The 57671-nt window shown below is 42.6% G+C and carries 59 protein-coding genes, 1 tRNA gene and 1 riboswitch (2 of these 61 running past the window's edge); of the genes, 40 read left to right on the forward strand and 20 right to left on the reverse strand.

Annotated elements, in window-relative coordinates:
• Positions 1-614, forward strand: partial view of a GGDEF domain-containing response regulator gene (locus DFP80_RS15110; RefSeq protein ID WP_113917645.1) — the 3' portion only. 313 nt of this gene lie to the left of the window's left edge; the window shows 614 of its 927 coding nt (coding positions 314-927); the start codon falls outside the window, past its left edge; it ends in the stop codon at positions 612-614.
• A 251-nt stretch (positions 615-865) separates the two neighbouring features.
• Here the strand turns inward: DFP80_RS15110 and DFP80_RS15115 are convergent, their stop codons facing one another.
• From DFP80_RS15115 to DFP80_RS15160, 10 genes are all read right to left on the reverse strand, one after another.
• Positions 866-1234 carry a methionine-R-sulfoxide reductase gene (locus tag DFP80_RS15115; RefSeq protein WP_113917646.1) on the reverse strand — a complete coding sequence of 123 codons (369 nt, stop codon included), beginning with the start codon at positions 1232-1234 and terminating at the stop codon, positions 866-868.
• A 181-nt stretch (positions 1235-1415) separates the two neighbouring features.
• Entirely contained in the window at positions 1416-1952 is a 537-nt protein-coding gene (gene yjgA, locus DFP80_RS15120; RefSeq protein ID WP_113917647.1) for a ribosome biogenesis factor YjgA, read from the reverse strand.
• A 6-nt stretch (positions 1953-1958) separates the two neighbouring features.
• Positions 1959-3311: a magnesium transporter gene (gene mgtE, locus DFP80_RS15125; RefSeq protein ID WP_113917648.1), complete on the reverse strand. Its 1353-nt coding sequence runs from the start codon at positions 3309-3311 to the stop codon at positions 1959-1961.
• Between the two features lie 7 nt (positions 3312-3318).
• Positions 3319-3588 (reverse strand): HPr family phosphocarrier protein, encoded by a 270-nt coding sequence (locus DFP80_RS15130; RefSeq protein WP_113917649.1) that lies wholly within the window; start codon positions 3586-3588, stop codon positions 3319-3321.
• 9 nt (positions 3589-3597) lie between these two features.
• A complete protein-coding gene (ptsN, locus tag DFP80_RS15135) occupies positions 3598-4047 on the reverse strand; it encodes a PTS IIA-like nitrogen regulatory protein PtsN (protein WP_113917650.1) in 450 nt (149 codons plus the stop codon).
• A gap of 17 nt (positions 4048-4064) precedes the next feature.
• Positions 4065-5543: an RNA polymerase factor sigma-54 gene (locus tag DFP80_RS15140; RefSeq protein WP_113917651.1), complete on the reverse strand. Its 1479-nt coding sequence runs from the start codon at positions 5541-5543 to the stop codon at positions 4065-4067.
• A 78-nt stretch (positions 5544-5621) separates the two neighbouring features.
• Positions 5622-6347, reverse strand: coding sequence for an LPS export ABC transporter ATP-binding protein (lptB, locus tag DFP80_RS15145; protein ID WP_113917652.1), 726 nt, complete (start codon positions 6345-6347; stop codon positions 5622-5624).
• Complete coding sequence (lptA, locus tag DFP80_RS15150) at positions 6348-6875, reverse strand: lipopolysaccharide transport periplasmic protein LptA (RefSeq protein WP_113917653.1); 528 nt, start codon at positions 6873-6875, stop codon at positions 6348-6350. It abuts the gene before it with no gap.
• Complete coding sequence (gene lptC, locus DFP80_RS15155; RefSeq protein WP_113917654.1) at positions 6859-7437, reverse strand: LPS export ABC transporter periplasmic protein LptC; 579 nt, start codon at positions 7435-7437, stop codon at positions 6859-6861. The genes lptA and lptC overlap by 17 nt, the downstream gene beginning before the upstream one ends.
• Positions 7437-8417, reverse strand: a complete 981-nt coding sequence (locus tag DFP80_RS15160; RefSeq protein ID WP_309472361.1) for a calcium/sodium antiporter — start codon at positions 8415-8417, stop codon at positions 7437-7439. The genes lptC and DFP80_RS15160 overlap by 1 nt, the downstream gene beginning before the upstream one ends.
• 145 nt (positions 8418-8562) lie before the next feature.
• Between DFP80_RS15160 and DFP80_RS15165 the strand changes: the two genes are divergently transcribed.
• The 9 genes from DFP80_RS15165 to DFP80_RS15205 all read left to right on the forward strand — a co-directional run bounded on the left by DFP80_RS15165 (position 8563) and on the right by DFP80_RS15205 (position 15490).
• A complete protein-coding gene (locus DFP80_RS15165) occupies positions 8563-9363 on the forward strand; it encodes an ABC transporter ATP-binding protein (RefSeq protein WP_113917656.1) in 801 nt (266 codons plus the stop codon).
• On the forward strand, positions 9360-10142 hold the full coding sequence (gene mlaE, locus DFP80_RS15170; protein WP_113917657.1) for a lipid asymmetry maintenance ABC transporter permease subunit MlaE: 783 nt from the start codon (positions 9360-9362) through the stop codon (positions 10140-10142). The genes DFP80_RS15165 and mlaE overlap by 4 nt, the downstream gene beginning before the upstream one ends.
• 1 nt (position 10143) lies before the next feature.
• The gene (gene mlaD / locus DFP80_RS15175; protein ID WP_113917658.1) at positions 10144-10608 is read left to right on the forward strand and encodes an outer membrane lipid asymmetry maintenance protein MlaD; all 465 of its coding nucleotides are present in this window, start codon (positions 10144-10146) and stop codon (positions 10606-10608) included.
• Positions 10609-10611: 3 nt separating this feature from the next.
• Positions 10612-11229, forward strand: coding sequence for an MlaC/ttg2D family ABC transporter substrate-binding protein (locus DFP80_RS15180; RefSeq protein WP_113917659.1), 618 nt, complete (start codon positions 10612-10614; stop codon positions 11227-11229).
• Between the two features lie 222 nt (positions 11230-11451).
• Positions 11452-11688, forward strand: a complete 237-nt coding sequence (locus tag DFP80_RS15185) for a BolA family protein (protein ID WP_113917660.1) — start codon at positions 11452-11454, stop codon at positions 11686-11688.
• 25 nt (positions 11689-11713) lie between these two features.
• The gene (gene murA / locus DFP80_RS15190) at positions 11714-12976 is read left to right on the forward strand and encodes a UDP-N-acetylglucosamine 1-carboxyvinyltransferase (RefSeq protein ID WP_113917661.1); all 1263 of its coding nucleotides are present in this window, start codon (positions 11714-11716) and stop codon (positions 12974-12976) included.
• 1 nt (position 12977) lies between these two features.
• On the forward strand, positions 12978-13622 hold the full coding sequence (gene hisG / locus DFP80_RS15195) for an ATP phosphoribosyltransferase (RefSeq protein ID WP_113917662.1): 645 nt from the start codon (positions 12978-12980) through the stop codon (positions 13620-13622).
• Positions 13623-14933, forward strand: a complete 1311-nt coding sequence (gene hisD / locus DFP80_RS15200) for a histidinol dehydrogenase (protein ID WP_113917663.1) — start codon at positions 13623-13625, stop codon at positions 14931-14933. It begins immediately after the preceding gene.
• Positions 14933-15490, forward strand: coding sequence for an SRPBCC family protein (locus tag DFP80_RS15205; RefSeq protein WP_113917664.1), 558 nt, complete (start codon positions 14933-14935; stop codon positions 15488-15490). The genes hisD and DFP80_RS15205 overlap by 1 nt, the downstream gene beginning before the upstream one ends.
• Before the next feature lies 1 nt (position 15491).
• Here DFP80_RS15205 and DFP80_RS15210 read toward each other — a convergent pair whose 3' ends face one another.
• Positions 15492-16544: a S1C family serine protease gene (locus DFP80_RS15210; RefSeq protein WP_113917665.1), complete on the reverse strand. Its 1053-nt coding sequence runs from the start codon at positions 16542-16544 to the stop codon at positions 15492-15494.
• A gap of 18 nt (positions 16545-16562) precedes the next feature.
• Between DFP80_RS15210 and DFP80_RS15215 the strand changes: the two genes are divergently transcribed.
• Positions 16563-17324 (forward strand): Nif3-like dinuclear metal center hexameric protein, encoded by a 762-nt coding sequence (locus DFP80_RS15215; RefSeq protein WP_113917666.1) that lies wholly within the window; start codon positions 16563-16565, stop codon positions 17322-17324.
• Positions 17325-17413: 89 nt separating this feature from the next.
• Here the strand turns inward: DFP80_RS15215 and DFP80_RS15220 are convergent, their stop codons facing one another.
• Positions 17414-17869, reverse strand: coding sequence for a Z-ring associated ZapG family protein (locus DFP80_RS15220; RefSeq protein WP_113917667.1), 456 nt, complete (start codon positions 17867-17869; stop codon positions 17414-17416).
• 127 nt (positions 17870-17996) lie between these two features.
• Here DFP80_RS15220 and zapE point away from each other — a divergent pair, with 127 nt between their 5' ends.
• The 5 genes from zapE to DFP80_RS15245 all read left to right on the forward strand — a co-directional run bounded on the left by zapE (position 17997) and on the right by DFP80_RS15245 (position 21584).
• On the forward strand, positions 17997-19097 hold the full coding sequence (zapE, locus tag DFP80_RS15225) for a cell division protein ZapE (protein ID WP_113917668.1): 1101 nt from the start codon (positions 17997-17999) through the stop codon (positions 19095-19097).
• Positions 19098-19248: 151 nt separating this feature from the next.
• Positions 19249-19677 (forward strand): 50S ribosomal protein L13, encoded by a 429-nt coding sequence (rplM, locus tag DFP80_RS15230; RefSeq protein ID WP_113917669.1) that lies wholly within the window; start codon positions 19249-19251, stop codon positions 19675-19677.
• 14 nt (positions 19678-19691) lie between these two features.
• Positions 19692-20084, forward strand: coding sequence for a 30S ribosomal protein S9 (gene rpsI / locus DFP80_RS15235; protein ID WP_036159384.1), 393 nt, complete (start codon positions 19692-19694; stop codon positions 20082-20084).
• A 400-nt stretch (positions 20085-20484) separates the two neighbouring features.
• Positions 20485-21117 carry a glutathione S-transferase N-terminal domain-containing protein gene (locus tag DFP80_RS15240; protein ID WP_113917670.1) on the forward strand — a complete coding sequence of 211 codons (633 nt, stop codon included), beginning with the start codon at positions 20485-20487 and terminating at the stop codon, positions 21115-21117.
• Between the two features lie 89 nt (positions 21118-21206).
• Positions 21207-21584: a ClpXP protease specificity-enhancing factor gene (locus DFP80_RS15245; protein WP_113917671.1), complete on the forward strand. Its 378-nt coding sequence runs from the start codon at positions 21207-21209 to the stop codon at positions 21582-21584.
• A 102-nt stretch (positions 21585-21686) separates the two neighbouring features.
• Here the strand turns inward: DFP80_RS15245 and DFP80_RS15250 are convergent, their stop codons facing one another.
• Genes DFP80_RS15250 through DFP80_RS15260 form a run of 3 tightly spaced genes read right to left on the reverse strand, consistent with a single transcriptional unit; the run spans position 21687 to position 24392 of the window.
• Entirely contained in the window at positions 21687-22280 is a 594-nt protein-coding gene (locus DFP80_RS15250) for an SIS domain-containing protein (protein WP_113917672.1), read from the reverse strand.
• A gap of 5 nt (positions 22281-22285) precedes the next feature.
• Positions 22286-22669 carry a YraN family protein gene (locus DFP80_RS15255; protein WP_113917673.1) on the reverse strand — a complete coding sequence of 128 codons (384 nt, stop codon included), beginning with the start codon at positions 22667-22669 and terminating at the stop codon, positions 22286-22288.
• On the reverse strand, positions 22620-24392 hold the full coding sequence (locus DFP80_RS15260; protein ID WP_241560293.1) for a penicillin-binding protein activator: 1773 nt from the start codon (positions 24390-24392) through the stop codon (positions 22620-22622). The genes DFP80_RS15255 and DFP80_RS15260 overlap by 50 nt, the downstream gene beginning before the upstream one ends.
• A gap of 113 nt (positions 24393-24505) precedes the next feature.
• On the opposite strand from DFP80_RS15260, the gene rsmI reads away from it, so the two are divergent.
• The 7 genes from rsmI to DFP80_RS15295 all read left to right on the forward strand — a co-directional run bounded on the left by rsmI (position 24506) and on the right by DFP80_RS15295 (position 32109).
• Positions 24506-25366 (forward strand): 16S rRNA (cytidine(1402)-2'-O)-methyltransferase, encoded by an 861-nt coding sequence (gene rsmI / locus DFP80_RS15265; protein ID WP_175020625.1) that lies wholly within the window; start codon positions 24506-24508, stop codon positions 25364-25366.
• Positions 25367-25443: 77 nt separating this feature from the next.
• Positions 25444-25548, forward strand: a riboswitch (TPP riboswitch).
• Positions 25549-25725: 177 nt separating this feature from the next.
• Entirely contained in the window at positions 25726-27756 is a 2031-nt protein-coding gene (thiC, locus tag DFP80_RS15270; protein ID WP_113917676.1) for a phosphomethylpyrimidine synthase ThiC, read from the forward strand.
• A 15-nt stretch (positions 27757-27771) separates the two neighbouring features.
• Positions 27772-29277 (forward strand): thiamine phosphate synthase, encoded by a 1506-nt coding sequence (thiE, locus tag DFP80_RS15275; RefSeq protein WP_113917677.1) that lies wholly within the window; start codon positions 27772-27774, stop codon positions 29275-29277.
• Entirely contained in the window at positions 29274-29471 is a 198-nt protein-coding gene (thiS, locus tag DFP80_RS15280; RefSeq protein WP_113917678.1) for a sulfur carrier protein ThiS, read from the forward strand. The genes thiE and thiS overlap by 4 nt, the downstream gene beginning before the upstream one ends.
• Position 29472: 1 nt before the next feature.
• On the forward strand, positions 29473-30249 hold the full coding sequence (locus DFP80_RS15285; RefSeq protein ID WP_113917679.1) for a thiazole synthase: 777 nt from the start codon (positions 29473-29475) through the stop codon (positions 30247-30249).
• Entirely contained in the window at positions 30246-31418 is a 1173-nt protein-coding gene (gene thiH / locus DFP80_RS15290) for a 2-iminoacetate synthase ThiH (RefSeq protein ID WP_113917680.1), read from the forward strand. The genes DFP80_RS15285 and thiH overlap by 4 nt, the downstream gene beginning before the upstream one ends.
• Positions 31419-31626: 208 nt before the next feature.
• Positions 31627-32109, forward strand: coding sequence for a hypothetical protein (locus tag DFP80_RS15295; protein ID WP_113917681.1), 483 nt, complete (start codon positions 31627-31629; stop codon positions 32107-32109).
• 125 nt (positions 32110-32234) lie between these two features.
• Here the strand turns inward: DFP80_RS15295 and aroA are convergent, their stop codons facing one another.
• Positions 32235-33512, reverse strand: a complete 1278-nt coding sequence (gene aroA / locus DFP80_RS15300; RefSeq protein ID WP_113917682.1) for a 3-phosphoshikimate 1-carboxyvinyltransferase — start codon at positions 33510-33512, stop codon at positions 32235-32237.
• Between the two features lie 292 nt (positions 33513-33804).
• Between aroA and DFP80_RS15305 the strand changes: the two genes are divergently transcribed.
• From DFP80_RS15305 to DFP80_RS15320, 4 genes are all read left to right on the forward strand, one after another.
• Entirely contained in the window at positions 33805-34704 is a 900-nt protein-coding gene (locus DFP80_RS15305) for an aldo/keto reductase (RefSeq protein WP_113917683.1), read from the forward strand.
• 180 nt (positions 34705-34884) lie between these two features.
• Positions 34885-35394, forward strand: coding sequence for a putative pterin-binding protein (locus DFP80_RS15310; RefSeq protein ID WP_113917684.1), 510 nt, complete (start codon positions 34885-34887; stop codon positions 35392-35394).
• Between the two features lie 7 nt (positions 35395-35401).
• Positions 35402-37798, forward strand: a complete 2397-nt coding sequence (locus DFP80_RS15315; RefSeq protein WP_113917685.1) for an ATP-binding protein — start codon at positions 35402-35404, stop codon at positions 37796-37798.
• 10 nt (positions 37799-37808) lie between these two features.
• Complete coding sequence (locus DFP80_RS15320; RefSeq protein ID WP_113917686.1) at positions 37809-38861, forward strand: HD domain-containing phosphohydrolase; 1053 nt, start codon at positions 37809-37811, stop codon at positions 38859-38861.
• A gap of 1 nt (position 38862) precedes the next feature.
• Here the strand turns inward: DFP80_RS15320 and DFP80_RS15325 are convergent, their stop codons facing one another.
• Positions 38863-39372 carry a YchJ family protein gene (locus tag DFP80_RS15325; protein ID WP_113917687.1) on the reverse strand — a complete coding sequence of 170 codons (510 nt, stop codon included), beginning with the start codon at positions 39370-39372 and terminating at the stop codon, positions 38863-38865.
• Between the two features lie 79 nt (positions 39373-39451).
• Here DFP80_RS15325 and sbcB point away from each other — a divergent pair, with 79 nt between their 5' ends.
• The 4 genes from sbcB to pyrC all read left to right on the forward strand — a co-directional run bounded on the left by sbcB (position 39452) and on the right by pyrC (position 45156).
• Positions 39452-40906 carry an exodeoxyribonuclease I gene (gene sbcB, locus DFP80_RS15330; protein WP_113917688.1) on the forward strand — a complete coding sequence of 485 codons (1455 nt, stop codon included), beginning with the start codon at positions 39452-39454 and terminating at the stop codon, positions 40904-40906.
• 9 nt (positions 40907-40915) lie between these two features.
• Positions 40916-41947 (forward strand): AI-2E family transporter, encoded by a 1032-nt coding sequence (locus DFP80_RS15335; protein WP_113917689.1) that lies wholly within the window; start codon positions 40916-40918, stop codon positions 41945-41947.
• Positions 41948-42122: 175 nt separating this feature from the next.
• Positions 42123-43970, forward strand: coding sequence for a DEAD/DEAH box helicase (locus DFP80_RS15340; RefSeq protein WP_113917690.1), 1848 nt, complete (start codon positions 42123-42125; stop codon positions 43968-43970).
• Between the two features lie 154 nt (positions 43971-44124).
• Positions 44125-45156, forward strand: a complete 1032-nt coding sequence (gene pyrC, locus DFP80_RS15345) for a dihydroorotase (RefSeq protein ID WP_113917691.1) — start codon at positions 44125-44127, stop codon at positions 45154-45156.
• Between the two features lie 161 nt (positions 45157-45317).
• Here pyrC and DFP80_RS15350 read toward each other — a convergent pair.
• A tRNA-Leu gene (locus tag DFP80_RS15350) sits at positions 45318-45402 on the reverse strand.
• 184 nt (positions 45403-45586) lie between these two features.
• Here DFP80_RS15350 and DFP80_RS15355 point away from each other — a divergent pair.
• The 5 genes from DFP80_RS15355 to DFP80_RS15375 all read left to right on the forward strand — a co-directional run bounded on the left by DFP80_RS15355 (position 45587) and on the right by DFP80_RS15375 (position 50890).
• Positions 45587-46318 carry a DUF599 domain-containing protein gene (locus DFP80_RS15355; RefSeq protein WP_113917692.1) on the forward strand — a complete coding sequence of 244 codons (732 nt, stop codon included), beginning with the start codon at positions 45587-45589 and terminating at the stop codon, positions 46316-46318.
• A complete protein-coding gene (locus DFP80_RS15360; protein WP_113917693.1) occupies positions 46308-47012 on the forward strand; it encodes an O-methyltransferase in 705 nt (234 codons plus the stop codon). The genes DFP80_RS15355 and DFP80_RS15360 overlap by 11 nt, the downstream gene beginning before the upstream one ends.
• A gap of 216 nt (positions 47013-47228) precedes the next feature.
• A complete protein-coding gene (gene htpG / locus DFP80_RS15365) occupies positions 47229-49157 on the forward strand; it encodes a molecular chaperone HtpG (protein ID WP_113917694.1) in 1929 nt (642 codons plus the stop codon).
• Positions 49158-49333: 176 nt separating this feature from the next.
• Complete coding sequence (locus DFP80_RS15370) at positions 49334-50173, forward strand: DNA ligase (RefSeq protein WP_113917695.1); 840 nt, start codon at positions 49334-49336, stop codon at positions 50171-50173.
• 24 nt (positions 50174-50197) lie between these two features.
• On the forward strand, positions 50198-50890 hold the full coding sequence (locus tag DFP80_RS15375) for an alpha/beta fold hydrolase (protein WP_241560330.1): 693 nt from the start codon (positions 50198-50200) through the stop codon (positions 50888-50890).
• A gap of 12 nt (positions 50891-50902) precedes the next feature.
• Here DFP80_RS15375 and DFP80_RS15380 read toward each other — a convergent pair whose 3' ends face one another.
• Complete coding sequence (locus DFP80_RS15380) at positions 50903-51217, reverse strand: ArsR/SmtB family transcription factor (RefSeq protein WP_241560331.1); 315 nt, start codon at positions 51215-51217, stop codon at positions 50903-50905.
• A gap of 178 nt (positions 51218-51395) precedes the next feature.
• Entirely contained in the window at positions 51396-52211 is an 816-nt protein-coding gene (gene xthA, locus DFP80_RS15385; RefSeq protein ID WP_113917697.1) for an exodeoxyribonuclease III, read from the reverse strand.
• A 183-nt stretch (positions 52212-52394) separates the two neighbouring features.
• Here xthA and gorA point away from each other — a divergent pair, with 183 nt between their 5' ends.
• The 4 genes from gorA to DFP80_RS15405 form a co-directional block, all read left to right on the forward strand.
• Positions 52395-53768, forward strand: a complete 1374-nt coding sequence (gorA, locus tag DFP80_RS15390) for a glutathione-disulfide reductase (protein ID WP_113917698.1) — start codon at positions 52395-52397, stop codon at positions 53766-53768.
• Positions 53769-53958: 190 nt separating this feature from the next.
• The gene (locus DFP80_RS15395) at positions 53959-55431 is read left to right on the forward strand and encodes an aminoacyl-histidine dipeptidase (protein ID WP_113917699.1); all 1473 of its coding nucleotides are present in this window, start codon (positions 53959-53961) and stop codon (positions 55429-55431) included.
• A 1213-nt stretch (positions 55432-56644) separates the two neighbouring features.
• Entirely contained in the window at positions 56645-57124 is a 480-nt protein-coding gene (locus DFP80_RS15400) for a hypothetical protein (protein ID WP_113917700.1), read from the forward strand.
• Between the two features lie 121 nt (positions 57125-57245).
• On the forward strand, positions 57246-57671 hold the beginning of the coding sequence (locus DFP80_RS15405; RefSeq protein WP_113917701.1) for an ApeA N-terminal domain 1-containing protein. The gene runs 963 nt beyond the window's last position; the window shows 426 of its 1389 coding nt (coding positions 1-426); the start codon lies at positions 57246-57248; its stop codon lies beyond the right edge, outside the window.

A 57671-nucleotide genomic window follows, 5' to 3' on the forward strand; every position in this document is an offset into this window, starting at 1 on the left:
ATGATTACCTTATTAAGCCGATAAGTCAGAAGGTTTTGTCGGCCAAAATGTTGGCGATGCAGCGCATTGCAGATATGAGACGGCGACTTGTTGAGTCGAATCGTGTTCTTGAAGAGTTAGCCTCAACAGATTATTTGACTGGAGTCGCTAATCGTCGTGCATTTGAAGTAATGCTCGATCGAGAGATGTCTTTTGTTCGTCGATATGGCTCTTCGATGGCTTGTGCTATGTTTGATCTAGATAAGTTTAAAGTGGTAAATGATACCTATGGCCATGATGCTGGAGATGCCGTTCTTGTTGAGGTGGTAAATCGGATTAAAGGGGTATTAAGAGAGGAAGATATTATTGGTCGTTTGGGCGGTGAAGAGTTTGGTATTATCTTACCTAAAATGCCCGAAAATGAATTAATCGAGACGTTTGAACGCTACCGCTGTGTTGTTGCTGAGCATCCTGTTACATATGGTGATATTGAAATCCCAATAACTGCGAGTATTGGTGTGGCACTTTACAGTGGTAATAAAGAAAATAAAATTGAGCTATTAAAGCGTGCAGATGATTCCTTATATGAGGCGAAAGAGACTGGACGCAACAGAGTGGTATATCACCCACAATAAGGCTTTAAATGAAACGATGCCCTATATTAAAAGACCGAAAATTGATTTGATTTTCGGTTTTTTTGTTTGCCCAGCGAAGAAGGTAGCCCTGCCAAGCAGAAAGAAATCTGTTCTTCGGCTTATTTTTTTAGTGGTATTTTTCGCCATATGAAGAGGGGGTGTTGAGGTGCCTGAGAGAGGTGTAAATGTTAACGTGAGTTAGCTGGACTTCCCAGACTTTTGTTTCCACGTTAACACTTTTAAGTCATCAATCAGCCTTTGCTGATGAACTTCATTGAGATGGAGTTGACGCAATGGCGGATGTTGTTTTCGGTGAGCCTTTCGCCTTCAAATACATGGCCTAGATGTCCTTCACAGTTAGCGCAGACGATTTCTATACGTCGACCGTCTGCATCAGGTACGCGTTTTACGGCATTGGGGATCTCATCGTCAAAGCTTGGCCAGCCACAGTGAGACATGAATTTGTGTTCTGATGTATAAAGTGGCGCGTCACACTGGCGGCAAACATATAAACCGCCTTCCATAGTATCAGTATATTCTCCAGTAAAAGGGCGTTCTGTACCTTTATCACGAATGACACGGGATTCTTCAGGGGTCAGTGTGTTGTATGGTTTGCTCATAAAACTATTTCTCCTGTCGCTATGATAGACGTTGTTCGCATGAATTATGTCATGTCTTATTCTTGTAGAGTAAGACAATAAATTGCACTATGAGTTCGAGTGTTAGCTTTTGAGAAAGGATAAAAAAAACCGCCTTAGCGGCGGGATTTTTATTATTAGTGCACATTAGTTCTGAAGGTGTTTATTCAGTTAATCCTAAGCGCTTTTCTTCGGTTTCACGTAGAAAGCGGAAAAGTTTTTTGCGATTTGTAGTATTGCCTTCTTGTGATACTTCTTTCTGCGATTGGCGAATAAGTTGTCTAAGTAACTGAATGTCTTCAACTTGAGGGTTTTCTTCTAGATATTGGGACAGTTCTTCTTTGCTGTTTTCGCCAATTAATGCATCACGTTTAATTTCAAGTTGGTGAAATAGTTTGTTATAAGCGGCAGACGTTGAATCAAATAAAGCTACACGGTGTGCTATGGCCTCATGGTCTTCAGTGCGCATTACTTTGCCAATGTATTGCAGATGTCTTCTCATGGCTTCGTGTTTCTTAATCCGGCCAGCTTCAACAAATGCTTCACGCAACGTGTCAGACATTTCAACTTTTTTAAGTTGATTTTTGCTTAAGGCGAGTAGTTTTTTTCCAAGATCTTGCAGGGCTTCCATTTCTCGCTTGATCTGGGTTTTACTCTTAGGGATTTCGTCTTCGTTTTCAAATTGATCAAAGTCTGTCATGGGAACCTATATTAGAAAAATTGTAGCGAGACCTAGGAAGGATAAAAAACCCACCACGTCGGTCACGGTAGTCAAAATTACGCTGCCAGCAAGGGCAGGGTCGATGCCAATTTTTTTTAGCAAAATCGGCAGAAGTGTACCAGTGGTTGCTGCAAATAGCAGATTTATTATGATGGCGCCTGCAATGATATAGGCAATCTTGATGTTGTCAAACCAAAGTGCGGTAAGCGCGGCAATAACTGTCGCCCAAAGTAGGCCATTTATTAATCCTACTATGAGTTCTCTATTCAGAAGCCAGCGGGTATTTGTGGAGCCTATTTGATTGAGTGCGATACCACGAATGACGAGTGTGAGAACTTGTGATCCTGCAATGCCGCCCATGCTTGCCACGATAGGCATAAGTATAGCTAAGGCGACAACTTGATCGAGTGTGTCTTGGAATAAACCTATAACATAGGATGCTGTAAAGGCAGTTATTAGATTTATACCAAGCCATACAGCACGACGCTTCGTGGTTTTTATGATTGGGGCGAAGGTGTCTTCATCATCATCAAGGCCTGCCATGCTTAACATGGAGTGTTCAGCTTCATCGCGAATAACGTCTACTACGTCATCTATGGTTATTCGTCCCAGTAGTTTTTGGGTTTTGCTATCGATAACAGGAGCAGAAACTAAGTCCATTTTTTCAAAAAGCTGCGCTACTTCGCTAGCTGGGGTTTCTGCATCAATAACGGTGAATTCTGTTTCCATGATATCGCGCACGGTGGCATTGATATCGGACACTAATAATCTGGTGAGTGGTAGGGTGCCTAATAAACGGTCTGAGCGGCTAACGACCAGCAGGCTGTCTGTCATGTCTGGTAATGTGGAATGCCTGCGTAGATAGCGGAACACTAGGTCTATGGTGATATTTGGACGTATGGTAATAGTGTCCGTGTTCATTAAGCCGCCGGCAGAATCTTCCGAGTAGCTTAATAGTGCTTCCACTCTCGCTCTGTCTTGCGTGGTCATAGACGCAAGAACTTCTTTTACTACTTTTTCAGGTAGATGCTGAAGTAAGTCAGCAAGGTCATCGCTTTCAAAATGTTCGGATACGGCGATAAGTCGCTCTGTATCCATGTTTTTCATGAATTGTACGCCAATATCTTCGCTTAGATATTGAAGTACTTCACCTTCATTTTTGGCTTCAATTAACTCCCAAAGAAGCTTACGTTCTTTGGGAGGAGAGGACTCTAATAGGCGAGCAACATCCTGAGCTGGCAAAGCTCCGTTAAGTAAATAACGGATTTGCATGGTGGCACCGGATTCAAGAGATTCGGTAACCGTCTGGAGGTGGTTAAGCGTATTTTGCTCTGACATAGCTGTCTTACTCGTCTTCACCAAAACGATTGTTAATTAAATCTATTACCGCTTTAATTGCGTCGTTTTCATCTTCACCGTTGGTTTTAATGCGAATTTCTGTGCCTTTACCTGCGGCAAGCATCATCATGGCCATAATGCTTTTTCCATCAACATTACGATCATCTTTTTCAATGGTGATATCACAAGAAAATCGAGAAGTAGTTTCAACTAATTTGCCGGCAGCGCGAGCATGCAAGCCAAGTTTGTTTATGATGGTTATGGACTCTTCCTGCATGCTTTTTTCCTATATAAGTGAGTCAAAAATACTGAATAGTTCTTCGTTACTCTGCGCTGTTCGTAATTTGTCCAGAGCGCCTGGAGACTGAGCTAGTTCTGCGATTTGGGCTAATGTTGCAAGGTGCTGGTCGCACTCTTGTGGCGGAACAATCAGCGCAAATATTAGGTCGACCGCTCTTTTGTCAATAGAGTCAAAGTCAATCGGAGCTTGTAGCGACATAACAACGATAGCCGTATGGTTGGCAGACTCTAGGCGGCAATGTGGTATGGCGATGCCGTTACCTATACCAGTACTGCCCAGCTTTTCGCGGCCAAGTAATGCGTCGTAGATTTCTTCGTTATTACAGTGGAGCCGGTTAGAGGCAACTTCTGCAAGGCTTTCAAGGACACGCTTCTTACTAACAATGTCTTGCTTCGCGAGAACAAGTTCCGCTTTTAATAATGATTTCAAGGACATGATAAAATGGTTTCCGTTTAGATCAGTCGTTTTCGTTCATTGGAAGGAGGGATGTTCATCGCCTCTCGATATTTGGCTACAGTCCGTCGAGCAACCTGTATGCCTTGGTCTGCCAAAATGGCAGCTAGTTTATTATCACTTAGCGGTTTTTTCGCTGGTTCATCAGCGACAAGCTTTTTAATCATAGCCCGTATTGCTGTAGAAGAACATTCTCCGCCAGAGGCTGTATTAACGTGGCTTGAAAAAAAGTACTTTAGCTCAAAAATACCTTTTGGGGTGTGCATGTATTTTTGTGTTGTTACTCGTGAGATGGTTGACTCATGCATGCCCACTTCCTCAGCAACATCATGAAGCACCATAGGCTTCATGGCCTCTTCCCCAAGCTCGAAGAAATCAATTTGTCGACTGACAATGCAGCTGGCTACTTTTAGTAATGTTTCATTGCGGCTCTGTAAGCTCTTCATGAACCATTTCGCTTCTTGAAGAGAGGTTTTTATGTAGGTGGCATCTTCAGGTGTGGCCGCTGTGCTCGCCATCGCAGAGTAAGTCTCGTTGATTTTGATAGGGGGTAGAGCGTCGTTGTTTAGTTCAACTTGCCATACGCCATGGCGTTTTTTAACGGCAACATCAGGGATGACGTAATCTGTGTCATCAGCATCAATTACAGAGCCTGGTCGTGGGTTGAGTTGCTGAATCAAGTTAACGACTTCTTTTAGTGCCTCGTCTTTTAGCTTCGTTTTACGGCTCAACTGAGCAAAGTCTCGGTTACCTAGCAGAGGTAGGTAGTGGTTAATGAGATTGTGGGTGCTCTTGTATAATGGGTGGCTTTGGAACGCTTCTAGTTGCACTAAAAGGCAGTCGCGTAGGTCGATTGAGCATACACCAATAGGGTCAAAGCGTTGCAATCTGTGTTGTACTGCTATGACTTCTTCAATGTCTAGGTCTTCTAATTCAATGCCGAGGGATTCCCAAATGTCGTCGGGTGAAATGCTTAGGTAGCCATCAGGTTGAACGCATTCAATGATAGCGTAAGCAATTTCGATGTCGCGATCTGACATGTGGGTTAAATTTAATTGCCAGATTAGATGATCTTGGATGCTTTCTGCTGGCGCATTACGGTTTTCAAAGTCCGTATCGCTTTCACCTTCGTAGCTGCTGTGATCACTGACAGCGGCAGAGCTTTGGTAAGTATCATCCCAGTTGCTATCGATTGATAACTCTTCAGGGATGCTTTCTGTCCATTCTGATTCTACGCGCGCCTCTTCGCTATTCGTATCGATGACTGTATCAGCGGCACTTTTTGATTCAATGCTGGCTGGTACTTCACTATGGAGTTGTTCATCGTCGTCGAGTTCAAGTAGTGGATTAGACTCAAGGAATTCGTGTATTTCTTGTTTTAAATCCAACGTAGAAAGCTGCAGCAAGCGAATAGCCTGTTGCAGTTGAGGTGTCATGGTCAGCTGTTGGCCGAGCTTTAATTGTAAAGACTGCTTCATAGAGCAACTCTTTCTTCTAATTGAATGAATTGGAATGAGTTGTGCATACTACTCCCTTTCTACAGCAATGATAAGGGGTTACAGACGGAAGTCGTCGCCTAAATAGACCTTTTTTACTTGTTCATTGTTGATGACGGTATTGGCGTCACCTGATGCAATGATATAACCATTGCCTACAATGTAAGCTTTGTCACAGATGTCCAGAGTCTCTCTGACGTTATGGTCGGTAATGAGAACACCTATCCCACTTTCTTGAAGGTGTTTGATAATGTGCTTTATATCTCCGACCGAAATAGGGTCGACACCAGCAAAAGGTTCGTCAAGTAGGATGAATTTGGGGTTCATGGAAACCGCTCTGGCGATCTCAACTCTACGTCTTTCACCGCCGGATAACGCCATGCCTAAATTGGTGCGGATGTGGGTAATGTGAAACTCCTCAAGGAGCTCTTCCAGTTTTTCGTTTTGTTGTGCTTTTGTTAATTCTTTTCGTGTCTCTAAAATGGCTAAGATGTTATCTTCAACAGACATTTTTCGGAAAATTGATGCTTCTTGGGGGAGGTAGCCGATGCCTTTCTGCGCGCGCGTATGCATGGCATCACCAGTGACGTCTTGGTCGTCAATAAAAACGCCGCCAGCATCATTTGTAACCATGCCTACTATCATATAGAAGCACGTCGTTTTACCTGCGCCATTTGGACCTAGTAGTCCCACCGCCTCGCCTGATTCAACCGAAATAGACACATCTTTTACGACTTGGCGCTTTTTGTAGCTCTTTGCAAGGTGTTTTGCTTCTAACAGTGCCATCTATTTATTCGTCTCTGATGCTGGTTTGTCTTGTGGCGCTTGTGGCTGTAAGGTCATTGATACGCGCCCTGAGTCTTTTTTCTCAGCACTGAAGGTGCCATCTTCGATCATGTACAGAATATAATCTGCAGTGATGGAATTTTGCATTCTGCTCAGATAACCATCACCAATGATTTCTAGTTTTGACTCATCGGTTAAGTAATGGATTTCATTGCCTTTACTGATGACAATGTTTCCACTCCAGTCCACTTGTTGGCTAAACTTTGCAGGCTTGCCGCTCGCCTCTAGGCTGCTGAATTTTTGCGTTTTAGGGTCTGTAGATACTTTAAGGTACTGAGCCTGAATCTCAATAGAGCCTTGTTTGACGAATACATTGCCTTTATAAATGGCTTCTCCCGAATTTTGGTCGAATGAGGCTTCGTTAGCTTGTATTTCTAATGGCTTATTTATGTCATCAGGTAGTGCGTATGCGTATTGGCCAATTAGGGCTGAAGTGAGCAACGCACTGATGTTAATGAATTGTTTCATATTTTCCTCGTACAGACCCTGTCATCACGACTTCTTCTGAATTTATATAGGTTGTGATTTTGCCAGCAGAAGTCTCTCCTTGTGTGGAGGTGAGAGTTGCATTTCCATAGCTGGTTAGTGATTTATTCTGATCTAAATAATGTATGTTATCGGCGCTGAGTTTTATATCTTCTGATTGAAGATATTTTTTAGTCGCTCTAGCGTTTTCTGTTAATAGGATATCATTACTTCCGTCATCAATAACCCCTTTATCTGCTTTCGCACTCCAGTGGCCTGATTTTGAATAGCGTTCCATATTGGGGCTTTCTAAGAGCGTCTTAGATTTTGCGGTATAATGCAGTGTTTGGTCTGCATCCAGTTCTTCAATAAGGCGGCCATCGATATCGAATTCTTTTACTTTGACCTTAGTAATGAAATAGTCAGGTGAACTGCTTAGCGAATCTGTTTCCACCAGGTTTGTTGTTGGTGTCACTCCATACCACCCCAAAAAGGCGCTGATGATTAGAGCTGCCCCGATAAGTAATAGGCTTTTAGGTTGTGTTAGTTTGTTAAATGAAAGCATTAAACTGAACCGCTTGTACTGACAATAAGCAAATAAGTGCAATAAGAAGCAATAAGAGGAAGGCCTATCCATCGAGGGATGCTATTTCCTTTTGTTTTTTTGAATATGAAAATCGCTACGGCTAGTGCGATAGTGAGACATAGTACCCAAGGAAAATCCCTATTTATGACATTCGCATCGATAACTCCAGGTGCAATAAGTGCCGGCAGTGGTAATACAGTAGCTAAGTTGAAAATATTTGATCCTAATATGTTACCGATTGCGATGTCGTGATGGCCTTTTCTTACACTACTCACTGACGCAGCAAGTTCTGGTAAGCTGGTGCCTACAGCGACAATAGTAAGTCCGATGACTAGCTCGCTCACACCAAGGGCGGTGGCTATTCCTATCGCTCCCCATACAAGCAGTTTAGAGCTGCCTATCAATACTATAAGCCCAATTATCGCAATGATTAGTGATTTGCTTACAGAGGCGCCATCATCTTCTGGTAAGCCTTCTTTTAAGTCTTTTTCTAAATCTGTACTGCCTCTTAGTAAAATTGTCAGAATAATGATAAAGGCGGCGATTAGTATGATGCCATCCCATATTCCAAGGGTTTGATCATATAATAAAAAACCGGCCAATAGAGTGATGGCTAATACAAGAGGGACTTCTTTTGAAGAGAGTCCAGGTGCTATAGGAATAGCTGAAAATAGCAGAGTAATACCAAAGACAAGAGCAATGTTGGCAATATTAGAGCCGAGTACATTGCCTACCGCGATTTCAGGGGCATTATCCAGTGCGGCGATAGCTGAAACAACCATTTCTGGTGCGGATGTGCCAAAGGCGACCAGCGTAATGCCGATTATCATGGGATTTACATTTAATTTTTCTGCCACAAGAGCAGAGTGCTCGATGAATTTGTCGGAGCTCATGACCAGTAAAATTAGCCCTACGATCAGGGCGATGGAAAACAACAGCATGGTATTGATATTACTCATAGATACAGGGGGTACCATTTAATGAGGTTTGACGTTTAAATTCAAGGCTTGATCTTACAAACAAAGTGTATTTGCCTGCGCTGTGATTTTATTTATCTAGGGGCGATGGTAGTATCGGTCGATATTCGATAGGGATTAAAAAGGTGTGTCAGTGGTAGATGCTTATATAAAAGTCCAAGACGTGAGTTTTTTTAGGGGAGATCGTGTAATTTATGAAGATGTATCTCTCTCTATTCCACGGGGAAAAATAACGGCGGTAATGGGGCCGAGTGGAACGGGTAAAACGACCTTGTTGCGTTTAATTGCCGCTCAGCTCGCACCTGATTCCGGTACTGTTTTAGTGGATGGGCAGAATGTTCACTCTTTGTCGCGTTCTGAACTTTATAAAGTGAGAAAAAAAATGGGTATGCTTTTCCAGAGTGGTGCCTTGTTTAGCGACATGTCTGTTGCTGAAAATATTGCTTTTCCTATGGAGGAACATACTCAATTAGATGCTAAGGCCATAGCGGATATTGTTGCGGATAAGCTCTATAGTGTTGGTTTACGCGGTGCTGCTGATTTAATGCCGTCTGAGTTATCGGGTGGTATGGCGAGGCGTGTTGCATTGGCGCGGGCTATTGCTTTAGATCCAGAGCTGGTTATGTATGATGAGCCCTTTACTGGGCAGGACCCTATTTCAAAAGGGGTTCTTGTGAAGTTGATACGTCAGTTAAATGACACAGCTAATATGACGTCTGTGCTTGTTTCTCATGATGTCGAAGAGTCGCTTTCTATTGCTGATCATGTATGTATTTTGGCGGGTGGACGAGTCATTGCTGAAGGGGCAGCTGATGATATTCGGGCTTCTAATGATCCTGAAGTGAAACAGTTTTTAAATGGGGAGCCTGATGGGCCGGTGCCTTTCCATTATCCAGAAGACGATAACTCCGACAGGGTGGCATTATGAAGGCTATTGGTTTGTTAGGTGCGTCCTTGTTGGATTGGCTTGAGGCTGTCGGTCGAGCTGGGATTTTTTTAGTACAAAGTATCTTTAGGTTGCCTGTCCGCTTTAAAGAGTCGATCAATTTGTTGGTGAAGCAGCTTTATTCTGTTGGCGTGTTGTCGCTCGTTATTATTGTTGTATCTGGCGCATTTATTGGCATGGTGTTATCGCTGCAAGGTTATAGTATTTTAGCTAAGTTTGGCTCTGAAGAGGCAGTAGGGCAGCTGTTGGCGCTTTCATTGTTAAGAGAGCTTTCCCCTGTAGTGACTGCTTTGCTTTTTGCTGGGCGTGCCGGTTCGTCGTTGACAGCGGAAATAGGCCTTATGAAGGCGACGGAGCAATTGTCTAGCTTTGAAATGATGGGGGTTGATCCTTTAAGGCGAGTGATTGCTCCTCGCTTTATTGCTGGTGTTATTTGTTTACCGATCTTAAGTCTAATTTTTTCTGCTTCAGGTATTCTTGGTGGACATCTGGTGTCAGTCGAATGGTTGGGTGTTTATGATGGCGCATTTTGGTCATCTATGCAGCAGTCTGTATATTTCGATACCGATATCGTTAATGGTCTAATTAAGGCGTTGTGTTTTTCAGTGGTTGTCACTTGGATTGCCGTTTATCAGGGCTATGAGTGTGTTCCTACTTCTGAAGGGATCGGTAAAGCAACCACTCGAACGGTGGTGTTGGGTTCGTTGGCTATTTTGGCTTTAGATTTTGTATTAACCGCTGCTATGTTTGGGGATTTTTAGGATGAGAAGTAAACGTTCAGAATTATTGGTCGGATGTTTTATCGTATTGGGCGTCGCAGCTCTTGTTTATTTAGCCGTTCAGGTAAGTGGACTGGCTTTTTCTAGCAAAAAAGATACTTATCAAGTTGTTGCTAGGTTTGATGATATCGCAGGGTTAACAAGTCGAGCCAAGGTTTCTATTGCTGGTGTGGCAGTTGGTAACGTTGAGTCTATTACGTTTGATAAAGAGCTTTATATGGCATTAGTGACTATGAATATCGATTCAGATGTTAATAACATTCCAACAGATAGCTCAGTTGCAGTTTTGACAAGTGGTTTGTTGGGTGAAAAGTATTTGGGTATTTCTATCGGTGCGGATGATGAGGTGTTGAAAAATGGTAGTGAAATTTACGATACTCAGTCTGCTTTGGTTTTGGAAACCTTGATAAGTCAGTTCTTGTTCAAAGGCGGCGACTCGGAGAAGTAATATATGTCTAGAATGATACCGAGTGTTTTTTTTGTTTTTGCTTTGTTAGGTTCAAGTTTAACTTGGTCTAATGTTGAGGGGGCAAGAGAGACTGTAATTAAAGTTGTAGATGCCTTCCGTACTGATATTGTAGCGGATAAAGCAGTACTTGCTAATGACCCTGTGCTGTTAGAAAAACGGGTTAATAGTATTTTAGTAAATGTGGTCGATTTTGATGATTTTTCCAAAAAGGTCATGGGGAAATATTATCGAAGAGCGTCACCAGAACAGCGCTCTCGTTTTGCTAATGTGACTAAAGATACTCTGTTAAAAACATACGGTAGGTCTTTGCTTGAGCTTGATGCTGATCGGATTAATGTTTTGCCTCTAGGCCCTCAAGGAAGAGGGAGGGAAACAAAAGTTGATGTCGATTTTCAAATGGAAGCGGGTGGGAAGCTGGATATCAGTTTTTACATGGAAGAAACCAAAGCGGGTAATTGGATGTTGAGTAATGTAGTGATCAACAATATCAACTTCGGTTTAACATTTCGCAAGCAGTTTGGTGTTATGATGCAGCAAAATAAGAATGATATTGAATTGGCGATTTCTGCTTGGCGAGAGTCCCTAGCTAAAAAATCATAACGTCGCGAACTCAGTATTTTTTAGTGTTTTGAGATTGATAGAATCCGAATCCATTTGATGGGTTCGGATTTTTTGTTTTTTGGTAGTGGGTATTGTCAGTCTTGAATAAAATCTTAGAAAACAAGTGGTTTTTTATCCAGAGTTAAGCGTAGAGGTGTTAAGTAGTTGGCAGTACTCATGTAGAATAGGGGAATCGAACATATTTTATCTATTGGAGCGACTGTGAACGCAGGTGAAGTTAAAGCACTTTTAGAATCCTCTATCAGCAACTGTGAAGTGGTCGCTGAAGGGGAAGGTTGTAATTTTAAAGTAGTTGTAGTGACAAGTGAATTTGAGGGTTTGTCTACGGTTAAGAGGCAACAGCTTGTGTACTCACATCTTCAAGAAGCTATTTCCAGTGGCGCAATTCATGCCGTTACAATGAAAACCTACACGCCAGAACAATTAAGTAAGCTATAAAAAGCGATTATAAGAGATTAAAAATATGGATAAGCTTCTGATTACCGGTGGTACTCGGCTTAATGGTGTTGTTCGTGCCTCTGGTGCGAAAAATGCCGCGTTGCCAATTTTAGCGGCAACCTTATTAACTAAAGAATTGATCACAATTAAAAACCTTCCTCATCTACATGACATTACTACCATGCTTGAGCTTCTTGGTTCCATGGGGTGTGGTGTCGTGGTTGATGAAAAAATGAGTGTTCAGTTAGATATTTCAACACTTAACAACTGTGAGGCGCCTTACGATCTTGTTAAAACTATGCGGGCTTCTATTTTGGTTTTAGGTCCTTTGGTAAGTCATTTTGGTAAAGCGATTGTGTCGCTTCCTGGTGGGTGTGCTATTGGTAGTCGCCCGGTGGATTTGCATTTACGTGGCTTGGAGGCTATGGGGGCGACCATCTCTGTTGAAGGTGGTGATATTGTTGCTAGTGTTGATGGTCGCCTTAAAGGTGCGCGTATTTTCTTTGATAAGGTGACTGTTACTGGAACTGAAAACTTGCTGATGGCAGCGACTTTGGCAGATGGTCAAACGGTTCTAGAAAATGCAGCGCGTGAACCTGAGGTGGTTGACTTAGCAGAGTGTTTGATTGCTATGGGGGCTAAGATTTCAGGGCATGGCACAGACACCATTGTCGTTGATGGTGTTGAGACATTGCATGGTACAAGTTATCCAGTAATGCCTGATCGTATTGAAACTGGTACTTTTTTGGTTGCCGCAGCGATTACTGGCGGTAAAGTACGGGTCATTGATACCAATGTTAAGTCGCTTGAAGCGGTATTGTCTAAGCTGGAAGAAGCTGGGGCGAAAGTAACTTGTGGCGATGATTGGATTGAAGTAGATATGGAAGGACGTCGTCCAAGTGCTGTAAATATCAGTACTGCGCCGTATCCTGCGTTTCCAACTGATATGCAAGCGCAGTTTGTTGCCTTGAACTCTGTTGCAAATGGTGTTGGTCGAGTTATTGAGAATATCTTCGAAAATCGCTTTATGCATGTGGATGAAATGCTTCGTATGGGAGCAGATATTGAAGTAAACGGTAATACTGCCATTATTCGTGGCTGTGATCGTTTAAAAGGTGCTCCAGTCATGGCGACAGATTTGCGAGCTTCGGCGAGTTTGGTGCTTTCTGCTCTAGTGGCAGATGGTGACACAAAGATTGATCGTATCTACCATATTGACCGTGGCTATGAATGTATTGAAGAAAAGTTCGGTTCATTAGGTGCGAAAATTTCACGGGTCTTGAATTAATATGAATAAAACATTAACGATTGCATTGTCGAAAGGGCGCATCCTTGGTGAAACTTTGCCACTTTTAGAAAAAGCAAATATTGTTCCAGTTGAAGATATTAGCAAAAGTCGAAAGTTAATATTCGATACTAATCATGAGCATATTAAGTTGGTTATTTTACGTGCGACTGATGTGCCAACTTATGTTGATCATGGTGTGGCAGACTTTGGTGTTGCGGGTAAAGATGTCTTAATGGAGGCGTCAACAAAAAACCTTTATGAGCTGCTTGACCTTAAAATTGCAAAATGCCGTTTGATGACGGCTGGTGTTGTTGGTCAGCCTTTGCCAAATAGGCGCTTGAAGGTTGCTTCGAAGTTTATTAAAACGGCAAAAGCGTATTTTGCTGAACAAGGTGTGCAGGCGGATGTGGTTAAACTTTATGGCGCGATGGAATTGGCGCCTATTATGGGGTTGGCCGATTTAATTGTAGATATTGTTGATACAGGTAATACGCTAAAGGCGAATGGCCTTGAAGCTCGTGAATTGATTGCGCCAATTAGTACGCGTTTGGTGGTAAATAAAGCGGCTTATAAAACTAAGTACTCTGAAATTGAGCCTATCTTAGAAATGATAAGACGAGCAGTTGAAGATAATGAGGGCAAATAATTGAACCTGAATATTAGAGAGTTTTCTTCTAACTCTGATGGTTTCCGCGCTGAGTTAGAGTCTTTGCTTGCATGGGATTCTGTGTCTGATGCAGGTGTACAAAAGGCCGTTGCAGACATTGTTGAGCAAGTGCGTCTTAAAGGAAATGATGCGGTTATTGAGTTCACTAATCGCTTTGACCGTCGCCGAGTCGCTTCTTCTGCTGAGTTAGAAATTTCGCGTGAGGAGTTGGCTTTAGCGAAAGATCGAGTTAGTGCTGAATTGGTTACTAGCTTGGAAGCGGCTGCAAAACGTGTCCATGATTATCATGAGCGCCAAAAGCAACCCTCTTGGCAATATCAAGAAAATGACGGCACTGTGCTTGGTCAAAAAGTTACGCCTTTGGACCGTGTTGGTGTGTATGTGCCAGGTGGTAAGGCGGCTTACCCTTCATCGGTATTGATGAATGTAATGCCGGCAAAAGTCGCGGGTGTTGGTGAAATTATTATGGTTGTTCCAACGCCAGATGGTTTGGTTAGCGATATCGTTTTAGCCGCCGCTTATATTGCTGGTGTTGATCGAGTGTTTACTATCGGTGGCGCGCAGGCCGTTGCGGCTTTAGCTTATGGCACAGAAACTATTCCTAAGGTCGATAAGATTGTTGGTCCAGGTAATATTTACGTGGCTACTGCTAAGAAGATGGTGTTCGGTGTTGTTGGTATCGACATGATTGCTGGTCCTTCTGAAATTCTAGTTGTGTGCGATGGAAAGACGGACCCCGATTGGATTGCTATGGATTTATTCTCCCAAGCCGAACATGATGAAGATGCACAATCTATTTTGATTTCTCCTGATTTGGATTTTATCAAAGATGTGAAGGCCTCTATGGAGCGTTTGATCGAATCGCAAACCCGTAAAGAAATTATTAAGGCGTCTTTGGAAGGTCGTGGTGCTTTTATTCATGTTGAAAATATGGATGAAGCGATGGATATTGCAAATATCGTTGCTGCAGAGCACCTTGAATTGTCGATTGATGAGCCTGAAAAGTGGGTGGAAAAGATCCGTCATGCTGGTGCTATCTTTATGGGTCGTCATACGCCGGAAGCATTGGGTGATTATTGTGCAGGACCAAACCATGTTTTACCAACGTCAGGTACTGCAAGGTTTTCATCGCCTTTAGGGGTTTACGATTTTCAAAAGCGTAGTTCGTTAATTTACTGTTCGCCTGAGGGGGCAAGTGAGTTAGCAAAAATTGCGTCGCCTTTAGCTCGAGGTGAGTCTTTAGAAGCGCATGCAATGTCGGCTGAATATCGAATTCTGAAGGATTCTTGATGGCGAGTCATTCATCGCACCCAGCGGCTCTTTATAAGTTGCGAAAAGTAACGCGTATTTCTGCGGTAGTTATTTTGTTTTTGGTGGTGGTTGGCTTTTTTATGCCTGCTGATTATCGAGTGGAGCGTAGTGTGGTTATTAACGCTCCTCGCGATAGTATTTATCAGGATATGCTACAAGGTGATCAATTGCCAAAATGGATGTTTATTCAGGGGGGGAGGGTTGCCTTATCTGAAGGTGTTTTGGGTAAAGGTGATTCTGTTGCTTTGCTCTATGATAAAACAGCTGAACAAGGTGTATTATCGGTGATTGAATCGTCTGAGGCTGTAGTGCGTTTTGATGTGCGACCTAAGCCAAAAGTTAACTTGGTTCATAACCAAATTGAATTGCAGGGCCTTGATGGCGGTACCTTGGTGAAGTGGACGATTAAGGGTAACCTTAGTGCTGGATTATTAAGCCCTTACCTTGCTATGTTTGCAAATAATATTGCAGGTAGTAATTTTGAGCGTAGTCTGCAGAAGCTAAAAGAGCAAATTGAGCTCCAGCATAGTCGTTAATCTAATGGCTTATTCGCTGCATTGTGGGTTGTCTTTCTAGCATGATACTTGTTTGATAGGATTGCTGCCCACGAATTCCTACTAGTGAAATGTGAGTTCCTGGCTTTAATGACGCTATGAGGTGTCTTATTTGGAACGGATCTTCGCTAGGAGTGTCGTTAATTTCTAGTATAATATCTCCTACTTCAATTCCTGCTTTTTCTGCTGGGCTTTCTTTCGTTATGTCGCTTACTAGTAGGCCGTGATTTGTAGGTAAGAGTAGGTTTTCTGCCAGAGATTGTGTGATTTTTTGAGCGTCCATTCCTAGGTATCCCCTTACAACTTCACCGTGTTTTATGATATCACTCATGACATCGAGGGCATCATCAATTGGTGTGGCAAACCCGATTCCTTGTGAGCCGCCTGTGCTCGAGTATATGGCTGAGCTGATGCCTATAAGTTCGCCTCTCAGGTTCACTAAGGCGCCTCCTGAATTCCCTGGATTTATGGCGGCGTCTGTCTGTAGGAAGTTTTCATAAGTATTAAGTCCTATGCTGTTACGGCCTTTGGCGCTAATGATGCCAGCCGTTACCGTTTGTCCTATTCCAAACGGATTGCCTATCGCAAGAATTTTATCTCCAACAGACACCTTGGCGCTATTGCCCATTTGAATGTTGGGGAGATTGGATAACTCTATTTTCAAAACGGCTAGATCTGTGGATGGGTCTGAGCCGATCAGTTTTGCTTCAATACGTCTATCATCATGTAGGGCGATAACGATGCTTTGTGCATTTTGAATGACGTGGTGATTGGTGAGGATGAAACCATCTTTCGTTGCGATAACTCCAGAGCCTAAATTAATGCTGTGTTTTGCCTTGCCTGAATCGTTAAAGCCCTTTTGTTGTATGACCTGGGTGTAAATGTTAACAACAGAAGGTGTGGCTTTTTTCACTGGTGTGGCATAGCTTGAATCGGAAATCTTTTGTTTCTCCTGAATAAGTAGGACGGTAAGGCCTATACAAGCGCCAGCTAGAATAGAGATAATGATGGGTATCCAATAGTTTTTTTGATTCATAAGGTATAAGGAGTTGTTTTGCTACGCAGTGAATTTGAGTTATTGCTTAATAAGACATTGAGTCCAAGTCGATTCAAGGATTATGCGCCCAATGGTTTACAGGTGGAAGGAAAAAAAGAGATTAGCCGCATTGTGACGGGGGTAACGGCTAGTCAGGCGTTAATTGATGCTGCAATCGATTATAAAGCGGACGCTATTTTCGTTCATCATGGTTATTTTTGGAAAAATGAAGATCCTCGAGTTGTTGGTATGAAGTATCGACGTATTGCTGCTTTGATTAAAAATGATATTAATTTATACGGTTACCACTTGCCGTTGGACGCGCATCCGACTCTAGGTAATAATGCGGGATTGGCGGATGCCTTGGGGCTTTTAAATCGCTCTGGATTGCAGGCTGGTGTTCCTATTGAGGAGTCTGTCGGTGTTGTGGGGGAATTGAGTGAATCTGTATCCTCTGAAGTGTTTCAAAAAATGGTTGAGACCGCTGTAGATCGTAATGTACTGTTTGAGTGTGTTAATGATCGACCTATTAAGCGTGTAGCATTATGTACTGGTGGTGCGCAGGGTTATATAGATCAGGCTGTGGCAGTTGGTGCAGATGTGTTTATCACTGGCGAGGTCTCTGAGCAGACAATTCATATTGCTCGTGAAATGGGCGTTCACTTCATTGCGGCAGGGCATCATGCTACTGAACGTTTCGGGGCGAGATCTATGGCGGAATATTTGGTGAATGAGTGTGGTCTGGATGCATTATTTATCGATGTTGATAATCCTGCATAATTCAGGTGCTTGCATGATCAACAAAAAAACGGGCTTTTAAAAAGCCCGTTTTTTGTTGATGTATTTCATTATTGACTAGTGCGTTATTATTAAATGGTGCGCTTAGGTTCAATATCAGCATTTTTATCGTCAAAGCCAAATGTTTCGCTAAGCATGCCTGGCTCTTTATCTTTTTTCAGGGCGTAGTCTCTTGGTGGCTCGAACGTTGTTGTTTCAGCAGGATCTGAGGTGTTAGCCGTGGTCCCGCTTCTTTCGATTTTAATGTTGCTTAATTGACTTGCATTATCGGCCAGTGCGTTTCTTAGATCGGCTAAACGCTTTTCGGCAGATACTAAATGTTCGTTGCTGTCAGTGAAGAAGTTGTCAATAATCACTTGTTTGTTATCAAGCTCTTGTTGTAGTGATTTCATTGTGATGATGTTAGAGCTGGTGCCGACTTTTTTACTATTGTTCTTTGCGCTGTAGCTTTTAAGAGCAAGTGTGGCGACACAGCCAATAATAATGCCAGTAATAAAGATAATAATGTTGAATTCTTCCAAGTTCATGACTTTCTCCAAAAAACAGATAACACATTATAGCGAAACACCTCCAACGATAACAGCTTGATAGGTGTTGTTTAAGGTGCAATTTGTTAGAATGTGTAGAATTTACTAATTTAACGAAAGAGCGGCGATGACACCTATTACACGTTATAAGCAAGATTTGACTAGGGCTGATTTTAATTATGATCCAGCGCAGGAAGAGGCCGTTGAGGCGCTTCAAGATTTATTTGACCGTTTGGTTGCCAGTCAAGCCGATAAACCAGCAAGTGGTCTTTTGGGGCGTTTTCTAAAAAAGAAAGTGCCGACCGTTGAGCAAGGGTTGTATTTTTGGGGGGGAGTTGGCCGAGGTAAAACTTATCTAATGGATACCTTTTTTGACTGTTTGCCGACAGATAAAAAAATGCGCCTCCATTTTCATCGCTTTATGCAAATGGTGCACCAAGAGCTTCGTAAGTTGCATGATGTTAAAAACCCGCTAGAGATTGTTGGAAAGCAAATTTCGTCTAAAGCGCAAGTGTTGTGTTTTGATGAATTTTTTGTGACTGATATTACGGATGCTATGATCTTGGCTGGGCTGCTTGAGGTGTTGTTTGAAAACGGTACCACTCTAGTGGCTACTTCTAATATAGAGCCAGATGGTTTATATAAGAATGGTTTGCAGCGTGCTCGTTTCTTGCCTGCGATTGATCTTGTGAATAAGTACACCAAGGTGATGAATGTAGATGGTGGTGTAGATTATCGCTTGCGGACGTTGAAACAAGCTAAGCTTTATCATTTCCCGTTAAGTGAAGAGGCGGATGAGGCTTTAAATGAGCGTTTCATGAGTTTGATTTCTGATGCTTCTCATATCGTTGAGGGTGGCGCGGCAGAAATTGAGGGTCGAGAGATTCCTTTGATACGAAGCTGTGAAGGGCTTGCTTGGTTTGATATAAAGGCGCTGTGTGACGGTCCGAGAAGTCAGGTTGACTACATTGAATTGGCTCGACTTTATAGCACGGTAATTGTTTCTAATTTACCGCAAATGGATGCGTCACGTGATGACTTAGCGAGACGTTTTATTAATTTGGTGGATGAGTTTTATGATCGCCATGTTAAGGTTATTTTCTCTGCTGAAGTCGCTATTCCAGATATCTACACAGGCACTCGATTGGCTTTTGAATACGACCGTACGGTGAGCCGATTATTAGAAATGCAATCAGAAGAATATTTATCCTTAGAGCACCGTCCTTAGGGGATTTCGACTTTCATATTTTATTGTGTTGGTATATACTGCGCTCGCCTTTTTAAAGGTAAGTGTACGTTGATCGAAAGCTTTGCTTTCGGCCAACCAATAATAATAGGTATAGCGTGTCATTGAACACGCATATTGATAGGGTTTTTTCATGAAAACTTTTACAGCTAAACCTGCTGAAGTGCGCCGCGACTGGTTCGTGGTTGATGCTGAAGGCAAAACTCTAGGTCGCTTGGCTACTGAAATTGCTCGCCGTCTTCGCGGTAAGCATAAAGCGGAATATACTCCTCATGTTGACACTGGTGATTACATCGTTGTTATCAATGCAGAGAAAGTTCACGTAACAGGTAACAAAGCAGCTGCTAAACAATACTACCGCCATACTGGTTACCCAGGCGGCTTGCGTTCTATGAATTTCGAGAAGTTGATTGATCACGCTCCAGAGCGCGTTCTTGAAATCGCCGTAAAAGGTATGTTGCCAAAAGGTCCTTTGGGCCGTGCAATGCACAAGAAAATGAAAGTGTACGCTGGTACTGAGCATCCACATGCTGCTCAACAGCCTCAAGCCCTTAACATTTAATACGGAAGATCATTATGTCAGCTACTCAATACTACGGTACAGGTCGTCGTAAAACGTCTACCGCTCGTGTGTTCCTTAAAGCGGGTTCTGGTAACCTAGTTATCAATAACCGTACTCTTTCTCAGTACTTTGGTCGTGAAACGGCTCAGATGGTTGTTCGTCAGCCTCTTGAACTTGTTGATGCTACTGAAAAATTTGACGTTTACATCACTGTTAAAGGTGGTGGTATCTCAGGTCAAGCTGGTGCGATCCGTCACGGTATCACACGTGCTTTGATGCAATATGATGAGACTCTACGTCGTACTTTACGTTCTGCAGGATTCGTTACTCGCGACTCTCGTGAAGTTGAACGTAAGAAAGTTGGTCTACGCAAAGCACGTCGTCGTCCTCAGTTCTCTAAGCGTTAATTTTCGCTTTGGAATTATTATTAAAACGCTTGGTGTTTTCGCCAAGCGTTTTTTTTGCTTGAAATAAAGCAGGGTTATGGAATTCTTACAACAAAATGATTTTTCTGAGAAAAATTATTTGAAAATGGTGTTAGAATAACCGAGCTTTGAAATTCATGGTTTAAAGCTGAGAGTTTAATTTGCTGCGTGTTGTTGGGTATCTAGGTTTGAGATTTTTCTCTACATAAAGTATCGAGCGATAAGTTAACGCCTTGTTTGATAGAAGGTGCGTGAGTAAATATGCCATGAACGATTTTCTGTGTTGGTGATATCGTGTAATATTTTTATTACTTCGTCGCCATAATATAGTTTGTCCCCTCCTTTGAAGGGGATGTAGATGTTTTCAATATAGGGGTTAGACATGGGTGTTATTGCAAAGCGCTCCTCAATGACGTTCTTCTCTGATGGAGAAGATCATTACAGCCATCGAGTTCGTATTGTATTGGCTGAGAAAGCCGTCACAGTGGACATCATAGATGTAGACCCGTTTAACAAGCCAGACGAGTTGGCGGATGTTAATCCATACAATGAATTACCAGCTTTAGTTGATCGTGATTTGGTTCTTTATGAGCCAAATGTCATGATGGAATATTTGGATGAACGTTTTCCGCATCCACCATTGTTGCCTGTATATCCTGTTGCTCGTGCTGAAAGCCGTTTGTATATGTACCGCATTCAGCGTGACTGGGCGAAACTAGTTGACTTGATTCTTACTAGTAAGGATAAAGAGGCGGTTGCCAAAGCGCAAAAAGAATTGCGTGAAGGTTTGTTGAATGTTGCTCCGATTTTCGAAGAAAAGCCTTATTTCATGAGCGATGAATTCACGATCGTAGACTGTTGTTTGGCTCCAATCTTGTGGCGTTTGCCTGTGTTAGGTGTAGAGATACCTAAAGATCAAGCAAGAGCACTATACAAATATATGGATCTGGTTTTTGCTCGTGAGTCTTTCCAAGAGAGTCTTTCTGAGGCTGAGCAAGAGATGCGTTTAGACTAACTTGAGGTTTTTCCTCGGTTTGGTTAAATAGTGAAAGAGGAGCTTATGGCTCCTTTTTTTTACAGAATATTTATCGGGTAGGAGAGAAAATGTTACCGAAAAGATCTTATTTATTAAATGCGGCGTATTCTTGGGTTGCTGATAATGATATGACGCCTTATTTGTTGGTTGATGCGGAGCAGAAAGATGTCGTGGTGCCTACCGAATTCGTTAAAGATGGTCAGATAGTTTTGAATGTTGGTATGACTGCTGTGCGTCACTTGATCATGGACAAAGAGGCTGTCTCGTTTGAGGCGCGTTTCAGTGGGAAGCCTATGCAGGTTTATGTTCCAATGCGTGCCGCTCTTGCATTATATGCAAAAGAGAATGGTGATGGTTTTGTTTTTCCTGATGAGGAATTTCTTGATGAGCCTACTCCAACACCACCTGAGCCTAAAAAAGGTTTCCAGCTAAAAGTTGTAAAATAAAGGCTGGTTTGAGTCTTGCTGTTCTTTTTGTTAACGATAAAAGGAGTCGCTTTAGAAAGCCTCCTTTTATCGTTAACAAATAGTGTTTTTTATTGGGTCAAATTAGTCTTCATAGCCAAATAGTTGGCGCTCAATTAAATCTACTAGTATATGAATGACGCTAAGCTGGCATTCGTGAACTCTGGCTGTACCAAGTAAGTTAATCTTTATCTCAGTATCGTCTTGAGAGGTCAGTGAGGAGACATTTTTAGCTTCTGGGCTGGTGAGCGCAACTATGCTCATTTTCCGCTCATGGGCTGCCTGGATGGCTTGTATTATTGGTGATGTGTTTCCTCTGTTGGCAATAACAAACAATATGTCACCTTGATTACCAAGAGCCGTAATTTGCTTTGAAAAAACATCGTGATAGCTATCGTTATGAGTAATGGCGAGTAGCGTTGAGCCTTCACCACTCAAGTTGATCGCCGGTAGGCCGGGGCGTTCTCTGTCCATTCTGTCTAACATTAATGTGCTGAAATACTGAGACAGGTGAGAGCCTGTGCTATTGCCTATGCAAATAACTTTCCCGCCAGAAGCAATGCTTGAAAAAATTACTTTTGCAGCATGCTCAATGTAAGGAGGTAAACTTTCCAGAGCTTGTTGTTGCGCTTCAAAACTCTGGGCAAATTGTGTGTAGATTGCTTCTTGAAAATCCATAGTGGTTAAAATACTGCTTTAAGCCAAGTTAAATGTTGAGAGTCTATTTTTTTATCAAATAGTATCGCATCGAAGCGACTTGCACTGTTTACTTTATTATTCTTTTGTAGCCATAAAGCAGCACTGTTGCGTACTTTTTTAAGCTTTGATTGCCCTAGGCTTTCTGCGGCACTGCCATGGGCACTGTTTGCTCGGAAGCGAACCTCTATAAAAACATAGGTGTTCTTATCTAAAAAAATTAAATCAATTTCCCCGATACGGCAGAAGTAATTTCTTTCTATAAATTGAAGGCCTTGCTTTAGTAGAAAAGCTTCAGCTGCTTGCTCTGCTTTCTCGCCGTTATTTTTCGGCTTTTTCCTTTTGTTCAAAAAACTGATGACTGTTTGCATATACCAAATTTCCTTTTCGGTAAGTCATGATCTCAGGTCGTTTATGAAATATACCATTCTCATCCATGGTGATAATGCCAGTATTCGCTGATATTTTGGTGCTTGGTAGTAAGGTAAATAGCAAATATTTGTTTGCCAATAGATATGAGTCGGCCCCAAGGGCTTGTAGTCTGCGTAAAATGTTTGAGCTCTGATTTTTAGGTAATACATCAAGTGATGTATTCTTTGGGGTAAGAGCTGGCGCTTCAGTGAAAAGTATACGCTCAATATCTTCTGGTTTTGTCGATCTTTCAGGCGCGCTATCATTCAGTGTACTGCTGGCTAACATAGGTATTTTATCAGCGAAATAAAAATCTAAAAGCGGTCTGATTTGTTTGGCATCATTAAGCTTGCCTATGTAATAAACATAATCCAAATCCTCGCGAGACCGTGCAATACTATCTACGTTTGTTCTAATCCATTTTTCTATGGATCTTTTACGGGCATAGCTTTCATTAACCAATAATAGTTTCTGTATGGCGTCTTGTCTGCCTTTCGGAGTGTTTGCGTAAGATTGATTGGATGTAATAGTTACATTTTCTTTTGTTGCTTCGGCACGGAATTCATCACTTTGCTTTAAAGCCCAAGTGTCTTGAGTGCTTAAAATAGCGGCTTTGGTTGCGCCTTGCTGTTTGGCGAAGGCTATTAGTTCGTGTATTTCATCCTCAGCATTTAAAGAAAAATGATAGAGGTTTTTAGGGTGCAGATTGATATCAAGTTGATTAAGCGCAATAACTGGATAAGGCAGTTCTAGGCGGCTTATTTGAGCAACGTTGCTTTTTTGTAGAGGGCCAATAATCACATCAGGCTGCAGTTTATTAGCAGCAGTCAGTGCATCATTGATGGTCTCATAATCATCTACGTTGACCACATGGATTTCTGGTCTGGCTTCTTGTTGCTTATAGAAGGAGGCAAAGAAGCCGTCCACAATAGCCTGAGATGCACGTTCTAACTTGCCACTCATTGGTAACATCAAGATGATTTTCTTTGGCGCCATTTGTTCAACGGAAGCCATCATTTCGAAATCTTGTGGTGGTGACAGTGCGGCAGGGTGATTGGGATTCTTATTCTGCCAATTTTTGAACATTTTAAGCTGTTGGTCGATAGATAGTGTTTGGTTTCTTAATATGCTGCTTATTGTTAACCAACCATTGAGTAATGGCTTTTGCTGCTGAAACAATTCGTCGATTTCATTTTGTGTTAAGTTTTGGATGGCTAGCCACAGTTTTGCTTGATTCTCTTCACCTTCGTTAAGGGGGAGGTTGTAGGTTAAGTCCATGCGAAGATCGACGACTTCTAGCCAGCTACCAAAATGTTCAAGGATAGATGCTTTTGTTTCTTTAAGTTTATTTTGATTGTCTGGATGGCGCGAAGCGATGAGCTGGTTTGCTTGCTCTAGATAGCTTTTAGAGTCCATCGAATTGTCTAAGTAAGATGCCGACAAGGCTGCTAATAAATAGGCTTCAAATTGAATGGAAGAAGGTGTTGTTAAAAGCTTGTCTTCAAGAATATCTATGGTTTGTTGAAACTCGCCTTGTTGGTATAGGTTTTTTGCAGAGAGGTATGCATCAGCGAGTGCCTTAGAAACATCGGTTGTTTTCTTCGGGTGATAGATACTTGGTGGTAGGGTTCTTTCTTGTGAGCTGCTGGTGTTTGCTTGGGCTCTGTTTTGTGGCTGTTCCATATTTAAATTCATGGAATTACAGGCGCTTAGCAGAAAAGAACAAAGAGTTAATGATATGATGCGGTAATTAATTAGGCTCATAAGCTTATAAAATGACAAATAAAAGAGGCAACATGGTACCACATAGTTCTGATGATGCGAGAGGGTCGCTGTACATAGTTGCTACTCCAATTGGCAATCTAGATGATTTCAGCAAAAGAGCTGAGCAAACTTTACGTGATGTTGATTATATCGCGGCGGAAGACACTCGACATACCCGCCGCTTACTCAATCATTTTGCGATTGAAGCGAAACTGTTTTCTATTCATGATCACAATGAAAAAGACAAAGCAGACTACGTTGCGAGCTTATTAGAAGAGGGTAAAAGTGTCGCCTTAGTCTCTGATGCTGGAACACCATTGATCTCTGATCCGGGCTATCATGTCGTACATGCATTGCGTGAAAAAGGACATAAAGTAGTGCCCATTCCAGGTGCCTGTGCCTTGGTTGCGGCTTTGTGTGCTTCTGGCTTACCAACAGATCAATTCTTTTTTGCTGGTTTTGTGCCTGCTAAATCGAAAGGGCGTTGTGATTTATTTGAGTCCTGGAAGAAGCAAGTTGGCACTGTGGTTTTTTACGAATCCACACATCGTGTTTATGATTCGATTGCAGATGTGCAAAAAGTTTATGGTGATGATGCGCAACTGGTTTTGGCCCGTGAAGTGACAAAAACCTTTGAGACATTTTTGTCTGGAACTGCCTCAGAAATTCTTGCCAAGTTCGACGCAGATACGAACCAGTTACGTGGCGAATTTGTCGTTATGCTGAGTTTTACGCAAGAAAGTGGTAATGAAGCAGAGCTAGAGGCAAGACGTATTTTGACGATTTTGTTGGAAGATCTACCTGTTAAGCAAGCGGCGGCTATGGCGGCTAAACTGACGGGTGAGAAGAAGAATTATCTCTACAAAATGGCATTAGAAATGCAGGGTGAATAAATTTTTGCTTTTTGCTTTTGGTAAACATCCATAAAAAATATGGGTGTTTACATTCCGATAAGACTGGGTATACTCAGCGCTACTTGTCGGAGTGCCATTTGGCTGAGATCGCATAATTAAGTGCGGGATCCGCAGAACCTGATCGGGCTAATACCCGCGTAGGAAACAAGAAAGTCTTCATTTTCTTTTCTGCATCGAATGAACGTCTGATTTTTATGGAATCGATGCAGCATATTATATAAGCATCCTTTCTAATAAAATTCAGTGTTCATGTTTTGCAATCAACGCCAGTAGTGCGTTGATTGCAAAACAGCACCCCAGACAAGCAATTCTCCATTTTAATAATAAGGGAAGTGCTCATGTCGACTATCAGTGAATCCAATCAACCAGTAAAAAAACCAAACAAACAATCCCGTGAAGAGTCCCGTCAGGCGGCGAAGTCTTTTATTGAGTCATTACAAGCCAAACCCTTCCCAGCGTCCGAGCGTATATATTTAACTGGTTCAGACGATTCTATTCGCGTTCCTATGCGCAAGATTAACCTAACTGATACACCAATCGGTTCTGATCCTGATAAGCTGACGTTTGAACCAAATGAAGCTATTTACGTTTACGATTGTTCTGGGCCTTATGCTGACCCGCAAGAGAATATCGATGTTTACCGTGGTTTAGCCCCAATGCGCGGGCTTTGGATTGAAAAGCGGAATGACACCGAGGTTTTGCCAAGTGTGTCATCTGAGTTTGCTCAATCTCGATTAGAAAATGCTGCATTGGATGATCTGCGATTTAAAGAATTGCCTAAAGTGCGTAAAGCTCGTCAAGGTAAATGTGTGACACAAATGCATTACGCTCGCCAAGGTATTATTACGCCAGAGATGGAATACATCGCCTTACGTGAAAATCAAAACTTCGATGCTATCAAAAGCGAGTTGTTATTGAAGCAGCACCCAGGTCAAAGCTTTGGTGCAAACTTGCAAGCTCGTATTACGCCAGAATTTGTCCGTGATGAAGTGGCTAGAGGTCGTGCCATTATCCCTAACAATATCAATCACCCAGAATCCGAGCCAATGATTATTGGGCGTAACTTTTTGGTGAAAGTAAATGCCAATATCGGTAATTCGGCCATGACGTCTTCTATTGAAGAAGAGGTGGAGAAATTGGTTTGGTCAACCCGCTGGGGTGCGGATACGGTAATGGATTTGTCGACGGGCAAAAATATTCACGAAACCCGTGAATGGATTTTGCGAAACTCACCTGTGCCAATTGGCACCGTACCTATTTACCAAGCGTTAGAAAAAGTTAATGGTGTGGCGGAAAATCTTAACTGGGAAGTGTTTCGTGACACTTTGATTGAGCAGGCCGAGCAAGGTGTTGACTACTTTACCATCCATGCGGGTGTATTGCTGCGCTATGTGCCAATGACAGCAAAACGTCTAACAGGTATTGTGTCTCGTGGCGGTTCCATTATGGCGAAATGGTGTTTGGCACATCACAAAGAAAGTTTCTTGTACGAACGTTTCCGTGAGATTTGTGAGCTATGTGCGGAATACGATGTAGCTTTATCCTTGGGAGATGGGTTGCGCCCCGGTTCTATCATGGATGCCAATGACGAAGCACAAATGTCGGAGCTTCGTACTTTGGGTGAACTGACTAAAATCGCTTGGGAATATGATGTGCAAGTAATGATTGAAGGTCCTGGTCATGTGCCAATGCAGTTGATCGAAGAAAATATGACCGAACAGTTGAAGCATTGCCATGAAGCGCCGTTCTACACCTTGGGGCCATTAACGCAAGACATAGCACCAGGCTACGATCATATTACATCTGGCATTGGCGCAGCACAAATTGGCTGGTATGGCTGCGCCATGCTGTGTTACGTGACACCAAAAGAGCATCTTGGCTTGCCTAATAAAGAAGATGTTAAAGAAGGCTTAATTACTTATAAAATCGCCGCTCATGCGGCGGATTTGGCGAAAGGTCATCCAGGTGCACAAATCCGCGACAATGCGCTATCTAAAGCGCGTTTCGAGTTTCGTTGGGAAGATCAGTTTAACCTGTCCTTAGACCCCGAAACCGCTCGTTCTTATCATGATGAAACGCTTCCCCAAGCTTCGGGTAAAGTAGCCCATTTTTGCTCGATGTGTGGGCCTAAATTCTGCTCAATGAAGATCACTCAAGAAGTTCGTGACTATGCGAAGGGCTTAGAGGAAGCACAGGCCATAGATATGAGTGCTTTAGAGTCGAGTATAGATGGTGTGAGCGAGGCTGAAAGTGGTATGCAAAAAATGTCTGACCAATTTCGTGAGCTAGGCAGTGATGTCTACTTAACCACTGATAAGTTGACGACAGACACATTGGTGTCTGACAAATCAAAAGCAAAATCACTGTAGGTGAGAGGAGGGTTTATGTCTATAAAACCTCCTGTTGTCTGGTGCGTGAGTGGGTCGGATTCCTCCGCTTACGCTGGACTTCAAGCGGATTTTCGTACGGGGCAAGACTTAGGTTGCCACGTGCAAAGCATCGTTACCTGCACTACTACACAAAACGCCAAGGCGTCAGGTTCTGTTGAACCAGTTTCTCTGGCAATGTTTGATAAGCAATGGCAATCCATGCTCGACGATGGTTCGCCAGATGCAATTAAAGTGAGCTTACTGCCTTCGCTTGAGATTGTTAAAGCGTGCTCGAATTGGCTGAAACTTATAAAAACATTTATACCGAAGATACCGGTGATATTTGATCCTGTTATGGCCGTCAAAAGGGATTCAGAGAATCAATTGCAAGAATCAACTAATGCAGGTGCCAGCTTGCTGGAGTATATCTTGCCGTACGTGGATGTGATTACCCCTAATTTGAAAGAGTTCTCTGCATTGACCGGGTTACCTGGTGAGCTTCCTGTTGAGGAATTACAGTCAAAAATGACGGTGTTCTTTGATGCTTCAGAGAGTTGTTGGTTACTTAAAGGGGGCTGTTGCAATCATTCGGATGGGGTGACGGACTGGTTGATAGAGCGTCACTCTCTCATTGGTTTCACTAATAGCAGGCTTGCTGCTTTTAATACGCGAGATGCAGAGGGGGACTTTTCTACTGCGTTGGCGAGCTTTATCGCTCATGGTTATGAGCTGATGGATGCCATAACCATGGCAAAGGCTTATATAGCGGGGGCTTTAAGTGGTGTGGATGTTCGCCCATTAGAGAGCCCTGGTTGGCCGCTGAAAATAGAAAGTCTGCCGACTATTGTTTCGCCATATAAACCTACACTGTCGATGAGTCAGCCTTTTGCCAAGATGGATCTCGATAAAATGGGCTTATATCCAGTAGTCGATTCGGTCGCATGGCTAGAGCTGGTGCTTCAGCAAGGCGTGAAAATCGCCCAGCTGAGAATTAAAAATCCTGCAGATGTGAATTTGGAAAGTAAGATCCAGCAAGCTATTGCTTTGGGAAGAAAATACGCAGCCCAAGTCTTTATCAACGACTACTGGCAGCAGGCTATTGCCTTTGGTGCCTATGGTGTTCATCTTGGTCAAGAGGATTTAGAAGTCGCTGATCTAGTGAAAATTCAAGCGGCGGGATTGCGGTTAGGTATCAGTACGCATGGCTACTATGAAATTGCTCGCGCCCAATCCATTCAGCCAAGTTACATTGCTCTGGGACATATTTTTCCAACGCAAACCAAAGATATGCCATCTCAGCCGCAAGGTTTAACTCGGCTGAATTACTATGCCGCCTTGCTAAAGAGCGTGTATCCGACCGTGGCGATTGGAGGTATCAATGCGGAGCGTTTACCCGCTGTAGCGAAAACGGGTGTTGATAGTGTTGCTTTGGTGACAGCCATTACCCAAGCTGATGAGCCTAAGGCGGCGACGCAATCACTTATTACCTTGTTTGAACAAAGTACTAGAGGTGAACAATGAATATTGTGTTGAATGATATGTCTTATGAGTTTTCTGGGGGAACTCTTCAAGATCTACTGGCTCATTTAGATAAGAATGAACAAGGCATCGCCATTGCGATCAATCAGCAAGTAGTACCAAAAAGCTTATGGAGAACTACGGAATTGAATGAGCAAAGTCAGGTGTTTATTTTTGAATCCATTGCTGGAGGCTAATATGTCGTCTTTATTTATTGCAGGACACGAATTTCACTCTCGATTATTTACTGGCACGGGAAAATACGCCAGTGCGGATGCCATGATGGATTCTTTAATTGCCAGTGAAAGTGAGTTGGTGACGTTATCATTGCGTCGCATGGATTTAAAAAATCAGACCGATAACATTCTTCAGCCTTTGCAACAACAAGGTATTAAATTGTTGCCTAACACGTCTGGCGCTCGCACAGCGAAGGAGGCTGTGTTTGCTGCTGAGCTTGCCAGAGAAGCATTGCAAACCAATTGGGTTAAGTTAGAAATTCATCCTGATCCGCGTTACTTAATGCCCGATGGAATGGAAACCTTGTTGGCGGCTGAAGACTTGATAAAAAAAGGGTTTGTGGTGATGCCTTATGTTCATGCTGATCCTGTATTGTGTAAGCGATTGGAAGAGGTCGGCTGTCAGTGTGTTATGCCGCTTGGTTCGCCTATTGGTTCAAATATGGGGTTGGCGAGCCGCCCGTTCTTGGAAATTATTATTGAACAAAGCACGATTCCTGTGATTGTTGATGCTGGCATTGGCGCGCCGTCTGATGCGTCATTAGCAATGGAGATTGGCGCTGATGCGGTATTAGTAAACACTGCGATGGCCGTGGCGAAAGAACCTGCGAAAATGAGCAAAGCTTTTCGCCTCGCCGTAGAGGCAGGGCGAATGGCTTATGAATCTGGTTTGGGTGAACGACGAGTTCAAGCGCATGCGACCAGCCCATTGACAGATTTTCTTGGAGCCTTGTCATGATAGCTGGTGGTAACAATAGAATTAGGTTGTTAGAGCAAAGCCCAGCAATAGAAGGACAGTTTAGCCATTTTGTTGAAAATACCGATTGGCAAGTTGTGACGCAATCTCACCAAGAAAAAACTGAGCAAGATGTACTGCGAGCCTTGAGTAAAAATAAGCTCGACGTGGACGATTTTGCCGCATTGATTTCTCCAGTGGCGGAGCCTTATTTGCTTGAGATGGTGACGAAAAGTGAAAAGCTGACCCAGCAGCGCTTTGGTAATACCTTGAGTTTATTTGCGCCTTTATACTTATCAAACACGTGCGCTAACGAGTGTACTTATTGTGGCTTTTCAATGAGTAATGCTATTAAACGACTGACTTTGAACGAATCTCAGGTGGAAAAAGAAATTACAGCCATTAAAACAAAAGGCTTTGATCATATCCTTTTGGTAACAGGAGAAACGAATAAAGTATCCATGCCGTATTTTGAACGTATGATTCCGTTGATCAAGCCGCATTTTAGTCAACTTTCTATGGAAGTTCAGCCATTAGCGGCAGATGAATATAAGCAGCTACAGACTATGGGATTAGATGGCGTGCTGGTTTATCAAGAAACTTATCAACGTAAAACCTACCTTGAGCATCATTTACGAGGCAACAAATCCAACTTCAATTATCGTCTTGATGCACCGGATAGAATTGGACAAGCGGGTATTCATAAAATTGGCTTGGGTGTGTTACTTGGTTTGGAAGATTGGCGCACAGATTCTGTGATGATGGCGCACCATCTACGGCATTTGCAAAAGCGCTACTGGCGCAGCCGTTTTAGTGTGGCGTTTCCTCGTATTCGTCCCTGTGCCGGTGGGATAGTACCAAAATCAGTGATTTCAGATCGACAGCTTGTTCAGCTTATTGCTGCATGGCGTTTATTTGATTGGGATTTAGAGATGAGCTTATCAACTCGTGAATCGCCTGAGTTCCGTCATCATGCTGTGCGCATGGGGTTCACTACCATGAGTGCGGAATCTAAAACGCAACCAGGTGGTTATGCGGATGACTCTCAGGATGCTCTTGAGCAATTTGAGATCAGTGATGAACGACCAGTTGCTGAAATCATGGCGATGATTCGTCAGCAGGGGCGCGAGGTGGTCTGGAAAGATTGGGATCCAGCGCTCTCTCACGTTTAAATGTGGCAGATCGTAAAGCCATTCATTCGCACTTATAAGAATATGTTCAGGTTTGCTTGCTTATTAGAGAAAAGTGGCGAATGCGCACTTTCCCTTACACTCTCATGACAAGTTGTGCATCTCGATTCACTCTCTTTGGCACTGTTTGACAGATAAATCGACATAATGGATTTCATTCAAACAGGAAACAGAGCGTAAGGAGCTAACTATGTTTAATCGTAAAAAAGCAGGAATGATGGGTGCAATTGGTTTAAGTGCCGCGATTATTACTGGCGTAGCCGTCAGTGCATTTGCAGAAACCAAAGCGCCTCAGGGTGATATGCCCAAAGGTGAAGCGGTACAAAGCGCTCCAATCAATACTGCGCCAAGTCACGAACAACTGGCGAGTCGTATTGCCCAACAGCTAGGCTTGGACGAAAAAACACAGTCGAAAGTGTCTGATCTTTTTGAAAAAGATGGTAAAGCGATTCGTAAAATTCAAGAGCAACTACATAGCACTCAAGTCGAATTAAGTAGCTTGTCCCCAAGCTCAAAAAGTTACATGGATAAAGTCGATGATCTTGCTGAGGAAAGCGGCGAGCTTACAGAAGACTTAACGATTGCTTATGCAAAAAATCGTGCAGGTTTGTATGAATTGCTAACTCCGCAACAGATCGAAAAGCTTGAAACACCGGCACAGCCGCAGTCTTAAACTTTATTGATACATTTCCCTTTGTATTGAGAGCCTTGCCCCAGCAGTGAAATGCTGGGGCTTTTTTTGACCCAAAAAAGCCAAACCTTCGTATAAAGGGATCTGGCCACTTTTAGTTGAAAAACTTAGCTCGTGACTGTGTTAAATAACTCAAAATATGTCGGGAAAGTTTTTGATGTGCAGCCCGGATCGTTGATAGTCACTGGCGTATCTGAAAAGGCAACCAACGAGAAGCACATAGCGATGCGGTGGTCGTTATAAGTATCGATGGCGGCATGCTGTAGTTTCTCTACTGGCGTGACTGTGATGAAGTCTTCGCCTTCAATCACGTCTGCTCCGAGTTTTTTAAGCTCAGTCGCCATTGCATACAAACGGTCAGTCTCTTTTACGCGCCAGTTGTAGATGTTGCGAATGGTCGTTGGGCCTTTAGCGAATAGAGCTGTCGTTGCTATGGTCATGGCTGCATCTGGTATGTGGTTCATGTCCATGTCTATACCGTTTAGTTCGTTGTGCTCCGCTTCGATCCAAGTTGGGCCATAAGTGATTTTTGCGCCCATTTGCGCCAATGCATCGGCAAATTTAACATCACCTTGTACGCTATCAGTACCAACACCATGTACTTTAATTTTGCCGCCAGCAATTGCTGCAGCGGCAAGAAAGTAAGAGGCCGAAGAGGCATCGCCTTCTACCATGATTTCACCAGGGCTTTGGTAAGTCTGTTGACCTTTCACAACAAACGCTTGGTAATTTTGATTCTCCACTTCGACACCAAATTGCTTCATAGCATGTAACGTGATGTCGATGTATGGTTTAGAGACTAGCTCTCCATCAACTTTGATGATGAGGTCGTCTTTTGCTAATGGCGCGCTCATTAAAATCGCTGTAAGGAATTGACTTGAGATATTGCCTTTAATGGATACTTCGCCACCAGATAAGCCATTTGCTTTAATGTGTAAAGGCGGGTAGTTTGCTTCGCCTTCGTAAGTGATGTCGACACCAAGCGTTTGCAATGCATCCACAAGGTCGCCAATTGGTCGTTCGTGCATGCGAGGCTCACCGTGTAGATGAAACTCCCCCTTGCCTAGACAGAGTGCTGCCGTTAATGGGCGCATTGCTGTCCCAGCGTTGCCTAGAAATAGGTCACCGAAATCCGCTTCAATTGGTCCAGCAAGACCCTCTAGAATACAAGTAGTGCCATTATCTTCTAGAGAATAGTTAACACCTAACTTTGTTAGGCTTTCCAACATATGGCGAATGTCATCACTGTCTAGTAGGTTAGTGATTCGAGTGGTGCCTTTGGCGAGAGTTGCTAATAGTAAAATACGGTTTGAAAGGCTTTTGGAGCCTGGGATTTGGATCTCTCCATTGGCTGCGGAAAGAGGGCCTAGCGTAATTGAATTCATTATTAAGTCCATCACAGTGGTGTATGTTTGTTGTTTGGCTCTTATGTTTCGTTGAGTATTGCTGCGTGTACATTCTAAGTGTTCGAAATTGCCTGCAATTTACTTGTTATCGTCTGTCCATTGTAGGTGGTCGCGTCGCTCTTTCATTAGAGGTCAGTCTTGAATGGGGCATAGTATACCTTTGATGATGTTTCCTGTCAGTTATGCGAGTTCACAGAGTTCGCTGTTTTTTTATCGTAAAGTCTCCTTTAGAATGCTTGGCAATAAAACAATGACATAAAGGAAGATTTTCATGAGACATCAGTATCACCCCCTTGGTTTCGAAGGGTCACGTATTGCTCAAGGTTTTTGGCGATTGCAAGAGTGGGAGATGACTTCTTCAGAAACATTAGGCTTTATTGAGGCGTGCTTAGATTTAGGTGTGACGACATTCGATCATGCCGATATCTATGGTGACTACCAATGTGAAGCGTTGTTTGGCGAGGCGTTAAAGCTTAAACCCGCGTTACGAGATAAAATGGAAATCGTTACTAAGTGTGGGATCTTGTTGCCGTCAGATAACCGTCCTGATATTCAAGTGCACCGTTATGATTATCGCTCTGAGCATATTTTGGCTAGTGTTGATCGATCGTTGGAAAATTTACAGTGTGATTATATTGATACTTTGTTGTTGCATCGCCCGAGCCCTTTAATGGATGCAGATGACGTTGCTCAAGCACTGGATTTGCTATTTACGCTTGGCAAGGTTAAGCACTTTGGAGTGTCCAATTTTACGACTCGTCAGTTCGACTTATTACAGTCACGTCTTGATGCCCCCTTGATTATCAATCAGGTTGAATTGTCACCATTGGCATTGCAGCATTTTGAGGACGGTACATTGGATCACGTGCAACAGCATGCAGTAACGCCAATGGCCTGGTCTCCTTTTGCAGGTGGGGAAATGTTCTCTGGCACGAACGAAAAGGCTCAAAGAGTTCAAGATGTGCTGCAAGTTTTGGCACAAGAGAAAAACTGTGAGATTGATCAGATTGTTGTCGCTTGGTTATTGCATCATCCAGCTGGTATTTGCCCTGTTATGGGGTCTGGAAAAATTGCTCGTTTAGCGACTGCTGTCGATGCTATGTCAACGCCGCTGAGTGATGATGATTGGTTTCGAGTTTGGATTGCTTCTCAAGGTCAACCAGTGCCTTAAGTAACTGTTAAAGATAAGGTTTTAACTAAAAAAAGCTGCCGCGGCAGCTTTTTTTTGTATCTATTGTGCGGCCTTTGTTTTTCTCGGTGTAGAAAACGTGTCATTTCGTAAGTGACTAACGAGTGTGTCTACATTTATCTCTATACTCAAAGGATATTAATTCATCTTGAGGTGTGTTGAATGAAATCGTATATCGTTGCGGGAATCATTTTTCTGGGGGGCTTTGCTCTCAATGACTCGTATGCTCAAACTTTACCTAAGCCAACTGGAACTGTCATTCTTACGATTTCAGGGAATATAACGAACACTAATACTGACGAGCAAACCGCTGAATTCGACCGCGACATGCTGATGAGTCTAGAGGTGATTGATCAACAAACGATGACACCTTGGAGTGAGGGAGTTGATATTTATCGTGGGCCTCTATTGCGCTCTGTTATGGCGACTGTGGGGGCGAAAACAGGTGAGCTATCTGTAACAGCATTAAATGACTACAGTGCCGAAGTGCCAAAGCAAGATGGTGAAGATTATGATGTGATTCTAGCAATGGATATGAATGGTAAACCTATGAGAATAAGGGAAAGGGGTCCCATCTTTCTACTTTATCCTTTTAGTGATCTCCCTAGTTTGAATAATGAAGTGATTCACAATCGCTCTGTTTGGCAAATAAAGTCGATAAATATTGAGTGAGTTTTAGATGCGATTCTCAAAATCTTCTATTGTTAGTGCTTATGATAAAAAGAAATTGTCATCTTTTCTTTTATTGGTAGTTGCTGCTCTCATTTTTATGGGGGCGTCAATGTTGATTTTCAAAGAGTTGGTCGAACGCCAGAAAATAGTGATGTCAGCAGTAGAGGAGGATGCGTTATGGGCTGCTTATCAATTAGACAGAGAAACGCTAAAGTTGAGGAATTCGCTTAAATTACTTGAGGATGATTTTAGTGAGAAGCGCCTTAGCGATGCGAGAATTCGTTTTGATATTCTTTACAGCCGAGTCAATGTTTTAGAAGAAGGTCAGCTGAGAGTGCTTTTTGATCGCCTAGAAAACTCAGTAGAAATGATGGCCGTGCTTCAGCGAGAAATGGCTGATATTGATCGTCTTCTCTTTATAAATAAATCTTTCATTGATGTAGGTCTATTATTAGTTAAAAGTGATGGTTTGCTGAGTAAAACAGAAAGTATCGTTTTGGCTACGCTTGCGTCTAGGTCAAAAGATAAGGTAAAGCAGAGAAATGATACTTTAGGGTTGTTTATTTATTTAGGGTCATTAATTGCACTGTTAACTATTACTATGGCTTTTATTATATTAATGCTTTTTAAACAGTTAGAGGTCGCGAAGAAATCTTATGAAAAATCTCAGAAATTAGCCAATGAACTTGAGGTTGCCGTTTTTTCAGCAGAGCAAGCTTTGAAAGTTAAATCAGAGTTTTTAGCGACTATGAGTCATGAAATTCGTACACCAATGAATGCTATTGTTGGCTTCAGTTATCTATTATTAGATGGGGATCTAGATAACGATCATAGAGAAAAGGTAATGAAAATCCAGCAATCTGCTGATGGTCTACTTGCAATTATCAATAGCGTTTTGGATTATTCGAAAATTGAATCAGGGAAAGTGGATATAGAGAGTAAGTCATTTAGTCTTGATGATGTACTTGAATATGTTTATCAAACTGGAGAAAACCTTGCTCAATCCAAAAAACTAGATTTTATGATTTGTCGTGATTTTTCTATCAATGATAATCTAATAGGTGATAAAACTAAACTGCAACAGATTCTTGTTAATGTAGTTGGAAATGCGATTAAGTTTACGGATGCAGGAAGAGTTAAGGTAAAAGTTTCTCAATTAAATGCTGAAGAAATATTGATTGATGTACAGGATACGGGGAGTGGCATACCTGATGGTGTTGATGTATTCGATGTCTTTAAGCAAGCCGATAGTAGTACAACAAGGTTGCATGGAGGAACTGGTTTAGGGCTTAGTATTACTCAAAAACTAGTGGGGTTACTTGGCGGCCACATTACCTATAAAAGCGTTTTAAATGAAGGTAGTGTTTTTACGATTAAACTTCCTTATTTTCCTGATAATAAAATGGATTTGCTGCCTTTCGAGAAAATCGCGATATTTGAGGAGGATACAGAGATAACCTCTTTGCTTTCCGATCTCAATGGTACTCGTATAACTTCATTAAAACTATCTGATATGTCTGATAGTCATCTCCCCGTTATTGCTAGCCGACAATTTTTTTCAGATGATTATGTGAATCCTGATGAATTAAAGTGTTTTGAAAAACGTATTTTACTCTTAAGTGGTGGCGCTCTTAATATTTCTGGTCTTTTAGTTACAGGTCTTGTTACTCCGACTAATATAAATAGAAAAATAATATCTCTGAAGTTAGGCGGTGAAGACATAAAAGGTCAGGGGGATATTCAGTCAGTGCTAGAAGATCAGGGTTATTTTAGAAATAAAACCATTTTATTGGCTGAAGATAATAAGGTGAATGCCAGTATTGTTAAGGCTGTTATCGAAAAGCTAGGTGCGTCAATTGATTGGGTTGAAAATGGCCGGGAAGCTTATGATCACACGCTTTTAAGAGCCTATGACTTAATTCTAATGGATATAAGAATGCCTGTTATGGATGGGTATGAGTCGAGTGAAAAAATATTCAATCATTTAGGTGGTAGAAAGCCTCCAATTCTTTTTTTGACTGCTGACGCATTGATTTTGGAGAAAGAGAAGTTTATAGATTTGGGTGTCGACGATGTTTTATTTAAGCCATTAGATCCATATCTTTTGATTGAAAAAATTGAGTTTTGGATGATTCGCTATCAGTTTAATGCCTTGTTTGAAAAAAGTAATAGTGACGAATTATCTTTCTTTTGGTTTAAGGTCGAGGAGCTGGAATCTTTATTAAAAGATGGTGATTCTGAATCGGAAAAATCAATAAAAAATATAATTGAAAGTGTTTTTTGTTGTGACGATACTGGTCTTCTAAATTCTGCACTTGAAGATATTTGTTCTTATGATTACCAGGACGCGATTAAAAAAGTTAAGGCTTTTAAGCGTAACTTTGTATTAGCTGGTTTGGAGTGAAATTAAATTGATGATTGAGCATAAAGTAACAAGTCAAATAACTTTAAAGCGCAAGCGTATACTTATTGTTGATGATGTGCCTAAAAATATTGATTTACTAAAAAATATTTTATCTGAGCAGTACCATGTTCAAGTGGCTAAAGGTGGAAAACTGGCCTTAGAGATTGTTAATAGATCCTTACCTGACATCATACTACTGGACATTATGATGCCAGATATGAATGGTTTTGAGGTGTGTGAGCAACTTAAATCTAACCCGAAAACACAGGATATTCCGGTTATCTTTTTAACTGCTGTTACAGACCCCCAGCATGAACAGAGAGGGTTTGATGTTGGTTGTGTGGACTTTATTACTAAGCCAATAACGCCTTTGACTACCCTAGCTAGGGTGTCAACACATTTAAAACTGGCGGAAGAAAATCTACGTAATAAGCAAATTATTGATGATAGAACGAGAGAGCTTGATGAAGCACTTGAATCGGCTATCGGTATGTTAGGGGCGGTAAGTCAGCTTAATGATACTGACACCGGAGTGCATATGTGGCGAATGGCGGATTATTGTGCTGCCCTCGCTAGGGCAATAGGTTGGGACGAAGCTAAGGTCGAGCTGTTAAAGCTGGCCGCTCCTATGCATGATACGGGTAAGGTAGGTATTCCTCATAGTATTTTAAAATCACCTCATAAATTAACGGATGATGAATGGGTTATTATGCGTCAGCACACTGTTATTGGTCATGAAATATTGATAAGAGGAGAGGCGCCATTATTTAAATTGGCGGCTGAAGTGGCATTAGGCCATCATGAGAGATGGGATGGTCAAGGATACCCCTCTAAATTAAAGGGAGCGGAGATCCCCCAATCTGCTAGAATTGTTGCCTTGGCTGATGTATTCGATGCACTCACTATGCAACGTCCTTATAAGAGGAGTTGGACTATAGAAGAGTCATTTGAGCATATTCAGCAAGCCGCAGGTACCCAATTTGATCCCGATTTAGTACATGTTTTCTTATCGATTGAAGACGAGCTGAGATGCATAAAAGAAAAATGGGACGCTGTTGAATAGATTAGGCAACAGCGCAGCATTTTTTAAATTTTTTGCCTGATCCGCATAGGCATGGGTCATTTCTACCTACTTTCATCGCGTCAGAGTTAATCAATGGCGTATTTTTCTCAACATCGTGTTCACCAGAAATGTAGAACCATTGCCCTTTCACCTTTTTGAACATCGAGCGTTCGCTTAATCGGCCTATATGTTTGCCTTCTTTGAAGTGAGCTGAGAAGGAGACTACACCCGTTTTGTCCTTTTCTAAGCCATTTTCGGTGGCGTTAATTTCTAGCTTTATCCATTTTGTATGCTCGTTGCTATCTTGGATGTCCTTTATATTTTGGTCAGGCTCATCTTTTAATTTTTGTGTGTCAGCAATATATTGAAAGTCACCAATAGCAAAAGCAGTATAACGCGAACGCATTAGTGTTTCGGCCGTAGGTGCGGTACCTGGATTGTTATGGTACATGCCACAACACATCTCATATGGGCTTCCTGTTCCGCATGGACAAATTACTGGGACTGGCATAGATATACTCCTCTCATCGCCAAATACACGCCAAGGTGCGTATAATACCTTTTTATTTAACGGCTTACAGGAATTATTTGTGACTTCATCGGGCCCCACTTCATTTTTTTGGTTTGATTTTGAGACAACCGGAACGGACCCTGCGCGAGATCGTCCCATGCAGTTTGCGGGGATTAGAACGGATCTTGATTTTAATCCCATAGGCGACCCCATCATGTTTTACTGCCGTCTAGCGGAAGATGTGTTGCCACAACCAGAAGCGTGTTTGTTGACTGGAATAAGTCCTCAAGATGCGAATAGGGAGGGCTTGTGTGAAGCTGAGTTTATGCAAGCCGTAGAGGCAGAGCTTTCTCAACCAGGTACCTGTGCTTTAGGTTATAATACTATTCGTTTTGATGACGAGGTTGTTCGCTACGGTTTTTATCGTAACTTTATTGATCCTTACGCAAGAGAGTGGCAAAACAACTGTTCTCGATGGGATATGATTGATTTAGTGCGTATGACATATGCTATGCGTCCAGAGGGTATTGTTTGGCCAAAGAACGAAGAGGGTCAAGTTTCAATGAAACTGGAAGCGCTCACAAAGGCAAACGACATTGCTCACGAGCAAGCGCATGATGCGTTGTCGGATGTTTATGGAACGATTGAGATTGCTAAGTTAATTCGTAATAAACAGCCTAAATTGTTTGCTTACTATTTCAAAATGCGCCAAAAACATGAGTTGCAGCAGTTTATTGATGTGGCACGACTTAAGCCTTTTTTACATATCTCAGGCATGTTTGGCCAAGCGAAAAACTACGCGGCTTTTGTCGTGCCTATTGCTCCACACCCAACGAATAAAAATGGCGTGATTGTCTATGACCTTATGGCAGATGCTCAGCCTTTAATCGATTTAAGCGTGGATGAGATCCGTCATCGAGTCTTTACTCGTCAAGATGAGCTTGGCGATCTAGAAAGATTACCTTTAAAAGTAATCCATTATAATAAGTCTCCTGCGGTTGCGCCTGCGACATTTTTGAAAGATGCTAATGTCGTCAAACGACTCCAATTGGATGGTTCAATGTGTCGTCATAATCTTGCCATCATCAAAGGGCATGCTGGTTTGGCGGCTAAGCTGAGTGATGTCTTCGTGCAGGAAGATCGGCCAATACATAAAGACCCCGATGTTATGCTGTATTCGGGTGGATTTTTCTCTCGAGAAGATAAAGTAAGAATGGAGAAGATTCGTTCGACACCAGCAGATCAGTTGTCAGAGTTGGCCATGTCGTTTGATGATCGACGTTTACCTGAAATGTTAATGCGTTATATTGGTCGAAATTATCCAGATCAACTAACCGAACAGCAACAATTTGAATGGGAAGAATATAGGCAGATTCGCTTGCTTGAAAAAGATGGTGGAGGCTCTATCAATATGGAGCAATATTTTGAGCGGTTGAACCATATTGCTCAAAGCCCAGATTTATCAGCTACGAAACAAATAATGCTTCAGGACTTGGCGGATTATGCGCAAAGTATTTACCCAATACCTTTGTAAGGAATTAATATGAGCGAACAGCATAAGGGGATACATTGGCTGGTTGGTTTTGCCGCCTTTGTGATCATTATTGCAGCACTAAAAGAAGCCTCTCAAATAGTGGTGCCTTTTATGCTATCTGTTTTTATAGCAATTATCTGCGCACCGGCTATGTCTAGTCTGCGTCGCCGAAACTTACCTACTTGGCTTTCCATCTTAGTGGTTGTTTTGGTTATATTGATTGGGATTAGCTCCATTGCTGTTCTGGTTGGTGCTTCTTTGGACAATTTTTCTAGTCAGCTGCCTAATTACAAAACGCGTTTTGGTGAAGAAATGTCCGGTTTAATACAAATGATCAATCGGCTGGGCCTTCACATTTCTTACGATCAGGTAAAAGGATATATTGATCCTTCCGCTTTGATGCAAATGGTGGCAAATGCATTAAGAGGGCTTGGAAGTGCGCTTACCAATCTGGTTTTGGTGGTGATGATCGTGATCTTTATTTTATTTGAAGCTGTTGAGTTACCTAAGAAGCTGTCTTTGGCGTTTAGTGATGCGTCTAAATCAATGGATAAATTTGACTCCTTTATTAAATCGGTTAACCGTTATTTGGTGATTAAGACTTTACTTAGCATGTTGACAGGTGTGCTGATCACTTTCTTCATGTGGGTCTTGGGGGTGGATTTTCCTATTTTGTGGGGCGTCTGCGCATTTCTTTTAAACTTTGTCCCTAATATCGGATCTATAATTGCTGCCGTTCCGGCTGTTTTACTTGCTTTTGTTCAGTTGGGTAGCTTATCAGCTGGATTGGTTGCGGGTGTATTTTTAATTGTGAATTTGATCGTCGGTAATGTGATAGAGCCACGTTATATGGGGCGTGGGCTAGGGTTATCTACCTTGGTAGTATTTCTTTCTTTACTACTTTGGGGTTGGGTGTTTGGCCCCGTTGGCATGTTACTCTCCATTCCACTGACCATTATTATGAAACTGGCTTTTGAGGCAAACCCAAAAATGCACTGGTTGGCGGTAATGATTGACTCCAAAGTGGATGGTGATAAGTAACATAAAAGATTGGCGTTACAAGGCGCCAATCTTATTTTTAATACGGCCTAGCTTATTTTGGTTTTATTGTATATACTTCGCCATCAGTTTTTCCTCCGAGAATTTCTAGAGAATTTCATTAAGGCATGTAAATGATTACAGGCCTTATCCTCACCAAAAAAAGGTACTAATTTACATGTCTGACGCTGATACTCAGCCTACATTTGATTCGTTGGGCCTAATCGCCCCTGTTCTTAAAGCGGTTGCTGACCTAGGTTACGAGCAACCATCTGCTATCCAAGCGCAAAGTATTCCATATCTATTAGAAGGTCGAGACCTTTTGGGGCAAGCGCAGACGGGTACTGGTAAGACAGCGGCGTTCGCGCTTCCGTTGTTGTCTCGCATTGATGTTACAGATAAAACGACACAATTACTTGTGCTGGCTCCCACTCGTGAACTTGCTATTCAGGTTTCTGAAGCATTTCAAACTTACGCTCGTCACCTTCCTGATTTTCATGTTTTGCCTATTTACGGCGGCATGTCATACGACACTCAACTTCGCCAGCTAAAGCGTGGTGTGCAGGTTGTTGTTGGTACGCCGGGCCGTGTTATGGACCACATTCGTCGCAAAACATTGAAACTAGAGGGTCTTAAGGCCTTGGTTCTTGATGAGGCGGATGAAATGTTGCGTATGGGGTTTATTGATGATGTAGAGTGGGTTCTTGAACAAACACCACCAACACGTCAAATTGCTTTGTTCTCTGCAACAATGCCTTCAGTGATTCGTCAGGTGGCCAACCGTCATTTAACCAATCCTAAAGAAATTAAAATCGTCACTAAAACATCGACAGCGATGACGATTACTCAAAAATACTGGCCTGTAAGCGGTTTGCATAAATTAGACGCTTTAACTCGTATTCTTGAGATGAACGAACACGATGGCATGATCATCTTTGTTCGTACTAAAGCGGCAACAGTTGAATTGGCTGAAAAGCTAACGGCTCGTGGTCACGCTTGTGAAGCCTTGAATGGTGACATTAGTCAGAATTTACGTGAACGTACAGTTGATCGTATCAAGAAAGGTCAAATTGATATTCTTGTTGCGACTGACGTTGTAGCTCGTGGCTTGGATGTAGAACGCGTAAGTCACGTTGTTAACTACGACATTCCATACGATACAGAGTCTTATGTTCACCGTATCGGTCGTACTGGTCGTGCTGGTCGTTCTGGTACTGCAATCTTATTCGTTGCTCATCGTGAGCGTCGTATGTTGCAAGCCATTGAGCGTGCGACTCGTCAGCCAATTGAAAGTATGACATTGCCAACGGCATCAGACATTAATGCACACCGCATTAATCGCTTTAAGCAAAAAATTACCGATGTGATGGACAACGAAAATCTTGATTTCTTCCTAGAGCTTGTTCAAAGCTACCAGAAAGAAAACGAAGTTGATCCATTGAAAATGGCTGCTGCATTAGCGCACATGGCTCAGGGTAAAACTCCGTTGTTACTATCTGAAATGGAGGTTCGTCAAGAGCGTAGAGAGCGTCGTGAAGACCGTGATAGCTCTCGTGGTGATCGTGCGCCTCGCGAACGTAAGGTTCGCCCTGTGACCGCTGAAGCTATGCCGTTGAAAGACGACCCAGACACGTCTATGACGCGTTATGTTGTTCAGGTTGGTTATAGTGATGGCGTTAAGCCAGGGAATATTGTTGGGGCAATTGCTAACGAAGCTGATATTGAAAGCCGTTACATTGGTCATATCGAGATCTATGAAGATTTCGCAACAGTAGACCTTCCTTCAAACCTTAGTACTGATGCGCTAGGTAAGTTGGGTAAAACACGTATTTGTGGTCAGCGTACTGACATTGCTAAATTGGAAAATGCTGATGAGTTGAATAAGCGTGCAGCAGCACCTTCTACTCGCAAGCGTCCATCTGGTGATCGCCGCCCATCTAATGGTGGAGAGCGTCGTCGTTCATCTAATGGTGGTCGAGATCGCGGCGGTGAGCGTCGTCCAAGAGCGCCACGTAAAAACGCGTAATACGCTTTGCTGGTAGTTCCTTTAAAAAACCGGATCTAGAAATAGGTTCGGTTTTTTTATGTCAATATGTTGGCTACTGCCGATGAACTACTTCTGTTAAAATTCCTTTGTTATTTCCCCTTACTACCTAATACGTTATCTAAAAAGGCTGCTCATGAACGCAATTACTATTATTAAACCAGATGATTGGCACTTACATTTTCGTGATCAAGATATGTTACTTGAGACGGTTCCAGCTACTGCACGTTGTTTTGAGCGCGCTGTGGTCATGCCGAACTTAGTGCCGCCAGTTACGACTGCCGAGTTAGCGTTGAGATATAAGGAGCGTATTTTGGCGGCTCGTCCTGCTGGGAGTACTTTCACACCTATCATGACCATCTATTTAACAGATAAAACCAGTGTCCAAGATATTCAAGATGCAAAAAAAGCAGGTGTTTTGGCGGCTAAGATGTATCCAGCTGGTGCGACAACTAACTCTGATTCGGGTGTGAGTTCCCTAGAGTCATTGTATCCCGTGTTTGAAGCCTTGGCAGACAACGATATGTTGCTGCTGATCCATGGAGAAGTGACGCAAAAGCACATTGATATTTTTGATCGCGAAAAAGAATTTATTGATCAGCATATGGTGAATATTGTTGATCGAGTGCCTAGTTTAAAAGTCGTCTTCGAACACATCACCACAAAAGATGCTGTTGATTTTGTTTTGGCTGCCCGTGACGGTGTCGCTGCAACGATCACCCCTCAGCATTTGCTATTGAATAGAAACGATATGCTTGATGGTGGTGTCCGCCCACATAATTACTGTTTACCAGTGCTCAAACGTAGCACTCACCAGCAAGCTTTGCGTGACGTCGTTAAATCTGGATCGCCTAAGTTTTTCTTGGGAACGGATTCTGCACCGCATGCTAAACACCGCAAAGAGTCCGATTGTGGTTGTGCGGGTTGTTATAGTGCTTGGTCTGCGCTTGAGCTGTATACGCAGGTATTTGATGAATTGGGTGCGCTTGATAAGCTGGAAGGCTTTGCGAGCCTGTATGGCGCTGACTTCTATGGTCTGCCACGTAATACAGAGACAGTAACTTTGGTGCGAGAACCATGGGAGGTGCCTAACAGTATTACTTTGCCAGGCGGTGAGCCTATTGTGCCTTTCTTCGCTGGTAAACAGGTGTCTTGGAAGTTGAAATAAAGCCACTTAACTTGATGTTGGGTGACAATATAGAGCCGAATTCAGCAAGGGATTCGGCTTTTTTTATGACAAAAAAATCTGATGCAAGAGGTATGGGTGTTGTTTAATGTAAGATGGGTTGAGTGCGTTGTTTAGTTTGATAGAAGGGAGAAAAAATAAGATGGTGCGGATGGAGAGACTCGAACTCTCACGCCGTGAAGCACTGGAACCTAAATCCAGCGTGTCTACCAATTCCACCACATCCGCATGTCGTGTTGACGGGCGAGATCTTACCGATATTTTCAGTCGATGCAAGTGTTTTTTTGGGTAAGTATTTAGATTTATTTATTTAACCCGCTTCGTAGGATTTTCTAAGCAGAAGTTGGGACATGTAAACCGAAAAATGATCTAATATTGCTACCCTAAATTGTTTCTTCAGCAGAGTTAAAATATGGAAAAGCATTCTGTTTCACTGATCTTAAATCCCCTTGATCTTGCAACGCTTGTTGTCTTTTTTGCGTGTTGGTGGGGGTATGCTTTTTATGCCCAATATAACTCCAAGCGTCGCTCTTGTTTGGTCAGTGTATTGCACCAATTTAGATTGGCATGGATGTCGCGATTACTGAGACGAGATAACCGAATTGCCGATGCATCCGTAATGGCTAACTTAGAACGAAGCAGTTTGTTTTTTGCTTCGAGTAGCTTGTTGATTATTGCTGGTCTTTTCACGGCTTTTAATTATTCAGAAAAAGCGTTGGGTATTTTATCGGATTTTTATCTTTTATCTCCAATGAGCCAGCAAGAGTGGGAATTAAAAATTATTGTATTGGTGGCCATTTTTTCCTATGCATTTTTCACCTTCACTTGGTCGGTTAGACAATATAATTTTTGTTCTGTGTTGGTTGGTAGCGCACCATTAGCAACAGAACGTGGTATCGAAGACAGTGAGCGTGAACTGTATGCCATGTATATGGCGCAAATTTGTAGCTTGGCGGCGAACCAGTTTAACTATGGGTTACGTGCTTTCTATTTTGCGATGGCATTTTGTGGTTGGTTCCTTGGACCATATTTCTGTATGGCGGCTAGCGTCATGGTGGTGGCGGTGTTATATCGTCGAGAATTCCGTTCTAAAACGTTCAAAACCCTAAGTCGTGGATTGGTAATGAAATCTCATGCTTCCTAATTTTCCAAAACCTTTACCTGAAGATGATAAGCCTGTTAACCGGACTGTTAATGTTGATGACAGGTTGTATCAGTACTTAGTTGATGTCTCCGTTCGTGAGGATGATCTGTTAAGAGCACTACGTCGTGAGACTGCTCAGTACCATATGGCGCGTATGCAATTATCACCAGAAGTTGGCCAATTATTAGCTTTGCTAGTAAAGCTTCACGCTCCAAAGAAGCTTCTTGAAATTGGCGTATTTACTGGTTATAGCACCTTGTCGATGGCGATGGCGATGTCTAAAAGTGCAACTTTAGTTGCGATTGAAAAAAAGCAGATGTGGCTGGATATTGCGACACGCTATTTACAGCAAGCTGGTGTAATGGATCGTGTTATTACCTATTGTGACAAAGCCTTGCCAGTCATGGAATCTCTTTTGGAGACTGAGCGTGAGACGTTTGATTTCATCTTTATCGATGCTGATAAACAAAATTTACTGGCTTATTATCAATTAGCGAAGCAATTGCTACAACCCGGTGGTTGTTTGCTGATAGATAATACCTTGTGGTGGGGCAATGTCGCGGATGAAGCCTTTTCTGATAAAGATACCAAGATTGTTCGTGAACTGAATAAAACCATTCATGCTGATTTAGAGGTTGAGCTATCGCTCATTCCGATTGGGGATGGGCTGACATTGGTTCGAAAAAACACTTAAAGGCTGATCGTAAAATAATCAAAAAAGTTCGTTATTCCTTTCTTAAATGCCTTTTGCCTGATTATACCCATAAAATTATTGTGACTTTTTGCCTTTTTTTATCGCATAAGCCTCTTGAAATTGCTCCAAGAGGCTTTATCTATGATGCACAAGTGAAACGAAATACGCCCTTGGCTTTTTATCCAAGGGTTCATTCAAATAGGAGCAAGCTACAACATGGCAACTGATACTCAAAAAGAAACGTTAGGGTTTCAAACCGAAGTTAAACAACTACTTCATTTGATGATCCACTCTTTGTACTCCAACAAAGAGATCTTTCTACGAGAGCTTATTTCGAACGCATCCGATGCGGTAGATAAGCTTCGCTTTGAGTCTGTCGCTAACGCAGACCTTCTAGCAGAAGATCCAAACCTACGTGTTCGTATTGAATTTGATAAAGAGACGAATACAGTTGTTATCGATGATAATGGCGTAGGTATGTCCCGTGAAGAAGCGATTGCCAACCTTGGTACAATTGCAAAATCCGGTACGTCTTCTTTCCTAGAGCAATTGAGCGGCGATCAGAAAAAAGACAGCCAACTTATTGGACAGTTTGGTGTGGGCTTTTATTCTGCGTTCATCGTTGCTGATAAAGTAACGGTTGAAACTCGCCGTGCAGGTGTACCAGCTGATGACGCTGTACGTTGGGTATCTGATGGTTCTGGTGAATTTACTATCGAGAACATCGAGAAAGACACTCGTGGTACACGTATCATTCTTCATCTTAAAGCAGGTGAAAGCGAGTTCGCAGATAATCATCGTCTTCGTCATTTGGTCACTAAATACTCTGATCATATTTCTATCCCTGTTGAAATGGAAAAGCCGGTTTACCCAGAAATGGACGAAGAGGGCAATCCTAAGCCAGTGGAAGAAAACAAAGCGCCAGAATATGAAGCAGTTAACTCTGCAAAAGCTCTTTGGACTCGTCCTCGCAACGAAGTTACTGACGAAGAATATCAAGAGTTTTACAAGCACATTTCACACGATTACCAAGAACCTTTGAAGTGGTCTCATAACAAAGTAGAAGGTAAGTTAGAATACTCAAGCTTGTTGTACATTCCTTCCAAAGCACCTTACGATCTTTGGAATCGTGATATGCAACGCGGTTTGAAATTATACGTTCAGCGCGTATTTATCATGGATGAAGCAGAAGCATTCCTACCTCCTTATATGCGTTTCGTAAAAGGGGTAGTGGATTCAAATGATCTATCATTGAATGTCTCTCGTGAAATTTTGCAAAACGACCATGCGGTTGATTCTATGCGTTCTGCATTGACTAAACGCGTATTGGACATGTTGGGCAAAATGGCGAAGAACGAGCCAGAAGATTACCAAAAATTCTGGGACGAGTTCGGTAGTGTTATCAAAGAAGGCCCTGCAGATGATATGGGCAATAAAGATAAAATTGCTGGTTTGTTGCGTTTCAGCTCTACAAACACGGATGCCCCAGCGCAAACTGTGTCATTGGCTGAGTACATCGAGCGTATGAGTGAGGGTCAAGATAAGATCTACTATATTTATGCTGAGAGCCACAATACTGCGAAAAACAGCCCGCACCTAGAAATCTTGCGCAAAAAAGGTTTTGAAGTCTTGCTATTGAGCGACCGTATCGATGAGTGGATGATGTCCTCTCTTCAAGAGTTTGAAGGTAAGCAATTCCAAGATGTCACTAAAGGCAAACTTGATCTGGCCGATTCTGAAAACGAAGAAGAGAAAAAAGAAAAAGAAGAAAAGGCAGAGCAAATCAAGCCGCTTCTTGAGCGCATGAAGTCTGTCCTTGAGTCTAAAGTCACAGCAGTTAACAGCACAGATCGTTTGACTAACTCGCCAGCTTGTCTTGTTGTTGGTGAGTATGACATGGGTCTACAAATGCGCCGTTTGCTTGAACAAGCTGGTCAGCAGTTGCCTGAGTCTAAGCCAAGTCTTGAGGTGAATCCAGATCACCCAATCGTGGCGAAAATGGACGCAGAAACTGATGAAGATCGCTTTGCGGATATGGCATGGTTGTTGTTTGAGCAAGCGACTTTGTCTGAAGGTGGTCAGCTAGAAGATCCAGCGACATTTGTCAGCCGTATGAACAAATTAATAGTTCAGCTTAGCAAGTAATTAAGTCGCAGCTATCTATTAAGTAAATACGTTAAAAAGCCCATATTTGGTGACAAATATGGGCTTTTTATGTCTTGTAGTAGAGAGGAGTTACTTACGGTTTGATTCCATAAACAAAATCGTTTAGCGTTAACAGGTGCTACGGAAAGGCACTTTTAACATCAAAGGAGTGAATCATGTCTAAACTAAAATGTTTAGCCGTTTGGCTATTCTTATCCCCCATATTTCTTTTTGCGCAACCTGATGTGCAGCTGGCCACCGTATTTTCAGAGGGTGTTCATGTAAAAGAGTATCTTGTTAGTCAGAAATACGATGGAATTCGCGCAATTTGGACGGGGGGGCAGCTGCTCACTCGGCAAGGAACTCCCATATTTGCCCCAGCATGGTTTACCGATAAATTGCCACGTGTTTGGTTGGATGGGGAGCTTTGGTCTAAACATAATGATTTTGAATTCATTATGTCGACTGTGAGGAAACAGGTACCGGTCGATGGTGAATGGCGTAAGATTTATTACATGGTGTTTGATGCGCCAGACAGAGAAAGAAACATGACGTTTGAAGAAAGATACAAACGTTATACTCGTCTTCTTACTATTTTAGATTTGCCGCATGTTAAGCCAGTCGAGCAGTTCTCTGTTAGTAGTAACGAAACGCTGCATAGCCTGTTGACATCCTATGTGGAGAAAGGCGCAGAAGGTCTTATGTTACATCGTAGGCTTGCACGTTTTTCGAATGGCCGATCAGATAACTTACTAAAGCTAAAACCTTATATGGAAGCGGATGCGAAAGTTATTAAGATTTTAAATGGCACAGGTAAGTATGATGGCATGATGGGGTCAGTTTTAGTGGAAATGCCATCTGGCTTACGTTTTAAAATTGGCAGCGGCTTTTCAGATAAAGAGCGCAGCACCCCTCCAGATATTGGTACGTATGTTATTTATAAATATCATGGTTTTACGGAGCGAGGGATTCCTAGGTTTGCTAGCTTCTTGCGTTTACGTGATACTCAGTTTTAATGGTTAAGTTCAAGAGGTTCTTTTTTGGCAACGAAAGTATATTGCTTACCCGGTACTATGTGTGATGAACGGCTTTGGGAATTTACTCAGCAAGCATTAGGGGCGTCGCTTAGTCTGCAACATGTCCCCATTCCAATGGAAGGTAGTATTGACTCTATAATCGATGCTTTGGCTGAGATATTGCCCCAAGAGCCTATTCATCTGCTTGGTTTTTCTATGGGAGGGTACTTGGCTTGTGCCTTTGCCCTAAAATACGCCGAGCGAGTAAAGCGACTGATGGTTTTATCTAATACAGCAAGTGGCTTACTAGAAACAGAGCGCCATCAGCGTGAAGTTGCGCTTAATTGGGTAATAAAACGAGGCTATAAGGGGATACCAAAGAAAAAGGCATCAGCTATGCTAGGGCCGTCGAAGAAAGAGAAAGCTGAGCTTATTGATATTATCTTCGCAATGGATAGCGCGATGGGTGAAGCTGTTTTTGTTCAGCAATTAAAAAGTAGCTTGGATCGTCCAGATCTTTTGTTAATGATTGCAGAATCTAGCTTTCCTCTTTATTTTGCAGTGGGAAGTGATGATGCATTACTATCGAAAGCTGTTGTAGAAGATATGCAAGGTGCTAAGCAATTGGATGTTGAAGTCGTAGAGGGTTGCGGGCATATGCTGCCATTGGAGCAGCCAACAGTGCTGGCCGAATTGCTGAAAGAGTTTTTCCCATAAATCTATTTGGTTTTAAAGTGTCGGGCAAAACAAGCCATGAAGCGTCTTAATGAGCTCTTTTACTCTTGTATCACCAATACTGTAAAAAATAGTTTGAGACTCACGTCGAGTTTTTACCAATCCATCATTTCGTAAGACGGCTAAATGCTGAGAAAGTGCGGATTGGCTGAGCGGAAGCTTTTCATTTAATGCTGTCACAGACAATTCTTGATCTAGGATATAACATAAAATCATCAGGCGTTTTTCGTTGCTCAGAGCTTTTAAAAAAGCAGCGGCTTGGGATGATTGTTGCAGCATGTCTTCCATTGTTGGTGTTTTGTCTATCATGATCTTTTCTCGTTTCTATACGGCAAATTAAGCCTTGCGCTTTATGTTAAAAGCCAAAGCATCCACATTGTCTGTGGATAAGACCGGGACTAGTGGTATTGAATCATGTCTCTTCGTAGGTAGGGCGGTCACTGCATGATTTTGTATGATATTTGTACAGTGGCCGCCTTGGTTGTTTCTATTCTTCGAGATTGAAGCTAGTCCAGATTGGCGCATGATCGGAAGGCTTTTCTAGAGCTCGTAAATCGTAATCAACGTCGGAGTCTGTTAAATAAGGTGTTAGCCCATTGGACGACATGATTACATCAATTCTTAAGCCTCGTTTAGGTGTGTCATCAAAACCTTTGGAGCGATAATCAAACCAGCTAAAGCGATCATTTTTGTTTGGGTTAAGCTGGCGATAAGTGTCTGTTAACCCCCAATTAGATAGTGTTGCAAACCACTCTCTTTCTTCGGGTAAGAAGCTACATTTCCCCGTTCTTAACCAGCGTTTTGCATTTGCTTCACCAATACCTATGTCTAAGTCAGTTGGGGAAATATTAATATCACCCATCACGATAATTTTTTCATCAGGAGAGTGCGCAGCAAGGTATTGCATAAGGTCAGCATAAAACTTTCGTTTTGCTGGAAACTTAGTTTCGTGGTCACGGCTTTCACCTTGAGGGAAATAGCCGTTTAATACTTTTACTGGGCCTTGAGGAGTATCGAACGTCGCAATGATCATGCGACGCTGAGCTTCTTCATCGTCACCTGGAAACCCGTATTCTACCTTTATCGCTTCTTGCTTACTAAAAATAGCCACACCATAGTGTGACTTTTGCCCATAATAATAAGCATGATAGCCAACGGACTTAGGAATTTCGTGAGGGAAGGCGTCATCGTGAACTTTGATTTCTTGCAGGCCAATGACATCTGGCGCATGCTTTTCAACTAGTGCTTCTATTTGATGTGGTCGAGCACGCAAACCATTGATATTAAAAGATACAAATTTCATGTAAAGGATTCCATGGCGAATTTTCTTAATGATACCTAGATGTTTCAACTCCATAAAGCACTTAACGGAACGGAGTTGGTTAGATTTACCAATGATAATAATAGCTTCATTCTTTTTAACATCCTGTGCAAGCCCTGTTACACTCTAGTTATTGTTCTAATGAAATAATTTTGGAGACTAAGAATGTCTTATCAGTACGACTTATTTGTTATTGGTGCCGGTTCAGGTGGTGTTCGTGCTAGCCGTGTTGCAGCGTCTAAAGGGTATAAAGTCGCGGTTGCAGAAGGTAGTGCACTTGGTGGTACTTGTGTAAATATTGGATGTGTGCCGAAGAAATTATTTGTTTATGGTTCTGAATATGGTCATGGCTTTGAAGAAGCCGCTGGCTTTGGTTGGTCTCATCAAGGTGTTGAATTTAACTGGTCGGTTTTACGCGACAATAAAACCAAGGAAATTGAACGTTTAAATGGCATCTACGGCAATATGCTAGGTAATGCCGGTGTGGAAGTTATCTCTGGTTTTGCGAGTTTTGTTGATGAGCACACCGTCATGGTGGATGGCAAAACTTACACCGCAGAGCGAATTCTGATTGCCGTTGGCGCTAAACCTTTCATTCCTGAATTCCAAGGCAGTGATTTAGTCGTTAGCTCCAACGAAATGTTCTTCTTAGAAGCGCTGCCTAAAAAAGCCCTTGTTGTCGGAGGCGGTTACATTGCGGTTGAGTTTGCGGGCATTTTGAACGGTCTAGGTGTTAATACTAGTCTGGCTTATCGTGGTGATCAGCTACTCCGTGGTTTTGATGAAGATATTCGTGGGTTTGCTAGTGAAGAATACGCTAAATCTGGCATCGACGTGCGCTTGAATACAGACGTTGAAAGCATTGAACTTACTGATACCGCCAACTCAAAAGGTTCTCGAACTGTACATTTTAAAGACGGGCATTCGGAAGAGTTTGGTTTGATCCTTTATGCAACGGGTCGTGTGCCAAATGTCGCTTCGTTGGAACTAGAAAAGGCTGGCGTTGCAACAGGTAAAAATGGCGCGGTGATTGTTGATAATAACTTCACCACCTCAGCGAAAAGTGTATTTGCCCTTGGGGATGTGACAGACAATATTCAGTTAACGCCTGTTGCTATTAAAGAAGCCATGGCGTTGATCGCTTATTGGTTTGAAGGCAAAGAAGTCGATTTTGATTACGACAATATTCCAACGGCTGTCTTTAGCCAACCGGCAATCGGCACAGTTGGTTTAACCGAGCAAGAAGCAGAAAAACGTGGCCTAGACTTCCGTGTTTATCAAACGGACTTCCGTCCAATGAAACACACGTTAAGTGGTGGTACTTCTCGTTCTCTAATGAAGCTGTTAGTGAACAACGCCGACGATAAAGTGATTGGTGCCCACATGGTAGGTGATTACTCTGGCGAGATTATCCAAGGCTTAGGCATCGCTATTAAAGCTGGCGCTACCAAAGCGGACTTTGACGACACTGTGGGTGTTCACCCAACCAGTGCTGAAGAATTTGTTACTTTCTCGGCGGGTTCACTTAAGAAAAAATAAACTCAGCATTGCTTGCAGAGTAAATAAATGAAAAGAGACGCCTTGATAAATTTTATCAGGCGTCTTTTTTATAAGCGTCTATTTCACATACGTTTTCTCTATCGGCATAGTCTTAATTTCGATTGCCACGATAGGTTGTCTTCTTTAGTGTTGCTAGGACCGGTAACTTTAAAGAAGACAAGAGACTAAGATGAACGAAGTACTCACGACGTTACAACCAACAGCTATTTGGCGCCATTTCCAAACACTATGTAATACTCCTCGACCTTCTTTTCACGAAGCCGAACTAAGAGAACACCTAATTAAATGGGCGACTGAGTTAGGCCATAAAACCTATGTGGACCCAGTTGGGAACCTATTAATTCGCAAAGCCGCTAGTAAAGGCATGGAAGACAGAGAAACCGTCGTCTTACAAGGTCACCTAGACATGGTGGCGCAAAAGAACGCCGACATTGATCATGATTTCACCAAAGACCCCATTGTCACGCAAGTGGTCGATGGCTGGGTTCATGCAACAGGAACCACACTTGGAGCCGATAATGGCATAGGCGTCGCTGCTGCCATGGCCGTATTGGAATCGACCGATTTAGCGCATGGGCCAATTGAAGCCTTATTTACCATCGAAGAAGAGACCAGCTTGCGTGGCGCATTACAGCTAGAAGAGGGCATTCTAAAAGGCAGCATTCTACTGAACTTGGACTCTGAAGACCGCGGTGATGTTTACATCGGCTGTGCTGGTGGCATGGACATTAATATTGAAAAGCAGTATTCCGCTATTGCCGCAGACAGAATCAAAAAAGCTTTCAAAATTACCGTCTCAGGTTTGCGCGGTGGGCATTCAGGCCTAGATATTCATAAAGGCCGCGCCAGTGCCAACGTCCTTATCGTTCGACTTTTAAACTTGCTTAAAGAGCAGTGTGATTTTGGTTTAAGCTCATTTACGGGCGGCACACTGCGCAACGCGATATCTCGCGATGCTGAAGCGACAATAAACGTTAGTACTGAAGATCAAGCCAAATTATTTGCTTTTATCGAAGAATTCGAAAAAACCACCAAGGCAGAATTTTCTGTGACCGAAGCAAATCTGGCCGTGACATTAGAAACCGCTGAACTGAACTCGGAATTGGAAGAAACAGACAAAGACGCCTTGTTAAACGCCATGTACTGCGCGCCTCACGGTGTTCATCGCATGAGCGCCGACTTGGAAGGTGTAACAGAAACCTCTTGCAACTTTGGCGTGATTAACCTGCGTAACACGGCAGACGGCAAAAAAGCCTTTGATGCCTGTTTGTTGGTTCGTTCCCTTGTGGATTCCGCCGTAGAGCACCTTGCTTATGTGGCAAAATCTGCCTTCTCCTTGATCCAAGCAGACGTAAAACTAGAAAATGGCTATCCAGGCTGGCGTCCAGATCCAAACGCAGGTTTGCTCAAGCACTTCTTAACGGTTCACACCGAGGTGATGGGTCACGAAGCGAATGTGAAAGTCATCCACGCTGGACTAGAATGCGGCATTATCGGCGCGAAATACCCCGGCATGGAAATGGTGTCATTCGGCCCCAACATCCGCGGCGCTCATTCACCGACGGAACGCATGGAGATAGACTCCGTTGGGGATTTTTGGCGACTGCTTGTGGCTCTATTGGAATCTGTTCCAAAGGTTTAACTTATCGGAGCTGCACACACAACTCGAATCGAGTGACATTCCCTTCGAAACTACCGCCTACCTCAGGTGAATGTCACCCTTATTCTCGTTAATCAGGCTCCCTATGTGCTACGGGGTCGAACCCCTTTTTTACCTAATCAACCTATGACGCTAAAAGTGCTTTAAAAAAGGGCTTTGACCCCACAGCAAGAATTGCTAATAGTAGGGCGCGATGAGGGAGGAACGACCGTGATCCGCCGTGTTGATTACGCCAATGCTGCGTAATATAAATCACCTTGTTTTTCTCTTTGCTTGCGGCTGTTTGAAATATGACTCCGCACACACAACTCGAATCGAGTGACATTCCCTTCGAAACTATCGCCTACCTTAGGTGAATGTCACCCTTATTCTCGTTAATCAGATCCCCATAGCAGGTAGAGTCACTAATTGTAGGGCGCGATGAGGGAGGAACGACCGTGATCCGCCGTGTTGCTTACGCCAATGCTGCATAATATAAATCACCTTGTTTTTCTCTTTGCTTGCGCCTGTTTGAAATATGACTCCGCACACACAACTCGAATCGAGTGACATTCCCTTCGAAACTGCCGCCTACCTCAGGTGAATGTCACTCTTATTCTCGTTAATCAGATCCCCATAGCAGGTAGAATCACTAATTGTAGGGCGCGATGAGGGAGGAACGACCGTGATCCGCCGTGTTGCTTACGCCAATGCTGCGTAATATAACTCACCTTGAGATTACTTTTGCTTGCGCTTGTTTCGCAGGCTCAACGCGTCAGCTCAAAACCAAACTAAGGTGATTGACGGGTGTTAGTCCTGTTTATGTAACTCGCGACTTTAGGCCGATATGGAAATTAGTTGCCAAGCGACCACTTAGTGTTTCAACTTGGGATATTAAGATATAAAACAGATCAGGTCATAAGGCCTGAGGGAATCGCTTGCCTCGCGGGTCAAATCACGCTACAAAAGGGTACATTAAGAACCAACATAGCGGCGATCAAAGACGATCTGAAGCGGCATAGTCCAGATTGACGTTGGTATTTAGCGAGTTATTTAACAGGGACGTCCCACCATGAAAAAAGCAAATCCCCTATATAGACAACGCAGCCGTTCAACAGTGGGTTATAGCCGTAGCTACGCTGCCGTATAACCCTTAATTGTTAGGCATCAGCTACGCTGCTGTATAACCCTTAATTGTTAGCTAGGAGTCGGATTGATGAACTTACCAATATTTCTCAGAAAATTAATCCCGATCCCCAAGGTAATAAAACTTAATTGGGATTTGGCCGCGGTAGAACGATCTTATCAAAAAGAGATTTATGCAGCGTCAAAGCTCAATGATCGTGAAAAGGTTCGTGATCTAAAAGAATCTCAACGCTGGGAAGTAGCTTTAATTGAAGAAGAAATAGATCACCATCAGACACAGCAGATATTGCGAAAAGCAAGAAAATTGAAAGTTCCCGTTTCTCATAGAACAACGTCCGACCCAGAAGGTGACGAATTTTGGACTCAGGGACATCAAACCGGCAATTGGTACCTTACTACCAAGGGATATTCTAATCTTCGGTTAGCAATTAGAAATGAATTAAAAGAACGGCATGAAATGAAAGCTCATTGGGTTGTCTGGCTATCTGCGTTAACTGGTTTGGTAGGAACCTGCACTGGTTTGCTGGCGGTTTTTAACAAAAGTGGCTAACAAGTCGTGCGAGTCGGACAGTTTGTTCCGCAGCTTTTTTTGTGCTGGTCGCTACGCTAGCACAAAACGCCACTCCACAAACTGCCGCTGCACTCGGCGTTAGATTTCTCGAGAGGATCGGATGAGAATCGAAGATGAATATGTGAAAACAGGATATTTCTGGCTTCCTGAGAGAGATGAGAAAAAAATCCCAGGGGTATTAACCATCAAAAATGGGGGGGATATCGAGCTGGAAGTTGTAGGCCTCTTCGATGACAGCATTAAATCACTAAACGATGATGATGACTTGGATAGAATAATAGGGCATGTTGAGAAGGACGGTTTCGTAACCCTAGAGAACTGCTTTTATACCCAGAAAAATCATGCCTTTGGAGGTGTATCAAAATCTAAACTCTATGTGAATAAAGTTTTGAGCGGTGTCGCCTATGATGAAAATGAATCCGTAACATTTAATACTTTATCGTTTTCTGTTGATTGTTTAGATGAGTGGGTAGGTATTAGTGGTATTAGCACCGACAGTGATTGGAAAAACAAAACCGCTACTATT

Source organism: Marinomonas rhizomae (assembly GCF_003315485.1).
GTDB lineage: Bacteria > Pseudomonadota > Gammaproteobacteria > Pseudomonadales > Marinomonadaceae > Marinomonas > Marinomonas rhizomae.

Coding starts and splice junctions, on each gene's coding strand:
- DFP80_RS15115 (WP_113917646.1), bottom strand. CDS start 1,234: ATGAGCAAACCATACAACACACTGACCCCTGAAGAATCCCGTGTCATT.
- yjgA (WP_113917647.1), bottom strand. CDS start 1,952: ATGACAGACTTTGATCAATTTGAAAACGAAGACGAAATCCCTAAGAGT.
- mgtE (WP_113917648.1), bottom strand. CDS start 3,311: ATGTCAGAGCAAAATACGCTTAACCACCTCCAGACGGTTACCGAATCT.
- DFP80_RS15130 (WP_113917649.1), bottom strand. CDS start 3,588: ATGCAGGAAGAGTCCATAACCATCATAAACAAACTTGGCTTGCATGCT.
- ptsN (WP_113917650.1), bottom strand. CDS start 4,047: ATGTCCTTGAAATCATTATTAAAAGCGGAACTTGTTCTCGCGAAGCAA.
- DFP80_RS15140 (WP_113917651.1), bottom strand. CDS start 5,543: ATGAAGCAGTCTTTACAATTAAAGCTCGGCCAACAGCTGACCATGACA.
- lptB (WP_113917652.1), bottom strand. CDS start 6,347: ATGGCACTGTTAGAAGCAAAACACCTTGCAAAGAGCTACAAAAAGCGC.
- lptA (WP_113917653.1), bottom strand. CDS start 6,875: ATGAAACAATTCATTAACATCAGTGCGTTGCTCACTTCAGCCCTAATT.
- lptC (WP_113917654.1), bottom strand. CDS start 7,437: ATGCTTTCATTTAACAAACTAACACAACCTAAAAGCCTATTACTTATC.
- DFP80_RS15160 (WP_309472361.1), bottom strand. CDS start 8,417: ATGAGTAATATCAATACCATGCTGTTGTTTTCCATCGCCCTGATCGTA.
- mlaE (WP_113917657.1), top strand. CDS start 9,360: ATGAAGGCTATTGGTTTGTTAGGTGCGTCCTTGTTGGATTGGCTTGAG.
- mlaD (WP_113917658.1), top strand. CDS start 10,144: ATGAGAAGTAAACGTTCAGAATTATTGGTCGGATGTTTTATCGTATTG.
- DFP80_RS15180 (WP_113917659.1), top strand. CDS start 10,612: ATGTCTAGAATGATACCGAGTGTTTTTTTTGTTTTTGCTTTGTTAGGT.
- murA (WP_113917661.1), top strand. CDS start 11,714: ATGGATAAGCTTCTGATTACCGGTGGTACTCGGCTTAATGGTGTTGTT.
- hisG (WP_113917662.1), top strand. CDS start 12,978: ATGAATAAAACATTAACGATTGCATTGTCGAAAGGGCGCATCCTTGGT.
- DFP80_RS15205 (WP_113917664.1), top strand. CDS start 14,933: ATGGCGAGTCATTCATCGCACCCAGCGGCTCTTTATAAGTTGCGAAAA.
- DFP80_RS15210 (WP_113917665.1), bottom strand. CDS start 16,544: ATGAATCAAAAAAACTATTGGATACCCATCATTATCTCTATTCTAGCT.
- DFP80_RS15220 (WP_113917667.1), bottom strand. CDS start 17,869: ATGAACTTGGAAGAATTCAACATTATTATCTTTATTACTGGCATTATT.
- zapE (WP_113917668.1), top strand. CDS start 17,997: ATGACACCTATTACACGTTATAAGCAAGATTTGACTAGGGCTGATTTT.
- rplM (WP_113917669.1), top strand. CDS start 19,249: ATGAAAACTTTTACAGCTAAACCTGCTGAAGTGCGCCGCGACTGGTTC.
- rpsI (WP_036159384.1), top strand. CDS start 19,692: ATGTCAGCTACTCAATACTACGGTACAGGTCGTCGTAAAACGTCTACC.
- DFP80_RS15240 (WP_113917670.1), top strand. CDS start 20,485: ATGGGTGTTATTGCAAAGCGCTCCTCAATGACGTTCTTCTCTGATGGA.
- DFP80_RS15245 (WP_113917671.1), top strand. CDS start 21,207: ATGTTACCGAAAAGATCTTATTTATTAAATGCGGCGTATTCTTGGGTT.
- DFP80_RS15250 (WP_113917672.1), bottom strand. CDS start 22,280: ATGGATTTTCAAGAAGCAATCTACACACAATTTGCCCAGAGTTTTGAA.
- DFP80_RS15255 (WP_113917673.1), bottom strand. CDS start 22,669: ATGCAAACAGTCATCAGTTTTTTGAACAAAAGGAAAAAGCCGAAAAAT.
- DFP80_RS15260 (WP_241560293.1), bottom strand. CDS start 24,392: ATGGAACAGCCACAAAACAGAGCCCAAGCAAACACCAGCAGCTCACAA.
- rsmI (WP_175020625.1), top strand. CDS start 24,506: ATGGTACCACATAGTTCTGATGATGCGAGAGGGTCGCTGTACATAGTT.
- thiC (WP_113917676.1), top strand. CDS start 25,726: ATGTCGACTATCAGTGAATCCAATCAACCAGTAAAAAAACCAAACAAA.
- thiE (WP_113917677.1), top strand. CDS start 27,772: ATGTCTATAAAACCTCCTGTTGTCTGGTGCGTGAGTGGGTCGGATTCC.
- thiS (WP_113917678.1), top strand. CDS start 29,274: ATGAATATTGTGTTGAATGATATGTCTTATGAGTTTTCTGGGGGAACT.
- DFP80_RS15285 (WP_113917679.1), top strand. CDS start 29,473: ATGTCGTCTTTATTTATTGCAGGACACGAATTTCACTCTCGATTATTT.
- thiH (WP_113917680.1), top strand. CDS start 30,246: ATGATAGCTGGTGGTAACAATAGAATTAGGTTGTTAGAGCAAAGCCCA.
- DFP80_RS15295 (WP_113917681.1), top strand. CDS start 31,627: ATGTTTAATCGTAAAAAAGCAGGAATGATGGGTGCAATTGGTTTAAGT.
- aroA (WP_113917682.1), bottom strand. CDS start 33,512: ATGAATTCAATTACGCTAGGCCCTCTTTCCGCAGCCAATGGAGAGATC.
- DFP80_RS15305 (WP_113917683.1), top strand. CDS start 33,805: ATGAGACATCAGTATCACCCCCTTGGTTTCGAAGGGTCACGTATTGCT.
- DFP80_RS15310 (WP_113917684.1), top strand. CDS start 34,885: ATGAAATCGTATATCGTTGCGGGAATCATTTTTCTGGGGGGCTTTGCT.
- DFP80_RS15315 (WP_113917685.1), top strand. CDS start 35,402: ATGCGATTCTCAAAATCTTCTATTGTTAGTGCTTATGATAAAAAGAAA.
- DFP80_RS15320 (WP_113917686.1), top strand. CDS start 37,809: ATGATTGAGCATAAAGTAACAAGTCAAATAACTTTAAAGCGCAAGCGT.
- DFP80_RS15325 (WP_113917687.1), bottom strand. CDS start 39,372: ATGCCAGTCCCAGTAATTTGTCCATGCGGAACAGGAAGCCCATATGAG.
- DFP80_RS15335 (WP_113917689.1), top strand. CDS start 40,916: ATGAGCGAACAGCATAAGGGGATACATTGGCTGGTTGGTTTTGCCGCC.
- DFP80_RS15340 (WP_113917690.1), top strand. CDS start 42,123: ATGTCTGACGCTGATACTCAGCCTACATTTGATTCGTTGGGCCTAATC.
- pyrC (WP_113917691.1), top strand. CDS start 44,125: ATGAACGCAATTACTATTATTAAACCAGATGATTGGCACTTACATTTT.
- DFP80_RS15355 (WP_113917692.1), top strand. CDS start 45,587: ATGGAAAAGCATTCTGTTTCACTGATCTTAAATCCCCTTGATCTTGCA.
- DFP80_RS15360 (WP_113917693.1), top strand. CDS start 46,308: ATGCTTCCTAATTTTCCAAAACCTTTACCTGAAGATGATAAGCCTGTT.
- htpG (WP_113917694.1), top strand. CDS start 47,229: ATGGCAACTGATACTCAAAAAGAAACGTTAGGGTTTCAAACCGAAGTT.
- DFP80_RS15370 (WP_113917695.1), top strand. CDS start 49,334: ATGTCTAAACTAAAATGTTTAGCCGTTTGGCTATTCTTATCCCCCATA.
- DFP80_RS15380 (WP_241560331.1), bottom strand. CDS start 51,217: ATGATAGACAAAACACCAACAATGGAAGACATGCTGCAACAATCATCC.
- xthA (WP_113917697.1), bottom strand. CDS start 52,211: ATGAAATTTGTATCTTTTAATATCAATGGTTTGCGTGCTCGACCACAT.
- gorA (WP_113917698.1), top strand. CDS start 52,395: ATGTCTTATCAGTACGACTTATTTGTTATTGGTGCCGGTTCAGGTGGT.
- DFP80_RS15395 (WP_113917699.1), top strand. CDS start 53,959: ATGAACGAAGTACTCACGACGTTACAACCAACAGCTATTTGGCGCCAT.
- DFP80_RS15400 (WP_113917700.1), top strand. CDS start 56,645: ATGAACTTACCAATATTTCTCAGAAAATTAATCCCGATCCCCAAGGTA.